Raw genomic sequence first — 57,671 nt, 5'->3', positions numbered from 1 at the left:
TTGGTTCCCTTCTTCACCGACAGTTCGGTCCCGAGGTTGCCGGCGACGTAGTCGGTGGTGTCCGTGGTGTCGAGGGTGTTGGTGAGCTTCACCGTGATCGTCGACTCCCTGGTGTCACCGTCGCACCCGCCCGAGGTGTAGCTGATCTCGCGCCGCAGGAAATAGTCCAGCTTCGTTCCGGACGCATTGCCGATGGCCACCTGCAGATAGGGCGACGACGTGTCGGAGATCTGGTGCCCCAGCTTCGTCGACTCGAGGATCTTCTGATCCTCGGCATCGGTGCTGTACACCATGATCCGCCGCTCGTGCACGCCACGGCCGAGCGCCTCGAGCAGATCCCGCGTGCTGCCGCCGGACGTGACGAGTTTGTTCACCACGGCCTGGGAGATTGCCTGCAGGTAGTCTTTTCGCGCGGCGTTGTCGTCGGCGAAGCGCTGGTACGCCGTCGACAGCGTGATCGGGACGACGTTGTCGGCGGTGATCTTCTCCCGTCCCACCGACACCGGGCCGACGACCTCGAGGACATACTTCAGCGCGATCGGATCCAGCGCGATCGCCCCGTCGAGCTGGCGGCCGGTCTGGGCGCGCCAGTTCGCCAGCCAGATCTGCGCGGCGTCGGGGAAGTGGGCGCTGAGGTTGCCGTTCCGGAAGTCGGTGTAGGGGCGGTAGTAGGAGTAGATCGCGTCGTACTCGGGGCCGAGGTTGATCTGCGGGGTGGCCGGGTCGCGGAACTCCGAATTCGCACCGAGCTCGGGGATGGTCACCCGGCCCCCGGTCGCGTTCAGTACCGCGAAACCACCGACGAGGCCGCCGGTTCCACGAGCCTCGGACGGTGTCTGGAACGCCATGAAGTAGTTGCGCGGACCGTCGGCGCCGAGCATCGACGGGACGAGTTCGGCCGCGATGCTCGTCGCCTGCACCGTCGAGTCGGCAGCCTCGACCTGCTCGGCGAGCTGAGCCCGGGCATCAGCCACGACGCCCAGCCAACTCGGTTCGATCGCCGAGACCTGGGCGGCCACCGCCGCCGACTCCTCCGCGACCGACTTCAGCGCCGGCTGCGCATCCCGCAGCAGTGCCAGGTTCACGGTGTTGCCGGTGCGCAGGCGATTCGGGTCGAGCACGGTGGCGAGGTCGGCAGCCGGCACCAGCACGTCGGCCGACAGCGCCGCAACGGCATCGCTCATCTGCTGCACCGATTTCAGCGGCGATCCGACGACCGGCACCGCCGCAGCCGCCGACCACAGGAAACCGTTCGCACGGTCCTGGGCGTCCTCGGCCCGCACCGACGCCGCCTCGGCCGCCTGACGGGCGCCGGCCTGATCGCCGTCGAGCATCAACGCCCGGGCCCTGCTCGCATCCGCGCGCACCGATTCCAGGTCGTCGCGGACCTGGAATGCCGAGTACGCCAGCCAGATCAGCGCGGCGGCGACGAGCAGCAGCACCACCGCGACGACCTGGACGACGCGGTTACCCGCCAGTCGCCGGATCATCGGCTCTCCCCCGTCGCGTGCCGGCCCGGTCGAGTGGCGGAGGCCTGCTCGGCGGACGATTGGCCCGCTCGCTTCGCTCCCGGCGCCGCCAGCCACGTGACCAACGCCCCGACCTTCGGTTCGACCTCGGCGAAGACCCGGTCGAAGTCCTCGCGCGGACGGCCCATCGGGTCGACGATGTCGAGCAGGTCCGAGTTCGGATCGAGACGTCCGCGTCCGGCGATGATCTCCGGCAGCGGGCCGAGGTCGCAGAGTGCGGCGAACTCGGTCAGCGTGAACACCCGCTTCCAGCGTGCCGGGGCCATCTGCTGCGCGGCGGCACGGTGTTCGCGGCTCATGCACAGCACGAGGTCGGCCTCGGTGAGCATCGGCGGACGCAGATACCGGGACTCGAACCCCGATGCGTCGTAACCGTTCTCGACCAGGACGGCGGAGGCGTGCGGATGGATGGGCTGCCCGTTGAGCGCTCCGACACCGGCGCTCGACGACGTCACGGGGACACCCGCCCGGCCGGCGAGGCCGGTCAGCACGCGTTCGCCGATCGGTGAACGACAGATGTTGCCCGTGCACACGAACAGGATCGACATCTGCGGCGTCGCCGCTTCGGATCCGGTCACCATTCCTCCTCGATTCTGCGGGCAACCCGCGCCAATACGTCCGGATGCCCCAGCTCTGCGTGCGTCGTGCCGGCGTGCAGCACGTCGACGACGGCCCGTCCGGCCGGATCGACCGCACGCCTCCAGGCGTCCGGGTCCGGGTTGTCCTGCGCCGCAACGTAGAGCACCTTACCGGCGGCCACCGGACGCAGGTCGTAGGAGCGCGCCGCCGCGGCCAGGCCCCTCGTCCGGTCCTCGAACCGCCGCAGTGCGTCGGGGTCGTGCTGCTCGGCCAGGGCACGCAGGGGGTGATCKGCGGCTCGCAGCTCAGCGTCGTCCACAGTGGTCAGTTCGGCCGGCGTCCGCGCGTCGAGCAGCACCAGCAGCGCGACCTCTTCGCCGAGTTCGACGAGCCGGCGCGCGATCTCGTGGGCGACGACACCGCCGACGGACCAGCCGACGACCCGATACGGTCCCTGCGGCTGGGTCGCCCGGATGGCCTCGACGTGCAGTGCCGCGATGCCCTCGATCGTCGTCGGCAGATCCCGCTCGGCGAGTACGAGTTCGGGCAGTTGCAGGCCGAACACCGACGCCGACGGCAGGGACTCGCCCAGCGCCCGGAACGGTTCGACGATCCCGGTCGCGGTGTGCACACACCAGACCTCGGGTCGTCGGCCGGTGCCGGGCGACAGCGGCACGACGCGTCGGCCGCTAACGCCGCCTTCCGGGTCGTCGAGCAGCCGGGCGATCTCGGCCGGGGTGCGATGAGCGAAGAGTTCCGCCGCATCGACGACCCGGCCCGTCCGGCGGGCCAGTTCGTCCCGCAACTGCAGCAGGGCGAGCGAATGCCCACCGGCGGCGAAGAAGTCGTCGTCCATGCCGATGGGTGTCCCGGCACCGTCCGCGCCCGCGTTCGGACCGGCCGCCGCATCGCCCAGCACGGTCCGGAAGGCGTCGAGAACCGCTGCCTCGGTGGCGGTTCCAGGTTCGCGCGCGGACTCCGACCAGGCCGGTTCGGGCAGTCGGCGTACGTCGATCTTGCCCGCGCCGCTGAGCGGCAGGTCGTCGAGCACGACGATCCGGCTCGGCACCATGTGCCGCGGCAACGACGATCGGCACGCGGCCCGGAGCTCGGCGACCGGCACCGACGGTGCCACCACATAGGACACGAGCGCTGGTCCGACCGGGCCCGGCCGCAGGACGGTCACCGAGCGCTCGGCGCCCGCCCGCACGATCACCGCGTCGATCTCGGCGGGTTCCACTCGCTGACCCCGGATCTTGACCTGACGGTCCGCCCGGCCGACGTAGACCAGCTCGCCGGTGTCGCGATCCCACCGCAGCAGGTCCCCGGTGCGGTAGCGGCGCACGCCGTCGGCGCCGGCGACGAACGTCGCAGCGGTGAGCGCCGGATCACCGAGATAGCCACGGGCGACCCCGGTTCCGCCGATGTACAACTCGCCGACGACACCCGGCGGGACGTGGCGCAGCTGGGCGTCGAGCACCTCGGCGCCGATGCCCGGGCGCGGATGCCCCAGTCGGATCGGGTCGCCGCGCCGGAATGCACTGGTGGACACGGTCACCGTCGTCTCGGTGGGGCCGTAGATGTTGAGAACCTGGGCATGTTCCGACCACACCGCGGCCAGATCGGCCGAGAGTGCCTCGCCGCCGATGTACACCAGGCGCAGCGCACCGATCGCCGCCGGTCGCAGTGTGCGGACGACCGAAGGCGTCGCCGTGAAGACGCTGACCCCGGTGCGGTCGAGGAACCGGGCGAGGTCGTCCCCGCCGGTGATCCCGGCCGGGACCACCACGAGGGTCGCGCCGGCGGCGAGTGGCAACAGCATGTCGTGGAACGTGGCGTCGAATCCCGGACTGATGGCCATCCCGACGCGGTCGTCTGGTTCGACGTCGCCGAGCGAGGCCACGCGGTGTACACCGCGATGGGTGACCCCGACGATGTTCGGGGTCCCGGTGGTACCCGACGTGGTGATGACGTAGGCCAGCGCGTCGCGCGACACCGATGTGACCGGTTCGGACACAACCGGTTCCGTCGGTTGGGCGGGGATGTCGGCGGGCGTGATCACACTCGCGGACGCGCCGGCGACCACGTGGTCGATCCGGGCCGTCGGGTAGGTGACGTCGACCGGTACGCACACCGCGCCGATCCGGCTGACCGCCCAGATCGCGACGACCGACTCGATCGACCGCGGCACCACGACGGCCACCGCGTCGCCGGCACCGAGCCCTCGACGTCGCATCGCGCGGGCGGTCACCGAGACCCACCCGTCGAATTCGCGGTAGGTCAGGGACCGGTGCTCGTCGGCGATGCCGGGACGGTCGCCGTACGCCTCGACAGCCGACGTGAAGAGCTCGGCCAGCAGCGGTTCGGCCCCCGTGGTCGATGACGCCCGCGCTCGGTCGGCGACGAAGCGTCGTTCGGCGCCGGTCAGCGGCTCGATGGCCGCGAGACGACGTGACGGCTCCCCCACGACGGCGGCGACCGCGGCGACCACTCGCTCGCCGAGAGCGCGGATCGTGCCCTCGTCGAACAGTTCCCGGCCGTGGTGGACGCGCAACCGCCAGCCGCCGGCGTCGGGCACCGCCTCGACGTGGATGTCGAACTCGCTGCGCGGCGACATCCACGTCGACGCGCCGGTGTCTGCCGGGTCGGGCCCGGGCATCTCCGGATCGGCCATCGAGAACGCCACCTGTACCAGCGGATGCCGCCCGGGGACGCGCGGCGGATCGATCAGGGCGACCACATCGTCGAAGGCGATCGCAGCATGATCGAGCGCCGCCAGGTCGTCGTCGCGGACCGCCGTGATCAGCTCGCCGACGGTCATGCCGGGGCGAATCCGGGTGCGTAACACGACGGTGGAGATGAGCATGCCGACCGTGCCGGCGGTGTCGGAGTCGCGGCGCATCGAGGCGGGCGTGGCCAGCGCGATGTCATCGGACCCCGACTGCACCGCGAGGGCCAGCACCAGCGCCGCGTGCAGGATGTGGAACTCGCTCGCCGACGCCCGGCGCGCGGCCGCCGGAATCGCCTGTCCGACCGCATCTTCCAGCAGATACTCGGTCGTCGAGGTCCGCAGGTCCCGAACGACGGGGCGGCGCTGGGCGAGGTCGAGCTCGCCGCTGTGCCCCTCGAGCGCGCGCCGCCAGAAGTCCACCAGGGCAACCCGGGATCGCTCGTCGTCGGCCGCCATCTGCCGGGCGACCGCCGCGAAACCCGTCGGCGCCGGGCCGAGGTCGTGACCCGCCAGCAGCGACGCGAGCTCACGCTGCACGATGCCGGCGGATTCACCGTCCATGGTGATGTGGTGCGCGATCACCACGACCGCCACCGGGGTCACCTGATCGTCGCCGGTGACCAGCCACACCCGGACCGGTGGCTCACCGGTGAGATCGAAGGCCTCCCCGAGCATCCCGATCCCCGCGGGCGTCGTGAGCTCGGCCGCACCCACCCGCCGCAGGGACGGGCGCCAGGCGTCGAGAACACGCTGCCGGGGACCGTCAGGCGTCGCGAGGTAGCGGGTACGGAGCGCGGGATGGCGGTCGACGAGGGCCTCGACCGCGCCGATGACCGCAGACTCGTCGGTTCCGGGCGGCACGGGCACCACCGCGGGCACGGCGTAGATCGGCACCGCTCCGAGCATCTGCGCGGCCACCCACATCCGGCGCTGCGTCGGGGCGAGTGGGAGGTCGCCGAGGTCGGCCTCCGACGCGCCGGTCGGCGAACCGCCTCCCGCATCCGTCCCCTCCGCGGGGAGTTCGGTCACCGCCCGTGCGAGCGCGACCGGGGTGGGGTTCTCGAAGAGCAACCGGGTGGGCACGCGGACGCCGAGCCGGCGCCCCAGCGCGGAGGTCACCCGTGTGGCCGAGAGCGAGGTACCGCCCATCGTGAAGAAGTCGTCGGCGTCCCCCACCGAACCCGGTGAGGCCTCCAGCACCTCGGCCATCGCGTCGGCGATCGCCGCGACGAGTGGGGCCGAGGACACCGCATGCGACGACGCCCCGGCACCAGCCGGCGCCACCGCGGTGCCCGATACTCGTTCGGCCGCAATGACGTCGACGTCCGGTCCGTCGACCTCCGGGAACGGCTGATCGGCATCGGTTGCCGCCGCGACGACCGATCTGCGGAAGTCGTCGAGAAGCGCCTGCGCGACCACGGTCGGGACGGCGGCGGAGTGCACCACCGTGATGTGCAACTCGTCATCGCGTTCGGCGAGAACGACCTCGACGTCGAACTTGGCGTCCACGGTCTCGGTGTACTCCGGGACCAGCCTGGCGATCACGGCATCCGCCTCGGGACCCGGGCCACCCGCCGACGCTCCGCCCAGCACCACCTCGCCGGAGGACTGGGGCACGACGTCCTGGTTGACCAGCAGTACCGAGATCAGCGGGTCCCCGGCCTCCCGGCCGTCGGGACGGACCATACGGGCGACGTCCTCATAGGGGACCTCACTGTGCGGTTGGGCGGCCAGGGCGGCATCGCGAGCCCGCACGACGGCCTCGCGGATCGGGAGCCCCGGATGCAGCCGTGTCCGCAGGGCCACGGTGTTGACGAACATGCCGACCACCGACTCCCACTCCGGCGCGTGCCGGCCGTGCACCGGTACGCCGATCAGCAGGTCCCACTCACCGGTCCACCGGCCCAACACCGTCGCGAGCGCGGCGTGCGCCACCTGGAACACACTCGCCGACATCGCTTTCGCGGTCTGGTGCAGTGAATCCGTGCCGACGATCGACGCCGACAACCGCCCGGCGGCAGCGTCGCGCGGCCGCCCGCCGGTGTCCGCGATTCCCGGCAACCGGAGCGGGCCGGGGGCATCGGCGAGCGTCGACGTCCAGAAACGCAGTTGCCGTGCGTATCTGCTGCGCGGATCGGACGGGTCGCCGAGGCGCGCGATCTGCCACTGCGTGAAGTCGGCATAGGTGAACGCCTCGTCGGCGGGGACCGAGAGCCGCTGGCCGTCGTAGGCACGGAGCAGGTCCGTGAGCAGCACCCGGATCGACCACCCGTCGATCGCGACGTGATGCAGGACCACCGCCAGATGGGTGTGCGGATCCTCCGCCGAGTCGAGCTCGAAGACCGCGGCCCGGAACCCGGTCTCGGACCCCAGATCGAACGGCCGGCGCAGGAAGTCGTCGATGTCCCGACGGAGACCCTCGGGACCCGTCGCGGCGTCGACGAGGCGATGCCGTAGCACCGGACTCCGATGCTCGATCCGGCGTTGCCGTGGACCCGACGGCGAATCCGGGTGGACCGTCCGGAGGACGGCATGAGCCGCGACCACCTCGTCGACCGCCTTCCGCAGGCGGGCGAGGTCGACCCGGCCACTCATGCGCAACACGAGCGGAACGTGGTAGGCCGTCGAACGCGGATCGAACTGATGGTGAATCCACATGCGGCGCTGCGGATATGCGAGCGGCAGGAACTCCGGCACCGGGAGTCGGGTGGGTGCCGCGCCGGACTCCACTCCGCTTCCGGCGCCGGTATCACCCGGCCCGGCCAGCAGTTCGTCGACACGTTGCGCGACTCCCGCGACCGTGCGTGCTTCGAAGATCTCGCGGACCCCGATGTCCGCACCGGTCGCCGCCGTCAGCCTCGACGTCACCTGCGTGGCCGACAGCGAGGTACCGCCCTCGGTGAAGAAATCGGAATCGGCGTCCAGCGACTGGACGGGACGGTCGAGGACCTCCGCCCACACCGCGGTCACCAGTCCCTCGGTGGCCCCCGACGGCGGCCGCCCGGGGCGGACATCCGAACCCGCTGCCGCACCGGCGAAATCGGGATCGGGCAGCGCCGCCACGTCGATCTTCCCGTTGCGTCCGAACGGCAACGCCGGGACACCGACGATCGCACTCGGGATCATGCTGCGCGGCAACAGGTGCGCGAGCTGACGAGGCAGGTCGGCCACTTCCGCATCGTCTCCGTCGACCACGACCCACGACACGAGGATCTTCTCGCCCGCCGGGGTGGTCCGCGTCGCGGTCACCGAGGTCGCCACGCCGGGCAGCCCCGACAGCGCCGCATCGACCTCACCCGGCTCCAGCCGCACGCCGCGGATCTTCACCTGATCGTCGGTGCGACCGTGGATCACGAACGTGCCGTCGGGACGACGGTGGACGAGGTCACCGGTCCGGTACATCCGCCCGCCGGCGATGAACGGGTCGGCGCTGAACGGATCGGGGACGAACGCCCCGGCCGTCGTCACCGGGTCGTCGAGATACCCACGAGCAAGGCAGTTCCCGGAGAGGTACAGTTCACCGACCGTATGGTCGGGCACCGGCCGCAGCGCACCGTCGAGCACATACATCCCCACACCCGGCAGCGGAGCGCCGATGTGAACGGGCCCGCTCGGAGTTGCCGTGTACCGCGCACTGCTGACCGCGACGGTGGCCTCGGTCGGGCCGTACTCGTTGCTCAGCGTGTGGCCGGCCGTCCACTCCCGGACCAGCCCGGCGCCGAGGGGTTCACCGCCGACCGCCACGTGACGAACACCGGGGAGTTCGTCGGGTCGCAGGGTCGCGAGCACCGACGGGGTGGTCAGCAGGACGCTGACCCGTTCGGCGTCGACGAACTCGGCGAGTTCGTCCGCGGCGATGACATCGGGCGGGCACACGACGATCGTGGCGCCGGCAACCCGCGGGGGCACGAGCCCCATCAGGTGTGCGTCGAATCCGGTTGCATACGTGTGCAACACCGCGTCCGACGAGTCGAGCCGCAATCGGGACACGGTGTCGTGCGCCCAGTCCGTGAGGCCCCGATGGGTCACCTGGACACCCTTGGGCAGTCCGGTCGTCCCCGAGGTGAACGTGATGTAGGCGACGTCGTCCACCGACAGCGGGCGCACCCGCTCGGCGGCGTCGAACGGCGGCGAATCCGACGTGCTCGCAACGGAATCGGCATGGCGGGCGAGCAACTCGTCGAGGGCGAGCACCGGGATGCCGCCGGTCACGGACTCCGCGGTCGCCGCGAGGGTGACAACGGCACGCGGTCGGCACCGCTCGATGATCATCTGCCGTCGCCCCGCGGGGTCGGCCGGATCGACGTTCACGAACGCCGCTCCTGCGCGGGCCACCGCGACGGTGGCGACCACACCGAAGACCGAGCGCGGCAGCAGGACGACCACCACGTCCCCCGGACCGATTCCCGCCTCGATGAGCGTGCGCGCCGTGAACGTCGCGAGCCGGTCGAGGTCGGAATTGGTGAGCGAGACACCCGGCCCGGGCACCGGATGGCGCCGGTCGACGACCGCGATCGCATCCGGATCGTCGGCCGGCCCACCGGTCAGCAGCTCATCGAGCGTCTCGAACTCGTGAATCCGGTTCTCCGGCGACGTTTCCGGGACCGTCGTCGAGTACGACGGTGCGAGCAGCGCCGCGACCGTCCGGTTCGGTTCGCGTACCCCACGCCGGATCGTCTCGACGACGAGGTCGCACAGCGCGTCCAGTCTCGCGGCACTCGCCACCGCATCCGTGCACGTCATCATCAGATGCAGCGCACCGTCCCGGCGGTACATCGACACGTCCACACCGAACAGCGGCACTCCCCCGAAGGGAGTCGCGTCCGACGGGACATCCGCTGCCGCAGCCGGACTCGCCGCCACCAGCTCGTCCGGGACGGCGCCGAGGGAGACCTCGAACAGCGGGGTGCCCGCCTTGACCCGACCGGGATCGGCGATCTCGGTGATCTCGGTGAGCGGGAGGTCGGCGTGCGCGAACGCGCCGAGGTCGACCGCGGTGACCGAGGCCAGGAGATCGACGAACGGCAGGTCGGCGTCGATCGGGGTGTGCAGGGGTACGGCACGAGCGAACAGCCCCGGCACGGAGACCAGGCGCGGGTCGATCCGCCCGGACAGAGCGGTGCCGATCGTGACCACCTCGGCGTCGGATTGCCTTGTCAGCACCGCCGCGAGCGCGGTGTGCACGACGATGAACGGAGTGCTGTGTCTGGCCACCGCCAGATCGTCGAGTGCTCCGGTCTCGGTGCGGTCGAGCGACCGGTGCGCACGGTGCACCACCGGTCGTTCCGGCGCGGACGGATGCGGGGCCGCCGGGTTCAGTTCGGGCAGGCGCAGTGGTTCGACGGCCCGATCGAACGCCGAGACCCAGTGCGCGACGAGCTCGCTCCGCCGGGCGGCCAGCGACCCGGCTCGCCACGCCGAGTACTCCTGGTAGTCGACATCGGCGGGCGCCGGGAGGGTTCCGGACAGGGCGGATCGCAGCTCTGCGGACAGGATGCCGAACGACTCGCCGTCGACCGCGATGTGGTGCGCGACGACGAGAAGCCAGGTCTGCCCGTCCACCGCGCAGATCCGTACCCGCCAGGGCAGTTCGGCGGCCAGGTCGATCGGCGTGTGCAGCGCACGCAGCGCGGCGTCGACCGAGTCGATGTCCGAGACCGAGACCGAGACCGTCTGCGCCAGTTGCGCTCTCAGTTCGCCTGCGACAAGGGAGTCGGGTCGGCGACGCTGCACCGGGCCGTCGGGACCCGAGGGGAACACGGTGCACAACGCGTCGTGTCGCGTCACGATCTCGAGCAGGGCACGGCGCAGCTCGTCGGGGCCGGCGTCGATGGGGAGGGCGAGCGGCATCAGATATCCGGTGAAGTCCGGTTCGGTGCGCCACCGGAGCCACAGATCCATCTGCTCGGGGGTGAGCGGCAGATCCACCCCGTCAGCGGCTGCGAAGTCGGCGAGACCGGTCCGGGAGCCCTCGGCGATCGTGCGTCCCGAACTCGCCGCGGACTCGATCTGCGCGGCGAGCGCGGCCACCGTCGGATGGGCGAACACATCGGCGACGGAGACTTGGTCGCCGGTGCCCGTCAGTGTGGCCGCGAGTCGCGCTGCCGACAGCGACGTCCCTCCGGTCGCGAAGAAGTTGGTGTCCGCGGCGAGCACGGCATCCGTGCCGATCACCGCGCGCATGGCGTCGGCGACGGTCTGCTCGGCCGGTGTCAGTGCTCGGGTCGATCCCGTCGGCACCTCGGGCAGCAGATCCGTGAGCCGGTGGCGGTCGAGTTTGCCGGTCGGGGTCATCGGCCAGCCGTCGACGATCGCGAGTCGCGCCGGGATCATGTGCGCCGGGAGCCTGGTCGCGCAGGACACGAGGATCTGCTCCGCGGACAGGGCGTCCAGCACATCGAAGTCGGCGAGACCGTCCTCGGTGACGAATGCGAGCAGCCGTTCCTCGCCGCGGCGGCTGCCCGGGTCGAGGAGCACGCGCGCGTCACCGACGCCGGGGTGCTCGCGCAGCACCGACCCGATCTCACCGAGTTCGATGCGATGCCCGCGGATCTGGACCTGGTCGTCACTGCGGCCGAGATAGACCATGCGGCCGCCGGCGATCTCGCGTACGCGGTCGCCGGTGCGGTACATCCGGCGGCCGGTGCCGCGCGGGTCGGCGACGAACCGCGAGGCGGTCGTGGCCGGGGCGTTGTGATAGCCGAGCGTGACCTGATCGCCGCTCACGTACAGTTCGCCGATGGCGCCCACCGGAACCGGGCGTAGGTCGCGGCCCAGGATCGCCGCCGAGACGCCGTCCAGCGGGACACCGATGTCGCTCCGGGCGTCGTCGACATCGACGTCGACCGCCGTGAGGTGCACGGTCGACTCGGTGATGCCGTACATGTTGACCAGCCGGACGTCCGGATGCGCGGCCGACCACTCCCGTAACAGCCCAGGCGACAACGGTTCGCCACCGAAGACGACGGCTCGCAACGCGGTTGATCCGGCGTCCGGGGCGACGGCGGCCACCGTCGGGTCGATGAGGTTGCCGAACGCCGTCGGGGTCTGCGAGCAGACGGTGACCCCGTACCGGTCGATCGCCGCCGCCAGCAAGCGCGGATCGAGCACGGTGGCGCGCTCCAGCACGACGACGGCACCACCGGAGGCCAACGGCCCCAAGATCTCCCAGACGGAGAAGTCGAACGCATAGGAGTGGACCCAGCTCCACACGTCGTCGTCGGACGCGGCGATCGTGTCCAGCGCGGCGCCGAGCATGGCCGCCAGATTCGCGCGGGTCACCAGCACAGCTTTCGGGACACCGGTGGAGCCGGAGGTGTGGATCACATAGGCGCCACCCGGAACCGGTTGTGCACGTTCGCCAGTCGCGACGGCGCGCACCGCCGGCCCGGCTTCGATGACCGCGACGGGAGCGGTGGCATCGACGATCAGCTCCGTCCTCGACGGCGGATCGTCGGGTTCGATGGGCACGTACACCGCGTCGGCCAAGAGCACCGCGACGATCGCGATCACGGCCTCGGCGCTCCGGGGCAGCGACAGCGCGACTCGGTCGCCCGGTTGTACCCCGTTCTCCCGCAACGTGTTCGCGAGGTCCTCGGCGCGACCGAGCAGTTCCCGATAGGTCAGGGCCGTGTCGTCGGCGATGACGGCGGCGGCGTCCGGTTTCGCCTGCGCACGGCGTCGCAGGGCATCGATCGGGTCGACGGGAGTGGTCCGGCGGCTGCGGTCGGAGAGCGCCCTGGCGGCGGGAACCGGGATGCACCCCGCGACGACCGAGTCGGGCGTCGCGACACCGAGCGCGGCGACCGTCTCGACGAAACGGTCGAGCAGGTGGCCGGCAGCGATCGGGTCGACCCGGCGTTCGGCGACGGTCAGCGCTATCGACAACCCGTCCGGTTCGTCGAAGACGGTTACTTCCAACGCGGTTCGCGCCTGGCCGGCGGACAAGGTCTGGACCTCGGCGAACACCGCCGGGTCGGCGACGTCGGGCCGGGAGGCGTGATAGGCGAAGATGACATCGGCGAGCCCCGTCGGTGCCGCGTCGGCGTGGGTGATCGCCGCCGTCAGGTCCGCGCCCACGCGGGCGAGGACCTCCGCAACGCTGCGGCGCCGCACCCCGGTGATCCGCACCGGTACCGTCTCGACGAACATGCCGACCGGGCGTAGTTCCTCGGTGGTGAATCGTCCTGAGACCGGCACCGACAACACGAAGTCGTCGGAATCCGAGTACTCGGCCAGTACGGCCGAGAGCGCCACGCACAGCATCGTGTTGAGCGTCGTCCCGTAGTCGCGTGCACGAGCAGCGGCACGGTCCCGGGCCCCTCGGTCGATGTCACGACGCAGGACGGTCGCCGGACCGGAGGTGAGTCCCGCCGGCACCGGTTGCGCCGGCTCCGGCAGCACGATGCGAGAAGGAGCCTCCCGCAACGTCTTCGCCCAATGGACCTCGGCCGCCGCATCCGCCGCGACCGGCCGCGCGGACAGCGCGGCACTGAAGGCCACCGCGTCCTCGGTCCACACCGGAGTCGCACCGTCGAGACGAGCACGCAGTGCATGCGCGAAGTCGTCGACGACGATGTGCAGCGACCACTCGTCGATCGCGATGTGGTGGGCGACGAGAACGAGCTCGGTCCGTTCGCCGGTCTCGTCGACGACCGCACGCCACGGCAGGTCCACCGTCAGGTCGAAGGGGGCCGTGACGGCGAGGTCGATGCCGGTCGCGTCGAGGGTGGCCGCGGTCATCGGCGCGGCCACCCGCGCCTCGTCGACTCCGCGGACGACCGCGACCGGCTCCCCGCCGTTGTCGGGGTACACGGTCCGCAGCGCCTCGTGCCGCGCCGCGACGTCGATGAGTGCGGCGCGGACGACCTCGGCCGAGATTCCGTTGGCGAGAACGACATGCACCGGCAGGTGATAGACGGTCGCCTGCCGGTCGGCGCGATTGAGGAGCCAGATCTCCTGCTGCGCGCGGGTCGGCCGGTGGCGGACGGTGCCCGCGGGATCACCCGGCGCGGCGCGGCGCGGCGCGGAGGCCTCGAGGACGGCGGCGAGTTCGGCGAGGGTCGTGACATCACCGAGATCGCGCACGCTGACGACGACCTGCAAGGTGTCACCGAGGTGCGTGGCCAGTTGCATGAATCCCAGTGACGTGGCGCCGAGCTGGACCAGTTCGTCGTCCAGGGACGGGTCGGGCACGCCGAGGACGGACGTCACCGCGTCGGCAACGGCGCGTTCGATCGGCGTCGACGGACGGCGGCGCGCGGCGGGCGTTTCGGGCGCCGCGGCGATCAGCCCGGCGGCGGCAGACCGGTCGACGCCGCCGAACCCGTCGAGCGGTACCGCATCCAGGATCGTGACCCGGCGGAGCCATAGCACCGCCGGGAGTTCCGCGTTGACCCGGCGTCGAACCGCCGCCCGAATCCGTTGCGGATAAGTCGGTTCGGTCGCCGCCGACGACGCGGAACGGGCGGGCACGAGTCCGAGCCCGAGCCCGTCGCTGTCGCCGAGTACGGTCGCGGTCGCGGCCGCGACACCGGGGATCTCTGTGGCGGCACGTTCAAGCAGCGCGAGATCGACTCGGATGCCGTCGATCTCGACGATCTCGCCGGCGCGGTGATCGACGACGAGGAGTCCCGTGCCCGGTTCGCGGTGCCCGCGGTCGCCGGTGACCAGCATGCGCCGGCCGGGATGCCACGGACAGGCGACGAGCGTCGTCGAAGTACGCGAGACTTCCTCGGCGAAGTACTGTGGCACAACGCTTCCCACGACGTACACGTCGCCGGTGATGCCGGGCGGCAGGGGTCGTAGACGGTGGTCGAGGATCGCGATGCCGACGCCGTCGCGCGGGTGTCCGCTCGGGAGGGGCCGGTCGATCGGCTGGTCGGAACGGACCCGGTTCGCTGCGGTGTAGGGGCCCAGCACGCCCCGAGGGCTGTAGCCGGCCCGCACATCGCGGCCGGCGGCGTGTCGGACGGCCGGCGCCGGCGCGGCGCCGGCATCGACGATCAGCACCGTCGTCGCGGCGCCGTGCCCCGGGTCGTCGACGAGCAGCCCGGAGGGCACGATCCGGTGCGTCACGCCGGCGGCGTCGGGCTCGACGAGCCGCAACCCGTGGGCGGCACCGGCGACGATCTCGAGGTGGGCCGCCCAGGAGGCCTTCGGCGCCGTGACCGCGAGCTGTCCTTGTTCCGCGTCGGATACGTTGTGGCCGAATGCTTCCGGCGCGAACAGGCCGTCAACGATGAGCGCGGCCACGGCCCGCTGCGGGAGTGCGACCACATCCTCGGCGCCGGCGACGAAGCAGGCGGTGTCCTCCGGACGGGGCGACGCGGGCTCCGCCGACGGCGCGACCCCGGTCAGTCCGGCCAGCGTGTGCACGTCCTCCGCGCGGACGCCGGCCGGCACGTCCGCATCGTCGTCGGCGATCACCAGCACGCCGGACACCCCAGGGACATCCGGCGGCACCGAGTGCGGTGCTGCGGGATCGAGCAGGATCACGGCGGCCCCTGTCGCCGCGACGGCCCACCACGACAGCACCCGGTCCGCGTCCGACCCGACCAAGACGCCGACCGCCGAGCCGGGTCGCGCTCCGAGCGTGCGCAACCGGGCGCCGAGATCGCGAGCCCGCGCGTGCAGCTGTTCGAAGGTCAGCAGCGTTGCGTCCGAGGATGTTCCAGAGATATCGACGGCGGAATCACGCCGGTGCCGCAGCGCGACGTCGGTGAGGGCCGTCCAGACGGTGCCCGCGTCCGGCGCCTCGTTCGCCGGCAGCTCACGCGCCTCTCCGGCCGAGGTGTCGGAGAAACGCAGCGGCAGGTCGTCGACGCGGGTGTCCGGCGCCCGGAGGAGCGCATCGGCGAACGTGTCTAGCATCGACAGGAACTGCCCGTGGTGTTCGGCGACCTCCGCGTCGTCGTATCGGTTGGGGTTCGCCTCGACGCCGATCATCAGCGAGGAATCCTGATCCTCGCCGGGTACCGGGTAGATGTTGATCGTCAGGTCGTCGGCTGGGCCGACGGTCAGGATGTGAAACGTGGCTCGTGCTTCGCCGCAGGGGAATTCGCGGTCGAACAGCATCAGGTTGAGCATCGGGCCGGAGCGTTCCTGAACCGCCGTGCGCGGTGTCGCCCCGGAGGATTCGTCGGCGGCGAGGTCGGCCCAGATGTCCTCGCCGCGGTAGCGCTGGTGCCGCAGCGCGCCCATGAGCGCCGCCTGGGTGGACGCGAGCGCGTCGGCGACGCTGCCCGATCCGGTGACCCCGGTGCGCAGCGGCACGATGTTGGCGACCGGGAGCGGGGTGGCACGCAGCGCCGCGGTCGTGCGCGCGGCGACCGGGAACTGGAAGATCACCTCGTCGCCCTGCGCGGCCGCGCGGCCCAGATAGGCCGCGAAGGCGGCGACGAGAACGTTGGGCAGGATCGTCGAACCGCGTTGTGCGGCAGCACGTAACCGCGCCATCGTGTCGGCGGGCACCGCGGAGGCGACGCGTCTGGCAACGGCTGCGGGACGCCCCGGGCGGTGCGCCAGGGTCGCGGCGATCCCCACGCCCGCCATGTTCTCCCGCCAGTACGCGCGGTCGGTGGCGAAGCGCTTCGACTGGCGATACTCGGCGTCGGCGCGGGCCGGAAGGTCCAGGTCGACCGGCTTCTGGGGCGGCGCGGGCTCGCCGGTGACCGCCGCGTGATAGGCCGCGAGGGCCTCGACCATCCGGTCCTTGCCGCCCATCCCGTCCGAGAGCAGGTGATGACCGCGGTTGTAGACCAGCGCCTTGTCGTCGGACAGCCGGAACAGGCACCCGCGTGCGGTCCGGTCCACCCGGGGGTCGAGGGGTCGCGAATAGTCCTGCGCCATCATCTCCTCGGCGACGGCGCGCGGGTCCGGCCGGTCACGGAGATCGATGATGTCGGCCCAGTAGTGCAGGGCGGGGTCGTACACGCCGACCAGCCCGTCCTCGGTGTCGACGAACCGGAGCTGGGTGAACTGCGCGCGCTGCACCACCGTGCTGGTCGCCCGCACGAAGAGCTCGGCGTCGATGGGACCGTCGATCTCGACGTACTGGGCGACGTTGATCGGCACATCGAGCGCCGCCTGCTGGGTGAACCACAGCGATCGCTGGGCCGCGCTGAGGGTGAAACGACGCGGGGCGTCGGGGTCGGAGGGACCCGACGGGACCACGAACTCGCGCTTGGACGAATCGCTCATTGGACGACCCGGCCTTTACGCGTGCGGCCGGGGAGAACGGGGCTCACGGGCCGGGCCGACCGTCTGATCCCCCCGGTCCCAGAAATGCCATGCCACACCCCGACGTGCATGAAAAAGGCATGCGTCGGCCGCGAGATCGAAACACGGGCGTCGTCGAATTCAACGCCTTGCCTCACCACTCACCATGTGCCGTCCTCTTGTCACGCCGATCCGTTGCCGCCGGTCGCGTGGTGATTCTCATCATCGACGCGTCACCGGGGCGAACGGCCATTTCCCGACACTGTCATCGCAACGGCCGCTCGGCGTGAAACCGATGCGCGCCGAGCGGATGACAAGAGCCTATGGGACGGGTTGTCGCCTCACAACTCGGGGGGAACGCCGTTACTGACGCTCATCGATGTGAACGGAATGGTATTTCGCGCGACCTGCGACGGGATTCGGACACACCGTGAATGCACACCCGAATTCACGGTCGGCAGAACATCGTCGAAGTGTAGTGAAATGTCTCGGAATTGCACCCGAGGAGCAAATGACCGAGAAAGGAAAACGACGGCCGTGCGTACACGGGCCGTCGTTTTCCGGACAACAATCGCCGATCGCGCGATCAGCCCCCGAAGATGTCGCGCAGGTGCTCGACCTCGGTGACGCGCTCGGCGTGGGTCGGCGCGGTGGGCGAGGCCAGGATGCACGTGACACCGGCCTCCCGGAACGCCGCGACCCGCTCGGCCACCTGGGCCTTGGAACCGATCAGCGACATCGACGTGACGAGGTCCTCGGGGACCGCGGCCGCGGCCTCCATCTTCTTGCCGTCGAGGTAGAGGTCCTGGATCAGCTTCGCCTCGTCGGCGTAGCCGTAGCGGATGGCGAGCTGGTTGTAGAAGTTCTTCCCGCGGGCGCCCATCCCGCCGATGTACAGGGCGGCATGATGGCGCACGAGTTGCTTGGCGTTGTCGATCTGCTCGGCGTCGTCGGAGATGCGTGCGGTGGCCTGGACGACAATGCCCAGATCCCCCAGCGACGGATCGCGCTTGGCCTTGCCCGCCGCCAGCGACTCACCGAAGGCAGCGTCGATCTGCTCCGGGTGGAACAGGATCGGCTGCAGCTCGTCGAACATCTCGGCGGCCAACTCGATGTTCTTCGGGCCGATGGCGGCCAGGAGCAACGGGATGTTGGCGCGTACGGGGTGATTGATGATCTTCAGGGACTTGCCCAGTCCCGAGCCGCCGTGCTCCTCGTCGAGCGGCAGCGTGTAGTGCTTGCCCTGGTAGTTCAGCTTCTCGCGGCGCCAGACCATCCGGCAGATCTCGGCGTGCTCGCGGGCGCGTCCCAGCGGGTAGTCGTACTTGACGCCGTGGAATCCCTCGATCACCTGCGGACCGGATGCGCCGATACCGAGCACCGCGCGACCGCCGCTGATGTAGTCGAGGCCGGCCGCGGTCATCGCCAGGTTGGTGGGCGTCCGCGAGTACATGGGCAGGATCGCGGTCTGCAGTTCCATCGTCTCGGTCTTGGCCGCGATGTACCCCAGCTGCGAGACGGCGTCGAAGCTGTAGGCCTCCGGAACCGCGATGCGCTGCACGCCCGCGGCTTCGAAGTCCGCGAGGTTGTTGATGGTCTCGCGGAAGTCGCCCGCGTAGTTGATCGGCATGCCCAGCTTCATCGATGTCATGCCGACGGATTCTTCCACAGCGGCGACCGGTTTCCGAGGGTCTGTTGAACGTTCGATAGGTCGGCCCCGGCCGGGGACCCCGCGCACCGGAACTGTGCCCGATGTTTAGGTAAATGGGGGCGGTAGGTCCCACAATCGTCACCATGAGCGGCGAGATGCTGATCCTGGTGCTGTTGGTGGTCACAGCCCTCGGCTTCGACTTCACCAACGGCTTCCACGACACCGGCAACGCGATGGCGACGTCGATCGCCACCGGCGCCCTGAAGCCGAAGGTCGCGGTCGGGCTGTCGGCGGTGCTCAACCTGGTCGGCGCCTTCCTGTCCGTGGAGGTCGCGGCGACCATCACCAAGGACGTGCTGAACATCCAGCAGACCTCGGGAACCGACGCCGGGGAGCTGGTGGCCGGCTTGTCGGCGACGACGGCGCTGCTCATCATCTTCGCGGGCCTGATCGGCGGCATCCTGTGGAATCTCTTCACCTGGCTGTTCGGGCTGCCCTCGAGTTCGTCCCACGCCCTGTTCGGCGGGCTGATCGGTTCGGGCCTGGCCGCGATCGGTGTCAGCGGGATCAACTGGTCCGGGATCACCTCCAAGATCCTCATCCCCGCGCTGGCCGCACCGGTCATCGCCTGTCTGGTCGCGGCGTGCGGAACCTGGCTGGTCTTCGCGATCACCCGCCGGATCGCCGACCGGCAGAAGGAGGACGGCTTCCGCTACGGGCAGGTCGCCACCGCATCGCTGGTCTCGCTGGCCCACGGCACCGGAGACGCCCAGAAAACGATGGGTGTCATCGCGATGGCCCTCATCGCCACCGGACACCTCGAGGCGTCGAGCGTCAGCCACGGACTCCCCTTCTGGGTGGTGTTCAGCTGCGCCGCGGCCATCGCGATCGGCACCTACCTGGGCGGCTGGCGGATCATCCGCACCCTCGGCAAGGGGCTTGTCGAGATCACCTCGCCGCAGGGCATGGCCGCCGAGGCGTCGTCGGCCGCCATCATCCTCACCTCGAGTGCCGCGGGCATGGCGCTCTCGACCACCCAGGTCGCGACCGGCTCCATCCTGGGTTCGGGGGTCGGCCGCAAAGGCGCCCAGGTCCGCTGGTCGGTCGCCGGCCGGATGGCCGTCGCCTGGGTGACGACCCTGCCCGCCGCCGGCGCGGTCGGCGCCGCCTGCTACTTCATCGCGCACCTGTTCGGCGACGTCACCGGGGCCCTCATCATCTTCGCGATCCTGGTGGTCGCGTCGGGCTACATGTACTGGCGCGCGCAGGAGAACAAGGTCGACCACGAGAACGTCAACGACGCCTGGGAGGGCGAGGCCCTCGCGGGCGAGGAGTGGGAGGAAGCGGTCGCCACCGAGACGGACGACACGACCCTCCCGCTGCCACCGGTCATCCCGGCCGAGATCATCGTGCAGCACGACCCGGAGAGGAGCGCCTGAGAATGGAGACGTTCGAGGCCATCGGCAAAGTCCTCATCGTCGGACTGGTACTGGGAGCGGGACTGCCCGCGCTGTTCGCAGTCGGGTTGCGTCTGCGGTCCCTCGCCGAGGGTTCCGTCGCCGCCGACGGAACGACCTCCGATCCGCATCCCGCGCTGAAGCCCGTGGCGTACCTCATCTTCGGCGTCGTCATCCTGGTGATCGTCGTCGGGATCCTCTGGATCACCCGGCAGACGATCTTCTACTACACCGGCGTCAAGATCTTCCCGTTCGGCTACAAGTGATCGTCCCCGCTTCTGATCGGAGACACCCCGTGGACCGCCCGACACTTCTGCAGAAGGTCGTGGAGTGGTTGCGCGCCGGCTACCCCGACGGCGTCCCGCACAACGACTACATACCGCTCGTGGCGCTGCTGCGCCGGCAGCTGACCGACGACGAGGTGAGCCAGGTGTCGGCGGAGCTGGCCCGCGAGTCCCCGCCGCCACCCGAACCGATATCGCGGATCGACGCGGCGGTGAAGATCACCCACTACACCCATGAACTGCCGCACGAGGACGACATCGCGCGGGTACGCGCACACCTCGTCGCCCGCGGATGGCCGTTCAGCGACGAGCCCGATCCCGATGGGGGCCGTCCGGCGGACGGAGACCCGTCCTGAGGACCCTGCGAACCCTGCCGCTGCCGTCGACCGCCGCCGTGCTCGACCACGTCGACGACCTCCGGGCGATCCTCGACGGTTCCTCGGCCTTCCTGCCCGTGCCCGACAACGCCCGCGCCGCAACCGAACTCGCCTCGGCGCTGCAGGTCGACGCACCGATCGACGACCCCGTGTCCCTCGTCGTCTCGACGTCGGGGTCGACGGGCACCCCCAAGGGCGCGCAGCACTCTCCCGCGACCCTCGCCGCGTCGTCGCAGGCCACCGCCGATCATCTGGGCGGGCCGGGCAACTGGCTGCTGGCGCTGGCCCCGCACCACATCGCCGGCCTGCAGGTCCTGCTCCGCGCGCTGACCGCCGGGCAGACGCCGGTGGTCCTGGACATGCGGGCCGGTTTCGATCCCGAGGTCTACGCCCGCGCCGTACGCGACTTCGAAGGTCCGCGGCGATACACCTCGCTGGTGCCCACCCAGCTCGTCAAGGTTCTCGACCAGCCCGCCGCGACCGCCGCCTCGCGGGAGCTCGACGCCATCCTCGTCGGCGGTGCGGCGACCCCGAAACCGTTGTGGGACAGAGCGGTCGACGAGGGTCTGCCGGTCGTCGCGACATACGGGATGAGCGAGACCGCCGGAGGGTGCGTCTACGACGGGCGACCACTCGACGGCGTCGCGGTCCGCATCGCCGATCCGGCACCCGACGGGGTGGGGCGCGTACTGCTCGGCGGTCCGGTCGTCGCCTCCGGCTATCGCAATCTGCCCGACCATCCGGCCTTCGCCGAGCCGGGCTGGTTCCGCACCGACGACCTCGGCCGCGTCGACGACGCCGGACTGCTCTCGATCGTCGGCCGCGCCGACGAGGCCATCTCGACCGGCGGCCTGACCGTCGTACCGCAGGTCGTCGAGGCCGTGATCGCCGACGACCCGGCGGTCGCCGAATGCGTCGTCGTCGGACTCCCCGACGACCGGCTCGGCGAGGCGGTCACCGCATTCGTCGTCGTCCGTCCCGGAGAACGCCTCGACGTCAACCGCATTCGCGATTCGGTCACCGAGCGGCTCGACAAGTACGCGGCCCCCCGGCGGGTCGTCGAACTCGACGCCCTCCCCCTCCGCGGACCCGGCAAGTACGRCCGTCGCGCGTTGCGGGCCCGCTTCGGTGCGCAGATGTAGTGTGTCGTCGCGCCTGGCGCAACGATGTGCGACAACTGCAGTTCAGGCGGCGGTCGCAAGTGCCTGGGAGATCGACGTCGCGACGTACTCCGCTCGGTCGCGGAGGTCACCCCAGGTGTAGTTCAGCACCGTCCAACCCGCCGCGAGGAGCGCATTGCGTCGGGTGCGGTCACGCTGGAACGTCTTCGAGTCGCGGTGGAAGGCGAACCCGTCGATCTCCACCGCCACCATCCGGTCGAGGAACGCGAAGTCGATCTCGTACCCGCAGGTCGGATGGTTCGCCACCCACCCTTCGATACCCGCGGTCCGGAGGATCGTGACAGCGAGCCGCTCCGCGGCCGACCGCGCACCCGATTCCAGCAGCTCGACCATCGAACCCATGTCCGCCGCGCCGACGCACCGGCGCCGCCGCTCGTAGGCCTCGACGAGACGCTCGACCGTGGTGCGCCGCTGCTGCAACGCGGCATCGATGATCTCGATGCCGCCCTCTACCGCACCCTCCAAAGCCGACAACGCGACCCCGGTGACCCGTAGCCCGTCCCGGGTCAGCACGTCGGCGTCGGCGAGAGCGCGGTTGAGAATCCGGACTCCCGTCACCGGATGACCGTGGCGTCCGCGAAGAGCGGTGACCGTGGGCGAGGTGGGTGGGGCATCGACAATCCCATGCCACCACGCTGCAGCGAGTCCCGAGAGGACCCCGTGAGTGCCGACGGCCAGCGTCGCGGTCCGGATTCGCGTGCGGTCGGTCTCGGGGTGGTCGGCGAGCCGATAGACACGAGGATGCACCGATACCCACTCGCCGGCCCGCACCCGACGGTGCACCGCCGACCGGTTGATGCCGTGTTCGCGGGCATCGGCAGCGGTGAACACGCCGTCCTGCTCGAGGGCGAGCGCCCGAAAGTCCGGCGGAAGATGCATGACCTTCAGACGCACCTGCGCCGCAACCGGTTCCATCGTTCGACGGCCCCCGCAGATGTAGTGTGTCGTCGCGCCAGGCGCTACGAAGTTCTACACCTGCCGGGCAGCCGCCGGCTCGCGCGCGCGGCCGTGACACGATGAACCCCGTGGCTACCCCCTCGCAGTGGATCCAGGGCGCTCGTCCGCGCACGCTCCCCAACGCGATCGCGCCGGTCGTGGTCGGTGTCGGCGCGGCGCTGCACTCCGGCGACGTCACGTGGTGGAAGTCCGTACTCGCGCTGGCGGTGGCCGTCGCGTTCATCATCGGCGTGAACTTCGCCAACGACTACTCCGACGGCGTGCGGGGAACCGACGACGATCGGGTCGGTCCGATGCGCCTGGTCGGGTCGGGCGCCGCGTCGCCGAAGGCCGTGAAGACCGCCGCGTTCCTGTGCTTCGGGATCGGCGCGGTCTGCGGCCTCGTCCTCGCGATCGCGACGGCGTGGTGGCTCGTGCTGGTCGGCGCGATCTGTATCGCCGGCGCCTGGTTCTACACCGGCGGCAAGCGCCCCTACGGTTACGCCGGCTGGGGCGAGGTCGCGGTGTTCACCTTCTTCGGGCTCGTGGCCGTCCTCGGCACCCAGTTCGTCTCCGCCGGCCGAATCGACTGGGTCGGACTGGCCGGCGCGATCGGGATCGGCGCGATCTCGAGCAGCGTGCTGGTCGTCAACAACCTCCGAGACATCCCCAGCGACACCGAATCCGGCAAGATCACCCTCGCCGTGCGCCTCGGTGACGCCCGGACCCGGATCCTGTTCGCCGTGCTCCTGCTGACCCCGCTCGCGATGAGCGTCGTCCTGGCCTTCGCGACCCCCTGGGCGCTGCTCGGACTGGTGACGTTCCCGCTGCTGTGGCAGGCCTACGCCCCGGTCCGGACCGGGGCGGCCGGACCGGGACTGATCCCGTCGATCGGGACGACCGGGAAGGCGATGCTCGCCTGGGCGGTCGTCACTGCTGTCGCGCTCGCGCTCACCTGACGGACCTCGACGCCAGACCTGCGCCGACGATCAGACCTGCGCCTCGACGTCGGGCAGGCTCGCCACGACCGCGGCGCGGAGTTCGTCGGCGGTGGTGGCGGATTCGATCAGCGCCCGCGACGCGTCGTCGGCGGTGTCGATGATGCCCAGCAACAGGTACTCCGCGCGGAGGCGGCGGTCACCCCGTTCCCGCGCGATCTCCATGGCCCGGCCGAACACCGTCCGGGTGCCGTTCGCGAAACGCGGACGGGCACCCCGGCCCCGCGGTCCGCGCCGGCCGCGACCCGGCTCCCAAGGCCCCTCGCCGCCGAACGGTCCGCCCGGCCCGAAACCACCCGGCCCGAAACCACCCGGTCCGAAACCCTCTGGCCCGAAACCCTCTGGCCCGAGACCCTGTGGGCCGCAATCCGGCCGGGGTCCGCGACCGCGACCATGGTGCCGGTGCCCCCGACGCCCGTGACCACGTCCCCGGGGGCCACGCTCGGCGCGCTCGCCCCAGCCGTCGGACAGGTCCTCGCCGAAACGTCCGCGCACCGCTTCCCGGACCTTGTCGAGGTCGATTCCGATGCCGCGCAGGGCTTCTCGATCCTCCTCGTAGCGTTCGCGGGCCGACTCGTCGTCGGCGGTCTCCGCGGTGTCGGACCGTTCCGCGTGCTCGTCGTGGTACTTCCGGACCACCTCCCGGGCCGACGTCAGCGTCAGCCCCTGGTCGGCCAGCAGCGCGAACAACGGGCTGCGGGCGTTGCAGAGCATGCCCAGGATCAGGTGGTCGTTGCCGAGTTGCCGGTGACCCAGGTCGCCGGCCTCCTGCGTGGCGAAAGCCAGCAGCATCTTGTCATCGCGACTGATTCGCTCAAACATCTGTGTCTCCTTCTGGCCCACTCGCGCGGGCCTCACGTTGTGAGTGCTTCTGATGCACGGCCTGTCGGCTGATCTGCAGCACTTCTGCGATCGCCTGCCAGCTCCACCCGTGGGCACGGGCGTTGGCCACCTGCACGTCCTCGAGTCGGTCGGCCAGGGTGCGCAGGGCGCGTACCGCGGCCAAGCCCCTCGCCGGATCGCCGCTCGCGGCGTCTCCGGCCAGCTCGGCGCTCGGCGCGTCGGGTGCGGTGTCGGTGCTGTGGTCGTCGTGCATGATGTCAGGTTATGTTGACATCGACAATTGTGTCAAGAATTGTTGACGAGCTGGGCATGTCACATCTGCCCGACCGCGCAGCCACGACGGGACTACTCGTTCTGGATCGACTCGCTGATGTTCATCCGCCCGGCGCGGACCGCGGGGACGAAGGCACCGATCAGGCAGAGGGCCACGGCGATGGTCACGAAGAGCAGGGCCGACGGCCGTGGCGAGTACAGCACCGTCAGGGACGTCGTGATGGTCAGGATCTGGTTGCTGAGCAGATGCATGGCGGCACCGAGGACGACGCCGAGGACCGACCCGACCAGGGCGACCGCTCCCGCCTCGGCGAGCACTGTCCGCGAGACGAACCGGCGGGAGGCCCCCATCGCCCGCAGGACGCCCAGCTCACGGCGTCGTTCGAGGACTGACAGCAGCAGCGTGTTGAGCAGTGCGATCGCGGCCGCACCGGCGACGATCCACTGGATGGCGACCGCGAACGCGCCCGCCTGCTCGACGGTGGCCTGGGTGGCCGCGAGGGCCTCGGCACCGCTGTAGACACTGATGGGCTTGTTGCCCGTCGTCGGGACACCGTCGACGAGCGCCTCGAGGTCCCGGCGGACCTGTTCCGGGTCGGCATCGGGCGCGGTGATCACCTGCAGGTAGGTGTCGCCGTCGCGATCGAACCACTCCCCCAGCAACTCCTGCGACATGGCCGCCACACTGGAGTCGAGGGAGACGTAGTCGACGGTGTCACGCACGACCGTCTGCCGCGGACCGTTGGGGGTCGCGAGTTCCACCGTGTCGCCCGTGCCCACGCCCAATGCGCGGGCCAAGACGCTCGACATCAGGATGCCGTCGCCGGCGAGGACGCTCGCCACCGCTTCCGGCGACGCTTTGCGCATGAACGGTGCGCGCGAACCCGGCTCGAGCCCTTGCACATTTGCCTTGCTCTCGCCGATGTTGACCGCGGCCCACTGACCACCGACGACCTCGGTGACCCCAGGAACCGCCGCAACGCGTTCGGCCACCGAGGGCGGCAGGATCGGACCCAGGGGCAGGCTCGCGGCCGACGTCGACGACACGTAGAAGTCCGGATCCCCCAGTCCGTCGAGCGATTTCGACATCGACGAGACGAGGTTGTCCAGCGCTCCCGACGTCCCCATGCCGACCGCGATGGCCACCGCGACCGTCATCAGCGTCGCCCACGCGCGCCGCGGGGCGCGCTCGGTGTTCACCGAGGCGAGCTGTCCGGGGCCTCCGAACCAGCGCGCCACCCGAACCACCGCCCAGGCCAACGGTTTCGACAGCGCGAAGCACAGCAGCAGCGCGCCGACCAGATAGAAGACGCCGGCGACGATGGCCGGGCGGCCCGGCACGGTTGCCACGACCACCCACGACGCGATCAGGCCGGCGACCCCGAGCACCGCGGCGATCACCACCGCGGGACCACGCCGCGCGGCGGAGTCCGACACCTCGACCGGAGCCATCGCCTCCACCGGCGAGACCGCGAACACCGCCCGCGCGGCCAGCGTCGTCGCCGCGACACACGCGACCACGCAGGCGATCACCGCCGCCGCGGGCGCGTATCCGGGCAGGTGATAGTTGATGACGGTGCCGACGGAATCGGCCGGGGGTTCGGGCAGGCTGCTGATCACCGCCCGCCCGGCCAGGATTCCAAGGGGGATGCCGAGTACGCCGCCGACGAAACCCATCAGCGCGGCCTCGCCGAGCATGTCCCCGACGAGGTGAGACCGCTTGGCCCCCAACGCTCGGATCATCGCCAGCGACCTCCGCCGCGACGCCACCGCCATGTTCATCGTGTTGAACACCAGGAAGGCGGCGATCACCAGCGACACGAGCGAGACCAGCAGGGTCGCATCGCGGGTCACCGAACTCGCGACCTCGGCCTGCTTGGCGCGGAAGTCCGGATCGACCACCACCGCACGGCCGTCCACGATGCCCTGCAACTGCGAGCGCACGGCGGACAGATCGGCGCCGGGCTCGGTCACGATGAGGATCGAGTCGAGCCGGCCCTCGAGTCCGACGAGCCGCTGCGCGAGGTCGACGTAGGCGAAGAGAAAGCGGCCGTTGTTGAGACCGGCGGCCTGCTCGTTGCCGACGACCTCGAGGACCTCGACCTCGATCCCGTTGACGGTCAATCGGTCTCCGCGGTCGAGCCCGAGTCCCGGGCCGACGAACACGCCGGTGCGCAGTCGGTCCAGGTCGACGGTCCCCGGACCGGTCCCGGCCTGCCCCTGCTGCAGGGCGCCGCGCAGACTGCCCGAGAGCTGGGTGACGCGCTGATCGGAGCCGAGCAGCGGCACGGCCGAACCGTCGACGACGACCGACCCGCGGATCATCGGCACGACGGCCGCCGCCGCGTCGACGTCGCGACGGATCTCGCCGGCCAGCGACTCGTCGACGCCGGTGTCGGTGATACCGGCGACCTCGATGTCGGCGACCCCCGACACCGCATTGTTGAAGTCCCGCACCGATTCCGACGCCGACCCGTAGGTCCCGAGCACCGCGATCAGCAACGCCGACGACACGACCACCACCGCCAGCGAGGTGAGCAGGCGCAGCCGGTGGGTACGGATCTCGCGCAGGTTCAGCAGGCGGATGCGGGTGAGACCGGCGGCTAGGGCGGCGGCCCGAGAACCCCGTCCCGCCACTAGGCGATCTTCCCGTCGCGGACCGTGATGGTGGTGTCGGCGACCGCAGCGGCCTTCGGGTCATGGGTCACCATCACCACCAGCCGGTCGGGGGTGTCGTGGGCGACCTCGGAGAGCAGTTCGAGTACCGCCTCACCCGTCTTGGAGTCCAGGTTGCCGGTCGGTTCGTCGGCGAGCAGGATCGTCGGATCCATGATGAGCGAGCGGGCGATCGCGACGCGCTGCATCTGGCCGCCGGACAGCTCCGAGGGCCGATGGTCGATTCGATCGCCGAGTCCGACCCGCCGGAGCAGTTCCACGGCACGGGGTTTCGCCTTGCGGAGCGACTGGTTGTCGAGTAGTCGCGGCAGCGCGACGTTCTCCCACGCCGACATCGTCGGCACGAGGTTGAAGAACTGGAAGATGAACCCGACGCGGTTGCGCCGGAACTCGGAGGCGGCGGTGTCGTCGAGCGCCCCGAGGTCGACGCCGTCGATGCTGATCCGGCCCGACGTCGGGGTGTCGAGAGCTCCGAGTACGTGCAGCAGGGTGCTCTTGCCCGCTCCCGACGGGCCGACCACCGAGACGAACTGACCGCCGTCGATGGACAGGTTCAGACCGTCGAGGGCGCGAACCCGTTCCTCGCCCATCTGGTACTCACGCACCAGATCGACCGCTTCCACCAGGGCACTTCCGGTGCCGGGCGTCCGCCCGGGTTCCATCGACACTCCCGGATCGTAACCCACCCGCGGCGGCCGGCCCGGGTCTCAGGCGGTCCAGCGGCCGGTGGCGAGGAACTGGTCGAGCACCGTCTCGGCGGGGCCGAGGTCGAACGAACCGGCGGCGAGCCAGTCGTCGTCGAAATAGGTCGTCGCGTACCGATCCCCGGAGTCACACAGCAGGGTGACGATACTGCCGGGCGTGCGCGCGGCGACCATCTCGGCGACGAGCGAGAAGGCCCCCCACATGTTGGTGCCGGTGGAACCACCGACCCGACGACCCAGGAGGTCGCTCACGCGCCGCGCGGTCGCGATCGACGCCGCATCGGGCACCCCGATCATGCGGTCGATGACCTGCGAGATGAACGACGGCTCGACCCGCGGCCGGCCGATGCCCTCGATGCGCGAGCCGGTCTGGGCGGTCAGCGTGCCGTCCGCCGACGCGTAGGCCGGCAGGAACACCGAGTTCTCCGGGTCGACGACGGCCAGCCAGGTGTCGTGGCGCCGGTAGCGCACATACCGTCCGAGGGTCGCCGACGTACCACCGGTACCCGCCCCCACGACGATCCAGGTGGGGATCGGGTGTTCCTCCTCGGCCAGCTGGGCGAAGATCGACTCGGCGATGTTGTTGTTGCCGCGCCAATCGGTGGCCCGTTCGGCCATCGTGAACTGGTCGATGAAGTGGCCGCCGAGTTCGGACTCGAGACGCAACGCCTCGGCGTAGACCTCTCCGGGGTGCTCGACGAAATGACAACGCCCGCCGTGGCGTTCGATGAGTGCCGTCTTCGCCGGCGACGTGCTCCGTGCCATCACCGCGATGAACGGGACGCCGATCAGCTCGGCGAAGTAGGCCTCGCTCACCGCCGTCGACCCCGACGACGCCTCGATGACCGGCGTGCCCTCGACGACCCACCCGTTGCACAGTGCATAGAGGAACAGCGAACGCGCGAGCCGGTGCTTCAGCGAGCCCGTCGGATGGGTCGACTCGTCCTTGACATAGAGGTCCACGCCGACCTCGCGGCTCGTGTCGCCGTCGGCGACGGTCCAGCGCGACCATGCGGGCAGCGCGACGCGGAGGAGATGGGTGTCGGCACTGCGCCGGCCGTCGGCCTCGATGAGGCGGACGGCGTTCTGGGTCCAGGCCCGATCAGCGCGACGGTCGACGACTCGCGTGGGTTCCACGGGTCGTCGAACTCACTTCTCGCCGCGGAGCCGAGCCTGCAGGTCGTCGTGCTTGGAACGGCGACCGGCCTCCAGTGCCGCGATCTCGCTGTTGACCTTCAGACGCAGGGTCTTGAAGAGGACCATGCCGAGCGGGAGCGCGATCAGCACCCCGAACACCGCCGCCACGAGGAATGGCACCTCGACGCCCACCAGGTTGCCGCCGACCATGATGATCACCACGACCGCGGTGACGAGCAGCAGACGCGCGAACGTGTATGCGAACAGGGCGAACGCGAGGGTCATCGGGCGTCCACCCGCCTGCGGCGTGGCGTCGCCGGCCGTGGTCTCGCGGGTGGCCGCGTCGGGCGTGGCCTTCTTGCCGGGGGTGGGGTCGGGCGTTTCACTCACCCCCTCAGCGTACTGGGCGGTCTCGGCGCTCCCGCAGGTCGCGGGCCTTTGCATGCTCTTTACCTCCCACTGACGGTTCGAGTACCTGGGCGATTTGCGTGTATTCATAAGGAACTCGTCCACCACCGTGCAGAGCCGCTTCGCCATCTCGGCGCACCGACCGAGCACTCCAACACGCACAGGGGGAATCATGACCAGCATCGAGACCGCACCGCCCACGACCTACATCACCCCGGGACTGGCCAGTCAGCACACGTTGACACCCGGCCAGGTCGCCGCGATGTTCAACGTGAATCCCAAGACGGTCGCCCGCTGGGCGAGCTCCGGCATCCTCGGCTCGATCCGCACCCCGGGCGGCCACCGACGCTTCCGCGAGGAGGACGTCGTCGCCTTGCTCAACCGCCGCGCCCACTGACCCGGCGGCACTGTCGTTCTCCCGACGACCCGACGCCCGGCCGGACCTCATCCGATCGGCGGAGATGTGCGGGTCAGGTCGGCTTTCGTCCTGACCTCTCAGGCGTCTCACGTACGCTGGTCGTCGGGAGGTTGTCATGATCTATCTGTTCGCCGTTCTGGGTCTGCTGGCCATCGGTTTCCTCATGTGGCGCGCCTTCGGACCCCACTCCGACGAGTCCGGCGACACCCCTTCGCCCGGCCCGCGCCGATCCCGTCCCCGCGGCCCGCTCGGCCCCGACGACGACCCTGATTTCCTGCGCGACCTGGACAATCGCACCCGCGGCACCAACGGCACCGACGGTGACGAGATCTGAGGCGTGACGCGCCACCGAAAAGCTGAGACCAGGTTCAGAACGTCTCTGCGGAACATACCCGTGGGTAGGGTATTGTCCTCTTCACCATCGACCCCCCGATGGCTGGACCGAGAGAAGGCGCCGTTGAACCCGGGACGATCTCCGCGAGGGGCGTCGACCGATGACGACCTGAGCTTCGCCGAGAAGATCGGATACCTCTTCGAACACAGCCGTGACGAGAACGGCATCCGATATACCGGCAAGAAGATCGCCGAGAAGGCCAACCGTCTCGGCTACTCGCTGTCCGACGCGTACATCTCCCAGCTACGCACCGGCAAGGCCCGCACGCCGTCGTTCCGCACCGTCGAGGCCATCGCCCGCGCCTTCGACGTCAGTGTCACCTACTTCCTGTCCAACCCCGACGAAGACCTCGAACGCGTTCGGCAGCAACAGAATTACGTCGAGATGCTCCAGGTCACCGGGAGCCACCTGTCCGGCATCGACATGGGTTCGCTGTGCCCGGACACCATCGACGCACTCATCGACCTGCTCAAACTGGTCAAGGCCCAGGCGATCGCCAAGCGGGCCGAGGAGAACTCCCCGAGCGAGGCGTCCGGCTGACGGATTCCGTCGGCACGCATTGCGACCGGACGGTCCTCACAGGCCGGCGTAGGAGTGCAGTCCCGAGACGACCAGGTTGATGATGAACAGGTTGAACAGCATCGCCACGAATCCGGCGACGTTGATCCAGGCCGCGGCATTGCTGCGCCAGCCCGCCGTCGCGCGTGCGTGCAGATAGGCCGCGTAGATCACCCAGGCGATGAAGGACACCGTCTCCTTGGGGTCCCAGCCCCAGAATCGGCCCCAGGCCGCCTCGGCCCAGATGGCACCGCAGATCACCCCGAGGCCGAACAGCGGGAAGCCGATCACGACGCACTTGTAGGCCAGGCGGTCGAGCTGCTCGACGGACGGCAGATGGTCGACGACCCGACGGACCGCGCCGCCCAGACCCGGACGGGTCGCGGCTGTGGCGGAGTCGTCGGACGAGGTCGGAGCCCACCGCATCTTGATCAGGTAGAGGATGCTCGCCACACCAGACACCAGCAGGATGCCCGAGGACACCGAGATGATCGAGACGTGCACGGCCAGCCAGTAGGACTTCAGGGCCGGGACGACGGGTGCGGCCTGGGTGTAGAGCCAGCGGCCGGCGATGAACATCAGCAGGATGACGGGCAACAGCACGAACGAGAGCAGCGGCCGGTGCTCGCGCTTGCGCAGGATGATCAGGGCGGCGAGCACGCCCGCGGCACACGTCATCGAGATGAACTCGTACATGTTGCCCCAGGGCGCACGGTCGGTCGCGATGCCGCGGAGCACGATCGAACCGATGTGCGCGGCGAGGCCGACGATCACGACCGGCAGCGCCATGTTGCCGAGCTTCTCGCCCAGGGTCCGGCGCGACGACTCGTCGACCCGCCCGGGCACCCGCGTGTCGGTTCCGTTCGCCCCGGCGTTGACCAGCTGCTTCTGCTCGAGGCGTCGGCCGCGGACCGCGGCGAGGGCGCCCAGGAACAAGATGACCGCGACGACGTAGACCGTCATGGCCGTGCCGTAGAGCAGGTCCGAGTACCGCGCGAGCGTCTCGTCGATCGGCATCGCCGGAGCGTCGGTGTTCATGTGCTTCCTTTCGCCGGCCGCTAGAGCCGCCGGGTCGTCCGCCGCGAGGCAGGTCCGTCGGCGTCGTCGGCCACCAGCTCGGCCGCCTGCTCGTCGAAGCCCTCACCCCAACCGGCCTGATCGGTACGCGCCAGCCCGGCGATTTCTACTACAGTACGTCGTTGCCCAGTGTCCGGGCCATCGGTGTCCTGGCCATCGGTGTCCTGGCCATCGCCGTCGGCATGAGCGCTCACGGCCGGCACCGGTACCAGGCGGGCCCAGATGCGCCGGCGGCGGATCAGCAGCGACACGAGCAGACCGCCGAGCATGACGATCGAGCTCACCAGCACCCAGATCTGGGCGGGGTCGTGCGAGACCTGCACGGACACCCACCGCTCGTAGCCGTCGAAGGTCACCGTCGTGCCGTCGGCGAGGGTGTGGCTCTGGCCGACCGCGAGGTTGACCTGCGCCTGACGTTGGAGGCGGCCCTGTTCGATGAGGTCCTGGTCGAGCGAGTAGACGTTCTGCGGTCTGCCGGTGTCCAGACCGGTGTCGCCCTTGAAGATCCGGATCGCGACGAAGGGGTCGTCGGGTGTCGGCGACGACGACGTCAGCAGCGAGCCGTGGAACGACGCGGTGGGCGCGAACAGGCCCTCCAGCGCGATCTGGTTCTTCCGGCGGTCGTCGGCGTCGGGGTACAGGCCCGCCGGGGTGTCGAAGCGTGCCGCGCCCGACGAGAGCATCGTCTGGAGCTCGTCCGGCACGAACGGGGTGGTCTGCGTGCGCTTCTCCCCGTTGGGGAAGGTCACCGTGAACGTCGGCGCGAAACCGTTGCCGAGGACGTAGACCCGGTCGCCCGCGACGCGAAGCGGTTCGTTGACGCGCACCGACGCGGTGTCCCAGCCGGCGGGATCGCCGAGGTTGCCCACGCTGCCGTCACTGCCCGCGGCGTACCGGATGGTGGCGTCGTACATGTCGGGCTGACCGCTGGGCAGGAAGGTCGCCGAGAAGTCGTCGACGCGGAAGCAGAACGGCGACAGGTCGGTGCCGTCGACCAGGTTGCCGGCGCGGAACGAGTCGTAGACAGCGGTCGAGGTGTTGCACAGTCCCTGTTCGCCGTCGGCGACGAGGCTGCGGGTGCCCTCGTAGCCGTACATCTTGCCGAGCGCGATCGACACCAGCAGCGCCAGCAGCGCGAAGTGGAACACCAGGTTGCCGAACTCGCGCAGGTAGCCCTTCTCCGCCGAGACCTCGACGCACCCGTCCGGATACGCCTTGCTCGGCTCGCGGACCACGACCTCGCGACGCCACCCGCGCAACCGGCCGTCGATCCGTCGGGCGACCGTCTCCGGATCCCCGTCGACGGTGTGGGTCACGTGCCGCGGCAACCGCGACAGGTTGCGCGGTGCGGCAACGGGTTTCGCGCGCAGGCTGTGGAAGTGCTCGACCATGCGCGGCGTCAGGCAGCCGACGAGGGAGATGAACAGCAGGACGTAGATCGCGGTGAACCAGGCGCTGGAGAAGACGTCGAAGAGCTGCAGGCGGTCCATCCACACGCCGAGCTGACCGCGGGCGGCGATGTACTCCAGGGTCTTCTGCTCGTTGAGCTCGCGCTGCGGGAGCAGGGCACCCGGGATCGCGGCGAGGGCGAGCAGGAACAGCAGGATCAGCGCGGTCCGCATCGAGGTCAGCGAACGCCACAGGTTGCGCAGCGGCCACAGCACCCGGCGGCGGGCCCAGTGGGGCTTCGGGGCCGGCTCGGGGGTGTCCACCTGCGGGCGGTCGGTCACATCGGTCATCAGGACAGCACTCAGATCGGTAGTTGGGTGTCGGTGACGAAGCGGACCTGGACCCAGACGATGAACTGGTCCCACCAGCCGGTCAGGAGGGCGACGCCGACCCCGATCAGCAGGACGCCCCCGATCACCTGGATCGTGCGGGCGTTCCGGCGGAGCCAGCCGAGACTGCGCAGGGCCCAGGCCGAGGAGAACGCCAGGATCACGAAGGGCAGGCCCAGGCCGAGGCAGTACGCGACGATGAGGGTCACGCCCTTGGCCGCCGTCGACCCCTCGGTCCCGCTGACGGTCGCGATCACCGCGGCCAGGGTCGGCCCGAGGCACGGCGTCCAGCCGAGCGCGAAGACCGCTCCGAGCAGCGGCGCCCCGACGATGTTGGAGACCCGCCGCGGTTCGAAGCGGACCTCGCGCTGCAGAGCCGGGATGAGGCCGATGAACACCAGGCCCATGGCGATGGTCACGACCCCGCCGATGCGTTGCAGCAGTTCGCGATTCAACACGAAGGTACTGGTCACGCCGAGGACGGTGGCGGTGGCGGCGACGAAGACGACGGTGAAGCCGAGGACGAACAGGCCGGCGGCCAGCGCGACCCGCGACCGGCCGCTCTTGGCGCTCTCCCCCACCTTCACCGCGGGCGCCTCGGCCCCGACGAGACCCGCGAGGTAGGACAGGTAGCCCGGGACGAGGGGCACGACGCACGGGGAGGCGAAGGACACGAGCCCGGCGAGCAGGCAGGCGGCGAAGGCGAGCAGCAGCGGTCCGCTGGAGACGGTGTCGGCGAAGGTGTCGCCGATCGAGGACGCGAGCACCAGGGTGGTGGGGTCCATCACACCGACCCCGCCGGCTCGGCCGCGACGCGCTTGACGACCTCGTCGAGCTCGTTGTCGGAGACCGCCTTGAGGAACACCGCCGCCGGCCGGTGCTCACGATCGAGGACGATCGTCGTCGGCACCACCGAGGTGGGCGTGGTCAGAGCGGCCAGTGACATCCCCGGGAAGTCGTAGATCGACGGGAACCCGACCTTGCGGTCGAGCACGAAGTCCTTGGCGGACTCCCGGTCGTCGCGCAGGTTGATGCCGAGGAATTCCACCCCGTCGGCGCGATTGCGTTCGTAGACGCGCTCGAGGTCGTCGGCCTCACCGCGGCAGGGTCCGCACCATGAACCCCACACGTTGACGACGACGACCTTGTCCGCGAACCGCTCGTCGGACAGCGACAGCGGCTGCTCGGTGACGAGGTCCTCGCCGGCGAGTTCGGCGATCGGCTTGCGCTCGTCGGGCGCGTAGGTGATGACGGTCTGCCCGCCCGGTGACACGAACTGGAAGGTGTTCCCCTGCGCGACCGCGTCGTCGCCGGTGCTGCATCCGGCGACCAGCAGGATCAGGGCCGACAACATCGTCGGCAGGAGGAACTTGCGCACTACGTCAGGCTTTCTTCACGCACCGGTGGCCAGTGGGTCCGAGGACCCGGCCGGCTCGGAGTAGATGATGTCGACGAGGGCGTCGTCGTCGTAGATGAGGCTGGTCAGCGAGGCCAGCGAGCACTGGCGGCGACGCGGGTCGTGCCAGAGGCGCTGACCTTCGAGGAACCGGCGCAACGTGTACACGGGCAGCTGGTGGCTGACGCAGACGGCTTCGTGACCGCGGGCGGCGTCGCGGGCCTTGTTCGCCGCGGCCAGCATGCGGTGCGCGAGCTGGATGTAGGGCTCGCCCCAGGACGGCGTGAACGGGTCGCGGAGTTTGGGCCAGTGCCGGGGCTTGCTCAGCGCGCCGTCGCCGACGGAGACCTTGAGACCCTCGAAGACGTTGTCCGCCTCGATCAGGTCGTCGTTGGTGAGGATCGGGACGCCGTGCGCGGCGGCGATCGGGGTGGCGGTCTCCTGCGCGCGCTGCAGCGGCGAGGCGAACACGGCCTTGACGTCGTGGTCGGCGAGGGTGTCGGCGACCTTACGGGCCTGCGCCTGGCCGTCGCCGGAGAGGCGGAAGCCGGGGAGACGGCCGTAGAGGATGCCGTCGGGGTTGTCGACCTCTCCGTGGCGCATCATGTGGACGATCGTGTGCATCAGGCGTTGTCCCCCGGGGTGGCTGCGGTCGCGGCCGCCTGCGCTGCGGCGGGCAGCGCTTCGGCGATCTGCGAGAAAGCATCCTCGTCGAGCGCCGCGGACACAAACCAGACTTCGTAGGCGCTCGGCGGCGCGTACACGCCGCGCTCGAGCAGGGCGTGGAAGAACGGCGCAAACCGCCAGGTCTCGGTGGCGGCGACGCCGTCGTAGTCGAAGATCGGGATCTCCGGGTCGGTAGTGAAGAACACACTCAGCAGGCTGCCCGCCTTCTGCACGCGGTGGGCCACGCCCGCCGCGTCGAGTGAGTCGTGCAGCAGGGTCGCGAGCCGGTCGGCGTTCGCGTCGAGCGTGCGGTAGACCTCGACGTCGGCGTTGCGCAGGGTCGCGAGGCCGGCGGCGACGGCGACAGGATTCCCCGACAGCGTGCCCGCCTGGTACACCGGCCCGGTCGGCGCGAGACGTTCCATGACGTCCGCACGGCCACCGAACGCCGCCGCGGGCAGTCCCCCGCTCATGACCTTGCCGAAGGTGTAGAGGTCGCCGGCCACGCCCTCGAGTCCGTACCAGCCACTCGGGCTCACCCGGAACCCGGTCATGACCTCGTCCATGATGAGCAGCGCGCCGTGGCGGCGCGTCAGGTCGCGGAGTCCGGCGTTGAATCCCTCGACCGGCGCGACCGCGCCCATGTTCCCGGCCGCCGCCTCGGTGATGACGGCGGCGATGTCGTCGCCGAACTCGGCGAAGGCCTCGGCGACGGCGGTGAGGTCGTTGTAGGGCAGCACGAGGGTGTCGTGTGCCGACGCACCGGTGACGCCGGGGCTCGTCGGCAGGCCGAGCGTGGCGACGCCGGAGCCGGCCGCGGCCAGCAGTGCGTCGACGTGACCGTGGTAGCAGCCGGCGAACTTGATGATCTTGGACCGGCCCGTGTAGCCGCGGGCCAGGCGGATCGCCGACATCGTCGCCTCGGTGCCGGAGTTCACCAGCCGAACACGCTCGACGGGGTCGACGCGGCCGATGATCTCCTCGGCGAGTTCGATCTCGGCCTCGGTCGGGGCGCCGAACGACAGGCCGCCGGTGGCCGCCTCACGCACCGCCTCGACGACGGCCGGGTGCGCGTGCCCCAGGATCATCGGACCCCAGGAGCTCACGAGGTCGACGTAGTCGTTGCCGTCGGCGTCGGTCAGCCGGCATCCGGACGCCGAGGCGATGAAGCGAGGGGTCCCGCCGACCGCGGAGAACGCGCGCACCGGGGAGTTGACGCCGCCCGGGATGGCCTGCGTCGCGCGGGTGAACAGCGCGGCGGAGGCGGCCGTGCCGGGAGCGGGCGTGGCAGCAGCGGAAGGGGTCACGGCCTACAGTGTTCCAAACGGCACCGGGTGACCCAAATCCTCGCTGGTGGGAGGGGGTGCGACCCGGCTCGAACCGTGTCTGGTCAGCTCGCGAGCGCGGTGCGCACCTGCTCGGCGATCGCCGCCTGACCCGCCTCGTTGGGGTGCACCGCGCCGGGTCCCGAGGTGGTCATCGGCTCGATCCAGCGCTGCTCGCCGGCACACGCGTCGTGCCCCTCGGACACCTGTGACATGTCGACGAACTCGACGCCCTCGTCCTGCGCCGCGCGCCGCCCGTACGTGTTGAGCGCGGTCTGGAGCTCGCGGATCATCGGCACGTCCCCGGCGGCGAGCCGCATCTCGGGATAGCAGCCGGTGGTCGGCGGGACCAGCCAGGGATAGCCGACGAGCAGGACGCGCGCGTTCGGCGCGCGGTCCCGGACGTCGCGCAGGGCCTGGCGCACGGCGGGATAGATGTCGGTGGCGACCGGCTCGATCAGCGCCCGTCCGTAACGGTCCGTGCACGGCGAGCCGGTGCGGTCGGCGTCGGCCAGTTCGCCGCAGAGCCGGATCGCGCGACCGTAGGTCTCTTCGTCGTTGCCGCCGATCATCATCGTGACCACGTCGGTGTCGTCGTCGAGCGCGTCGAGCTGCGGCGGCACGCCCTGGTGCTGCGACTCGCCGAAGTCGTCGGTGTCGGCGCCCGCGCAGCTGACGTCGGTGAGGTCGAAGTCCTCGTCCGCCGCGACGACATGCGCGTAGTTCCTCGACGACCGCAGGCAGTAGATCGGCGAGTCCTCCTCCAGCGGCCGCACACCGGTCCCGGCGCTGAAGCTGTCGCCGAGGTTCACGTACTCCGTCGACCGGGTGTCGTTCTCCGTCGACTGGGCGGGCGTTTGCGTCGACTGGGCAGGCGTTTCCGTCGACTGGGCGTCGTTCTGCGTCGACTGGGCACAGCCGGCGAGGACCGCTCCTGCCGCGAGCAGCACGAGTCCGGACCGGATGAGCCGCCGTGGACGTCGATCGTCGAACCTGCGTGCCGTCATGCCGCCATCCTGCGTGCGGTGAAGCCCGTCGGCAACCACCGGCCGGCCGCCCGCCCGCGCGGGTAGCGTGGTTCGCCGAGGGGATCGCCGCTTCGTGCGGAGTCCCGCAGCCGAGTCACGAGGATGTGAATGCGCATGAGCGACAAGGAGATTCTCGACCCGCAGGCCGTACTCGACGGTGTGCCGACCGGGCTCTGGATCGACGGCCGGTCCACACCCGCGGCCGACGGCGGGACCTTCGAGGTCTACGACGCCGCGACCGAACAGTCGCTCGTCTCGGTCGCCGACGCGGGGGTCGCCGATGCCCGCCGGGCTCTCGATTCCGCCGTCGCGGCGTCGGCGGACTGGGCGGCCACCGCACCACGGGAGCGCGGCGAGATCCTCCGCCGGACCTTCCAGTTGCTCACCGATCGCGCCGACGACATCGCCATGCTGATGACCCTCGAGCTGGGCCGCGCCCTCCCCGACAGCCGGGCGGAGACGACGTACGGACTCGAGTTCTTGCGGTGGTTCGCCGAGGAGGCCGTCCGGATCGGCGGTCGGTTCAGTCCGTCGCCGGCCGGCAACGGGCGCATCCTGGTGGCCCACCAGCCCGTCGGGCCGTGCCTGGCGATCACCCCGTGGAACTTCCCGCTCGCGATGGGGACGCGCAAGATCGGGCCCGCGCTCGCCGCGGGCAACGTGATGCTCGTGAAGCCGGCCCGCGAGACGCCGCTGACGATGCTGGCACTGGCAGAGGCCTTCGCCGAAGCCGGTTTGCCGCCCGGCGTGCTGTCGGTGTTGCCCACCACGTCGAGCGGCGACGTGTCGTCGACGTTGATCACCGACGATCGCATCCGCAAGATCAGCTTCACCGGGTCGACGCCGGTGGGTCGCAGTTTGCTCGGTCAGGCCGCCGACCGCGTCCTGCGCACGTCGATGGAGCTCGGCGGCAACGCCCCGTTCCTGGTCTTCGACGACGCCGACGTCGACGCCGCGGTCGAGGGCGCGTTCGCCGCCAAGATGCGCAACGGGGGCGAGGCCTGCACCGCCGCGAATCGGTTCCTGGTGCAGTCCGGTGTCGCCGAGGAGTTCACCGAGAAGCTGGTGGCGAAGATGTCGGAGGTCCGGATGGGACCGGGGTACGACGACGGGGTGACCCTGGGGCCGCTGGTGAACGCCGACCAGCGGGACAAGGTCGCCGACGCGGTCGAGCAGGCGGTGGCCGACGGTGCCCGCGTGCGACTGGGCGGTGAACGTCCGGAAGGTCAGGGTTTCTTCTATCCCGCAACGGTTCTCGACAACGTCGATCCGTACGCGCCGGTCACGCGCGAGGAGATCTTCGGCCCCGTCGCGGTGATCAGCAGCTTCGACGACGAAGCCGCGGGGATCGAGGCCGCGAATTCGACCGAATACGGCCTGGCGTCGTACTTCTACAGCCGCGACCTCGAGCGCTGCATGCGCGTCGCGGGCGCCCTGGACTCCGGCATGGTCGGGGTCAATCGCGGCGTGATCTCCGACGCCGCAGCACCGTTCGGTGGCATCAAGCAGTCCGGGATCGGGCGTGAGGGCGGCAGCGAGGGCATCGACGAGTACCTCTCGGTGAAGTACATCGCGCTCACCTAGCGTGTTACGTATGTGACTAGTGATACAGGTGTTATCGATCCGATACCTGTACGACCGTACTGATCCCTACACTCGGTCACCATGCGTCGTAGAACCCTCACGACCGCGGCAGCCGCGGCCGCAATCGCAACTGCCGCCTCGGTGGCGGTCGCCGTCGCACCGTCCGAACCGGTGGCGTAGGTCGAGAACGCCGCGATCAGTACCGATTTCGGCAGCGTCGACCTCGGTAGCTCCGAACTCGGGACCCCCAACAGCAACTTCCTCTGGCAGAGTCCGGGGACCCGGTACATCGTCGTACTCGGCGCCAAGTTCGGCGTTCTCGGGCAAACTCCGGATGTCCTCAAGCGTCGTCTCGACGTCGCGGCGAACCTCGGCAAGAAGCACCCGTTCAACCGCATGATCGTCTCCGGGGGCGACACCCACTGGCTGCCCGTCACCGAGGCCCAGTTCATGAACCTCGGGCTCATCCGACGTGGAATTCCCATGTGGCAGATGGTCAACGAGGGCGCCTCCACCTCCACGGTGCAGAACGCCCAGAACACGGTGCGGATGCTGAAGCACATGGGCGCCAACGGCGCGATCATCGTGACCAACGGCTTCCACATGGAACGCGCGATGAAGAACTTCCGCGACGCGGCCCGGCAACAGGGCGCGCGCATCGAGTTCCGGTCGGCGTACGCCTAGCACCTCGCGAATACCCTTCTCGCGTCGCCATTTCCGTCCCGCTGATTCGATCCCATCAGCGGGACGGAAACGGCACCGCGAGAACGCAGCTCGCCCCGCCGGCCGAAGCCGACGGGGCGAGATCGTGTTGCTTCAGGGGCGATCAGCGCAGGAGCGCGCGGCTCATGACGACGCGCTGGATCTGGTTGGTGCCCTCGTAGATCTGGGTGATCTTGGCGTCGCGCATCATGCGCTCGACCGGGAAGTCGCGGGTGTAACCGGCACCGCCGAAGAGCTGGACGGCGTCGGTGGTGACCTCCATGGCGACGTCGGAGGCGAAGCACTTCGACGCCGAGGAGATGAAGCCCAGGTTCTTCTCGCCGCGCTCGGCGCGAGCGGCCGAGGTGTAGACCATGAGGCGAGCGGCCTCGACCTTCATCGCCATGTCGGCGATCATGAACTCGACGCCCTGGAACGAGCTGATCGGCTTGCCGAACTGCTTGCGGTCCTTGACATATGCGATGGCCTGGTCGAGCGCGCCCTGCGCGATGCCGACGGCCTGCGCGCCGATGGTCGGGCGGGTGTGGTCGAGGGTCTGCAGGGCGGTCTTGAAGCCGGTGCCCTCGTCGCCGATGATGCGGTCGAGCGGGATGGTGCAGTCCTCGAAGTACAGCTCCGCGGTCGGCGAACCCTTGATGCCGAGCTTCTTCTCCAGCGGTCCGACGGTGAAGCCGGGGTCGTCCTTGTGGACCATGAACGCGGAGATGCCGTTGGCCTTCTTCTCCGGGTCGGTCACGGCCATGACGGTGTACCAGGTCGACTTGCCGCCGTTGGTGATCCAGCACTTGGAGCCGTTGAGTACCCAGTTGTTGCCGTCCTTGCGGGCGCGGGTCTTCATGCCTGCGGCGTCGGAACCGGCCTCGCGCTCGGACAGCGCGTAGGAGGCCATGGCCTCACCGGAGGCGATGCCCGGGAGCACCTGCTGCTTGAGCTCGTCCGAGCCGTTGAGGATCAGGCCCATGGTGCCGAGCTTGTTGACGGCCGGGATCAGCGACGCCGAAGCGTCCACGCGGGCCACTTCCTCGATGACGATGCAGGCTGCGATCGAGTCGCCGCCCTGACCGCCGAACTGCTCGGGAACGTGGATGGCGTTGAAGCCCGACGCGTTGAGGGCGTTCAGCGCCTCCTCCGGGAAACGCGAGTTCTCGTCGACGTCAGCCGCGTGCGGCTCGATCTCCTTCTCGGAGAGCGCGCGGATGGCCTCGCGCAGGGCGACGTGCTCCTCCGGAAGCTGGAAGACGTCGAAGTCGGGATTTCCGAAACCCATGACAACTCCTCACGGCACAGCGAGTGCCTGTTCGTTCCCGGCACACGGGGTGCCGGCAGATGTTGACAACCAGTTCAGCACGGCACTGAGTGCCATGTCAATCGATGCAATCCCCGTCCCCGCCGATTGTCCCCGAAACCGGCGCCGATGTCCCGCAGCCCTCTGCCGGGTCAGTCCTCCCCCAGCTCTTCGGCCACCCGACGTGCGACTTCCGAGCGAGACATCCCGGCCGGATAGGCAACCACGGTGACCTGTCCGCGCGACCCGCCGCCCGGGACCGATGCGCCGCCGGCGCCCCCGGCACCGAGTGCCATCGCCACTCGGTGCAGCTCGTCCCGCAGTCGTTCGGGGGTGGCTTCGGCGTCGCCGCGGATCATCTGCCGCAGCAGGAAGTTGTGGGTGCCCGTGACCGCCGCGACGTAGGCAACCACCCGCACCGGCGACTCGCCGGGCAACCGTGCGCGCAGGAACTCCTCGAACGCACCCTGGTAGCGGTACGTCGTCACCAGCTCCCGATCCCGCAGCGCGGGCACCTCCTGCACCACCTGTGCGCGCCGCACCGCGAGTTCGCGATCCCGGACGAAGTGGGCGAAGACCAGCTCGGCCGCCGCACATACCGCCAGCCACGGATCCTCGTCGGAGGCCGCGAACCGGTCGCCGACCTGCGCGAGCAGCGACTCGTGGTCGGCGAAGATCACGTCCTCCTTCGACCCGAACTGCCGGAAGAACGTGCGACGGGACATCCCGGCGGCGGCCGCGAGCTGCTCGACGGTCGTCGACTCGTAGCCGTGCTCGCTGAACAGACGGATGGACTCGGCGACGACGCGCGTGCGGAAGGCGGCCGGATCGGTGTCCGCGACTGACATGGGACAAGTATCACCACATCGAGGCGACGAGACCCTCGGACCGTCCCGAACCCGGAGTTCGGCGCGGACCCGTGCAGCGGATCGGTGCGCATTACTCGTCAGTAGCGACCGCCACAAAAGCTGGGTCCGACGCGTGGTCACTACGTACGGTGGAGCCATGGCAACCCCCACCGCTCCCACCGAGAAGACCCCGGCTGAGAAGAGCTCGACGGAGAAGACCCCGTCGACGACGAGTCCGACACCCATCGCGACCGAACCGACCGTCGACGACCCGGTCGCCCCGACCGACGTCTCCGCCGACGACGAACTGTCCGCGGACGAGCGTGCCCTGCTCGTCGACAATCTGCGGTTCGTCCTCGACGGTCGCTGGCGCGCGACGAGGGAGACGGTGCGGGAGAACTCGAACCGCGCCGACCTCCTGCCCGACCCGTCCCGGACGCTCGACGAGGCGCGCGCCCACACCCTCGAGGTGATGCGCGAGCTCGCCTCGCAGGGTTTCGCGGCCGCCGGTTTCGCCGAGGACCACGGCGGCAGCGGCGACATCGGCGCGTCGATCACCGCCATCGAGATGCTCGGCTACGCGGACCTGTCCCTCATGGTCAAGGCGGGCGTGCAATGGGGTCTCTTCGGCGGCGCCGTCGAAAACCTCGGTACCGCACGGCATCACGAGAAGTACGTGCCCGGCATCATCGACCTGAGCGTCCTCGGGTGCTTCGCGATGACCGAGACCGGGCACGGTTCGAACGTGCAGGCCATCGAGACCACGGCGACCTACGACCGTGAGGCCCGCGAGTTCGTGATCAACTCCCCCACCCCGTCGTCCCGCAAGGACTACATCGGCGGTGCCGCCGCGCACGCCCGGTACGCCGCGGTGTTCGCCCAGCTCGTCACCGGCGGGCCCGACGAGGAGCCCGAAGGTCGTGGCGTCCACTGTTTCGTGGTGCCGATCCGCGACGAGGACGGCTCCGACCTGCCCGGCGTCACGACCAGCGACTGCGGGTACAAGGGCGGACTCGCCGGCGTCGACAACGGCCGGATCATGTTCGACAACGTCCGCATCCCCGCGGAGAACCTACTCAACCGCTACGCCGACGTCGCCGAAGACGGCAGCTACAGCTCGCCGATCGAGAACACCAACCGCCGCTTCTTCACCATGCTGGGCACCCTCATCCGCGGCCGCGTCAGCGTGGCGGCGACCGCGGGTGCCGCCGGCCGCAAGGCGCTGGCACTCTCGACCCGCTACGGATTGATCCGCAAGCAGTTCGAGGCACCCGAGGGCACCGACGAGATCACCGTGATGGACTACCTCGGTCACCAGCGAAAGCTGTTGCCGCTCATCGCGAAGTCGTACGCGATCGGATTCGCGCAGAACGAGATCGTCGACGAACTGCACGAGGTCCAGTCGGTCGCACCCGACGACTCCGACGCCGGACGCCAGCGCCAGCTCGAGGGGCAGGCCGCCGGCCTCAAGGCCTACGCCACGTGGCACGCCTCCCACGCGATCAACGTCTGCCGTGAGGCCTGCGGCGGCGCAGGCTATCTCGACGAGAACCAGCTGTCGATCATGCGGGGTGACATCGACGTCTTCACCACCTTCGAGGGCGACAACACGATCATGACGCAGCTCATCGCCAAGGAGCTGCTGTCCGCGTACTCCGAAGACGTCCAGGGCCTTTCGGCGGGCGGCTGGGTGCGCTTCATCGCGGGCATGGCCCGCGACGTGGTGGCCGAGAAGACCGCGGTCCGACAGGTCGTGCAGACCCTGCTCGACGGTTCCGACGAGGACACCGAGAAGTCGGCGCTCACCGACCGCAGCACCCAGATCCGGTTGTTCCGCAACCGCGAGGACCACCTCGTCCGGACGTGCGCGCAACGTCTACGCCGCGCGCTCGACGACGACAACGACGCTTTCGAGGTGTTCAACAACGCTCAGGACCACCTGCTGAAGGTCGGGCACGCGCACATCGAACGCGTGGTGCTCGAGGCCTTTGTCGAGGCGATCGAGAATTGCGATTCCCGTTCGGCGGCCGAGCTTCTGGGCAAGGTGTGCGACCTCTTCGTCTACTCAGCACTGGAGGACGACCTGTCCTGGTTCATGATGCACCGGCACATCTCGGTGGAGCGCGCCAAGGCGATCCGCCGCGGCGTGAACGAGCTCTGCCAGGAATTGCGGCCGCATGCCCGGTCGCTCGTCGACGCCTTCGGCGTCCCGGAAGAGTTGCTGCGCGCACCCATGCTCCAGAACGGCTGACCCCCGCTCTCGAGACCATCGCGGCCACCGTCGAACAGGCGGTGGCCGCGTTGTCGTTTCGGCACCGGTGTTTGGGCCTGCGCACCACGGGAATACTGCCGCCGACGCCGCTGTGGAGACCACGCTGCGACGCACCGACGAGATCGCGCGGGCCCGCGTCCGGGAATCGCCCGCGCCCGACTTGTCCATCTGCGCTGCGACAGCGTGCCACAAGCCGATTCGGAAAGAGAACACATGTTCCGCCACACCGATTACATGCAATTCGACGTCAAACCCGAGAAGCCCGACCCCATCTACGCCCGCAAGCTCCAGGAGTTGCTCGGCGGCGCCTATGGCGAGATGACGGTGACGATGCAGTACCTCATGCAGGGCTGGAACTGCCGCATGAAGGGCAAGTACAAGGACATGATCATGGACATCGCGACCGAGGAGATCGGTCACGTGGAGATGATCGCCACCATGGTCGCACGTCTGCTCGAAGGCGCGCCGGTCACCAACTCGACCGAGAACGCCCTCGGTGACCCGGTGGTCGCCGCCGTCCTCGGCGGCACCGACCCCACCCAGGCCATCTTCTCCGGCGGCGGCCCCCGTCTCGCCGACAGCAACGGTGTGCCCTGGAACAGCGGATACATCACGCACAGCGGCAATCTGCTCGCCGATTTCCACGCCAACGTGACCGCCGAGGCGCAGGGGCGCGTCCAGACGGCCCGCCTGTGGCACATGACCGACGATCCGGGCGTGAAGGCCATGCTGCGGTTCAACCTCGCCCGCGACACCTTCCACCAGAACCTCTGGCTGAAGGGGATCGAGGAGCTCAAGGAGGACGGCCTGGAGGGCACGATCGCCCCCGACGACCTCTTCGACGAGGAGTTCAGCGAGCACGCGAGCACCCTGTGGCACCTGTCCGACGGCGAGGACTCGGACAAGGGCGGCTGGGCCAGCGGCCCCACGCCCGACGGCGCGCACCAGTTCAAGTTCCTCGCCGACCCGCAGCCGCTGGGCGATCGGCAGTCGGGGCCGCCGCCGGACCCGAAGCTCTACGCGACCTACGACGGCGCGATGGGCACCCCGCAGAAGCCGCAGTTCGGCACCGAGAAGGGTGTCATGGGCAAGATCAAGGACGTCGTCGACCCGGACCCGTCCGGCTAGACCGACAGCATGTGCAGTGCACGCTGCCCGGCGGTGGACCCGATGTCGGGGACGCCTCCGGGCACGCGTGCGCCCACCCGACAACCGGAGTTCTCATGAGCGCACTACCCGACCTCATCACGACCCCGTTCCGCTGGCTGGCCGCCCTCAGACACGCCCGGGTGTTCCACCCCGACGGTCTGCTGTGTGGTGGCACGGCCGCGCTGTCGGCCGACCACCCACTGCCCTTTCACAGCGGTCCGGTGTCGGTGCGGGTCTCCAAGGGCATCGGCACACCCGGCGGCCTACCGGACATCGTCGGCCTGGCCATCCGCTTCCCGTCGACCGACCCCGGCACCGTCGGCGGCGGCGGGGTGTCGCCGTCGACCAACGCCACCGGCGCGTGGGATCTCCTGCTCGCCGGCCCGGCCCCGCTCGACGGCCGACTACCCGTCCCGCTGCCGACGACGCACTGGGCCACCGCGGTGTCGAGCCTGACGCCGTACCGGTACGACGGTGACCTGTACTGGATTCGGGCGCGCATCCTCGAACCGGCGGACTCGTCGGGCCTGTCGATCGAGGACCTGGCCGCCCGTCTCCGCCGCAACCAACCGATCGTCATCGTCCTGGAGGCCGGCGCCGGACGGTTCGTGCCGGTCGTCCGGATCGAAGTCGACCACGTCCTCACCGGACTCGACGTGGATTTCGACCCCATCCTGCACCGGCCCGAGGGCGTCGAGTTCGCCCCGTCGTGGCTCGGGGATCTACGACGCCGCGCCTACCGCGACAGCCGGGCGGGACGTCACTCCGTCGTGTCCTGATCCTCCGAGGACGGTTCCGTCGTCGACGTCCCCCGAGGCGGCAGCCCCAGCCGGACGGCCTCGTGCGCCTGCGTGAGCTCGCTGCGCAACCGCTCGACATCGCGGGCCCATGCCTGCGCGATCCGCCCGGAGGTCAGCTGCACGCCGATCCCCTTGCGGCGGCGCGGCACACCGTGCAGCTCGCCCAACGCGGACGCACTCTCCCAGTCCTCGGGGGTGTGGCTGTGATTGGGCGGGAAGATCTTCGCGATGTCGGCCAGCGGCGTCGTGACGGCACCCTGGCGGAGCGTGGTCTCGGTGAGCTCGACGCTGACATGCCGACGGGCTGCCGACACCTGCACGAGCGAGAACCCCAGCAGCAGCACGAAGAAGATCGCCAGCACCGGCCAGTGCACCTGACCGGGCCCGGCGATCTCCATCGCGAGGACCGCACCCACCAGGACCGGACCGATCAGCACCACCCACCAGCTGCCGCCGGACTCGGCGAACAGCACCTCACCCGCCGGCTCGACGGGGTCGGAGTCGTGACCTTCGGGATCGTCGTCGGTCATGTGCCCTACTTGCGCGACCGCGGCGTCTTGGGTTCCGGCTCCTTGCCGGTGTACCAGGTCTCGGCGGGCGGACGGTAGGCCAGCAGGGACCCGAACAGACCGACGAGGCCAGCGAGCAACGGGAACGCGAAGAAGTTCATCCCCAGGCTCAGGAACAGCAGCATGGCCACGACGACCAGGGTCAGCGCCGCCAGCGACGACCGCCACCGCGCATCGCCGGTGTAGGCCTTGCTGCCCAGCAGGATGTACCCGACACCCACGACGGCGACCATGGCGCCGAGCACCCCGGACGTGACGGTCCCGGTGTCGCTGGCCGCCGACACGACCATGACCAGTGCACCGAGCGCGATCAGCAGTGCGCCGGAGGTCAGCCAGCACCGGTAGGCCCAGACGACGAGTTTCGGACGCAGCGCCGGATCAGGACTTGTCACTGGTTCTTCGGTCCTTCGTTCTGGGTGTCGATGCCCCGGTTCTCCGGATGCGGCTTGTCGAGGTGAACGGGCTCGGATCGGGCGTCGTCGGAGTACGGGCCGGGCGCGCCGCGATGATCGCTGTCACCATACGGCCTGTTCTGGCCGTACGGGTTCTGGCCATACGGGTTCTGGCCGTATGGGTACGGGGGTGACGGCGGGTGGACCGGCTGCGGCTTCCGCGCCGCGGCCATCTCCCGGCAGTACTTTTCCGAGTCCCCGCGCATGAGGAGCACGGTCGCACCCAGCGCCGCGACGCCGCTGATCACCTGCGGGACCATCGCCCACGCCGGCGACGTGTCGCCACCGAACAGCGAGAAGAGCAGGCTGACCACGACGTAGACACCCATCGCCGACAGCACGATCCGCGCCCAGTTGTAGCCCTTACGGGTGAACCAGACGACCAAGGCCGTGATCGCGGTGAGGAACAGCGACGTCACGACCAGCACACCGACCACGAACCCCGACGAGGTCATGAAGTCGATCTGCTCGGGCGGGACCCCTTCCTGCGGAGCAGAACTCACCTGATCGCGGATCATTTCGACGAAGGTGCCGGTCTGCGCGAACATCGCCACGATCTGCCCGACGATCACCACCACCCACAGCTCGACGGCGATGGAGACGGAGTCGGGGATCTTCGGTCGCGACGGCGCGCCGGGGTCGGACGCGGGGTCGTACGGTGCGGACATGGGACCAGCCTAGTGAACGGGCAGCACGACGAGCCCTACACGCTCAGGTCAGGACAGGCGCTGCGCCACCTCGGCCGCCCAGTAGGTCAGGACGATCGACGCACCGGCCCGTCGGATGGCGGTCAGCGATTCCAGGATCGCCGCGTCGCGATCGATCCACCCGCGTTCGGCGGCGGCGGAGATCATCGAGTACTCACCGCTGATCTGGTAGGCCGCGACCGGCACGTCACTCATGTCGGCGACGTCGCGCACGATGTCGAGGTAACTCATCGCCGGCTTCACCATCACGATGTCGGCGCCCTCCTCGAGGTCGAGCCGGACCTCGCGCAGCGCCTCGACCCGGTTGGCCGCGTCCTGCTGGTACGTGCGCCGGTCGCCCTGCAACGACGAGCCGACCGCCTCGCGGAACGGGCCATAGAACGCCGAGGCGTACTTCGCGGCGTAGGCCAGGATCCCGGTGTCGGTGAAGCCCGCCGCGTCGAGGGCGGCCCGGATCGTGGCGACCTGGCCGTCCATCATCCCGCTCGGCCCGAGGAGATGCGCACCCGCCCGCGCCTGGGCCAGGGACATCGACACGTAGCGTGCGAGGGTCTCGTCGTTGTCGACGCGACCCCGACCGTCGACGACGCCACAGTGCCCGTGATCGGTGAACTCGTCGAGGCAGGTATCGGCCATCAGGACCGTGGCGTCCCCGAGATCGTCGCCGAGGGTACGCAGAGCCCGGTTGAGGACTCCGTCGTCGGCATCCGCACCCGACCCGGTGGCGTCCTTGTCCTCGGCGCGCGGCACCCCGAACAGCATGAGCCCGCCGACACCGGCGTCGACGGCCTCGGCCGCGGCGGCCCGCAGCGAATCCATCGTGTGCTGCACGACGCCCGGCATCGACGAGATCGGTACCGGGTCGTCGATGCCGTCGGCGACGAACATCGGCAGCACCAGATGTCGCGGCTCCAACGAGGTCTCGGCGACCAGCCGGCGCATGGCCGGGGTGGTGCGCAGGCGCCGGGGCCGGATCACGGGTGGCATGGGTCTCCTTCGTCTCACGGGCCCTTCGAGGCTCGTCGACCTCGACGCGCTCCTTCGTCGCTTGCTCGGCCCGGCGGCTATCGCTCCTCGCACCCTTCGAGGCTCGTCGCTGCGCTCCTCGCACCTCAGGGCGGCGCCTCAGGGAGCAGGAGCAGCTCAGGAACGCGAGCGACGAGACTTCTTGCGCGGGGGCGGAAGTGCGCCCTCGGCCCGAAGTCGGGCGGCGTGCTCGGCGAGCGCGTCGACGAGTTCGAGCACCGATGCGTTCTCCGGCTGCACATCCACCCGGAGGCCGAATTCCGTTGCGGTCTCGGCGGTCTTGGGCCCGATGCACGCGACGATGGTGCGCGCGTGCGGCTTTCCGGCGATGCCCACGAGATTGCGCACGGTCGAGCTGGAGGTGAAGCAGACCGCGTCGAAACCACCGGTCTTGATCATCTCGCGGGTCTCGGCGGGCGGCGGTGCGGCGCGCACGGTGCGGTACGCGGTGACGTCGTCGATCTCCCAGCCGCGGTCGCGCAGTCCCTCGGACAGTGTCTCGGTCGCGATGTCGGCGCGCGGCAACAGGACTCGGTTCACCGGGTCGAAGACATCGTCGTAGGGCGGGAAGTCCTCGAGGAGACCGAGCGAGCTCTGCTCACCCGACGGCACGAGTTCGGGGTTGATGCCGAAGGAGCGCACCTTCTCGGCGGTGGCCTCACCGACGCAGGCGATCTTGACGCCGGAGAACGCCCGGGCGTCCAGCCCGAACTCGGCGAACTTCTCCCACACCGCGCGCACCGCGTTGGTGGAGGTGAACACCACCCACTGGTACCGCCCGTCGACGAGACCCTTGACGGCGCGCTCCATCTGCGCGGGACTCCGCGGCGGCTCGACCGCGATGGTCGGCACCTCCTTGGGCATCGCACCGTGGCTGACGAGGCGTTCGCTCATGTCGCCGGCCTGGTCCTTCGTCCGCGGCACCAGGACGGTCCAGCCGTACAGGGCGCGCGACTCCCACCACGACAGCTTGCCGCGCGCACCCACGACCTTGCCGACCGTGACGATCAGCGGACCGGTGAGCGCGTTGCCCTGCTCGTTGAGCGTCGCGAGCGTGGCCTCGATGGTGCGCTGCGCACAGGTGGTGCCGTTGATGGTGATGGCGGCCGGGGTCTGGGGGGCCATGCCGTGCTCGGTGAGCGCGCTGGCGGTCTCGGCCAGGTGGCCCGATGTCGCGTGCAGCACCAGCGGGCCGGGGGCGGCGGCCAGCGCGGCCCAGTCGACCTCGCCGCGCACGTCGGCCTCGGTGTGGGTGGAACCGAGCGGCATGCCGGCGTAGCTCGGGACCACGGATGCGGCGGGCAGGCCCGGCAGCACCTCGAAGGTGACCGTCGTACGGGCGACGGCGTTGACCTCGGCGAGGACCGAATCGGTGGTCAGCGGGTCGCCGGCGACGACGCGCACGACGTCGTCGCCGTTGCGGGCCGCGGCCACGAGGGTCTTGGCGACCTCGGCCGGATCGCCGAGCGCCGGCCGGACCACCGATTCCTCGTCGGTCTGCCCGGCATCGGTCGCGCCGGCCTCGTCACCGGCGGCCTGCGAATCGTCGGCCGGTGCGGCGGGCGTCGACGCGGCGTCGTCAGCGGGCTTCTCGGCCTTCTTGGTGGATCGGCGAGTGTCGGCGGCGGGTTCGTCGCGATGCGCACTGCCGATCAGCGACACCACCGGCGCGGGTACATCGGGATCGATGTAGGCGGTGGTCGCGTTGGTGATCACGGTGCGTGCCCGCACGGTGAGCAGGTCTGGGTCCCCTGGACCCGACCCCACGAACAGGATCCGTCCGGGATTTGCCTTCTTCGTACGGCTCATGGGTTCGCACTCTCCTGCCCTCTCGGCGAGGGCTGCAGTTCGTTCTCTGCTAGGGAGAGTTGACGAGGTCGCCCGCTCCCAGCTCCAGCAGTTCGGCGGCGAGGTCCTTGCCCAGCTGAACGGCACGATCGACCGGACCCACCACCGAAGCGCGGATCACGTCCGACCCGTCCTCGGCCGCCACCGCCGCACGCAACGACAGTTCGGCGAAGATGCGCCCGTCCTCGTCGATCGACTCGACCACCTCGGCGATCGCACCGACCGGTGCGGTACATCCGGCTTCGAGAGCCGCGAGTACCGCCCGTTCGGCCTCGATGGCCGCGCGGGTGGACTGGTCGTCCAACTCGGCGAGAATTCTCACCAGTTCGGCATCGTCTGAGCGGCACTCCACAGCGAGTGCACCCTGCGCCGGCGCCGGCAGCATGACCACCGGTTCGAGCGCCTCGGAGACCACGTCGGTCCGTCCGATCCGCACGAGTCCGGCGCGGGCGACCACGACTGCGTCGAGTTCGCCGCTGGCGACTTTGCCCAACCGAGAGTCTAGGTTGCCTCGTAGGGGGCGGATTTCCAAACCGAGACCCAGTGCTCTAAGCTGCGCGGCCCGCCGCGGGGCCGAGGTACCGATCACCGAGCCGGGCGGCAGTTCGCCGAGCACCATTCCGTCGCGTGCGACCAGCGCATCCCGGGGATCGACGCGCGGCGGGATGGCCGCGATCGTGAGGTCGTTCTCGGGGGCGGTCGGGAGGTCCTTGTACGAGTGCACCGCGACGTCGACCTCGTTGTTCCGCAGCGCGACGCGGATCGCCGTGGTGAACACCCCGACGCCGATCTCGGTGACGGGGGCCGCCGAGGCGTCACCGGCGGTCTTGATGATGACCAGTTCGGCGGGATGTCCGGCGGCGGTCAGGGCGTCGGCGATGGTCTGCGACTGGGTCCGGGCCAGCAGCGAGCCCCGCGTACCGATCCGGATCGGCGCGGTGGAGGGTTCGCTCATCGGTCACCCAGATCGCCGGCCGCGTCGCCCGAAGGCAGGCCACCGAGATGGTCGGGAGCCGAAACCGCTTCGGCTGCACCGGGTTTGAGTTCGAACAGCTCACGCAGCGCCTCGGCGTAGTGATCCCCGTTGGGGGTCGAGGCGAGCTGCTTGACGCGCACGGTCGGTGCGTGCAGCAGCTTGTCGACGACGCGGCGGACGGTCTTGGCGACCTCGTCGCGCTGCGCGCCTTCGAGGTCGGGCAGGCGGGTCTCGAGGCGCAGGATCTCGGCCTCGACGACGTCGGCCGCGCGCTGGCGCAGGGCCGCGACGGTCGGGGTGACCTCCGCCTGACGCTGGTGCGTGAGGTAGTCGGCGAGCTCGGCGGCGACGATCGACCGGGCGGCGAGGGTGTCGTTCTCGGCGGCCTGGGTCTCGGAGTCGCCGCGCAGTCCCTCGATGTCGACGATGTGCACGCCGGGCAGGCGGGCCGCGGCGGGGTCGACGTTACGCGGGAGCCCGAGGTCGCAGATGACGAGCGGAGCTGCGTCCCCGGTACGGGCCGCGAGTGCCGAGTGCACCGATCCGACGCCGACGACCGCACCGATCGCGCCCGTACACGTGACGACGACGTCGGCGGTGGCCATCGCCTCCGGCAGGTCGTCGAGCCCGACGCCGCGGACACTGATTCCGTGGTTGGCGGCGATGTTGCCCGCGAGGTGGTCGGCCTTGTCGACGGTCCGGTTGACGACGACCATCTCGGTCACGCCCTCACGGGCCAGCTGCGCGGTCGCCAGACCGCCCATGGCGCCGGCACCGACGACCACCGCGCGGCGCAGGCGATGCGCGCCCGTCGCGGGATCGGTGAGCAGCGACTTGGCACGGTGCAGCGCGACGGAGACCACGGAGGCACCCGCGCGGTCGATCCCGGTCTCGGTGTGCACGCGCTTGCCGACCCGCAGCGCCTGCTGCGCCAGCTCGTGCAGCACTCGTCCGGCGGAGTCGTTGGCGTCGGCGCTGAGGTAGGCGTTGCGGATCTGGCCGAGGATCTGCTGCTCGCCGACGACGAGCGAGTCGAGGCCCGCCGCGACGGTGAACAGATGCTCGACGGCGGCCTCGGAGTAACGGACGTAGGCGTGGCGGGTCATCTCGTTGACGGTCATGCCGGAGTGGTCGCCGAGGACCGAGCCGACCGCCTCGAGTGCCGGGTGGAAGGCGTCGACGACGGCATAGATTTCCACGCGGTTGCACGTGGACACGAGCATGGCTTCGGAGATCGCGCGCGAGGAGAGCAGTTCGTCGATCAGTTTGGGGCGGTCGTGGTCGGAGACCGCCAACCGCTCGAGCACCTCGACGGGAGCACTGCGGTGCGATACCCCGAACAACAGAACACTCACGCTGTCACCGTTTCTTCACCCATCACATTTCCCTGGTGTCCGGCACTTCCCCGGTGCCCCCGCGTCGGCTTCGCCTCGCGCGCCTCCTTGACGTCGTCGCGCGGCCCGCGAGAGGCCTGGAAAGCCAACACCTGTAGTTCCAAGGCTAGATCAACTTGTCTGACGACAACATCCGACTCCGCCGGAAGCGACACGGGCGTGACGTTGAGCACCTGCCGGACACCCGCGGCCACGAATGCATCGAAGACGCGTCGGGCGTCGTCGTCGGCGGTGGCGATCACCGCGATCTCGACGGCCGGGACGACCTGTGCGCAGACGGCGGCGATGTCGGTCAGCGGGGCGACCCGCGGGCCGCCCGGCTCGAGAACCGCGCCGGTCAGGGCCGGATCGGCGTCGAACATCGCAGCGACCCGGAAGCCGCGTCCGAAGCCGGCGTGCGACAGCAGCGCACGGCCGAGCGAGCCGGCGCCCGCGAGCGCGACGGTGTGGATGCTGTCGGTGTGCAGCGTCATCGAGATCCGGGCGGTCAGCCTGCCCACGTCGTATCCGACGCCGCGCACGCCGTTGGCGCCGACGTAGGAGAGGTCCTTGCGCAGGATGGCCGGGTTGACCCCGGCTGCCGTCGCGAGCTCGCCGCTCGACGCCAGCAGGATGCCCCGACGACTGAACGAGCGCAGTACGTGCAGGTAGGTGGCCAACCGGGCGACCGTGGGACCGGGGATGTCGGTGGCCGGGCTGTCGACCGGGGGGACGGCAGACGCGGGAGGGTCGGCGTCAGCCGACTTCGCACGCTCCGCGCCCACACTCACTCCCGCACATTCGTCGGCGTCGACCAGACACCGAGACCCGACTCTTCCCAACGGGAACGAGGATATAACTTGCCTGTGAATCTGTTCACACGGCCCCTCGGGACCGGCCGTGCTGTGTTAGGCGGTGCGGCGCGGGATCCGGCGACTCACCGCCGGCCGGTGAGATCGGCCCGCAGGCGCGGCTCGTCGACCTCCCAGTAACTGTGCTCGTCGCCGTCGAGCAGGACGACGGGCAGCCGGTCACCGAACTCGGCGCGCAGGTCGCCCCGGCCGGCCTCGGCTGCCCGGTCGACGTCGACCTCGGTGAACTCGACGCCCAGGTCGGCGCAGATCCGGGTCAGGTCGGAGCGGGCTGCCGCGCAGGCCTGACACCCCGCACGGGTCAACAGTTCCACCGTCATGGCGACCATCCTCCCAGCGTCGTGATCGTGCGATCACCCGGGTGACCCCGCCCCGAGCGGGTGTGCGATCCGCCACCGCGCGCGGGGGTCGGACTTCGGGCCCCGGCACCACTAGGCTGTACCCGGCAAGCAGTGCTGGCGCTACGCGTGGGAGGTGGGCAGTGGGCGAGATCCCGGGCCCGGAAGACCGGCAGGACGACGAGACGCCCGACGACGCCACCGATCTCCCGCCCAATCCGATGCAGGGCGACGGCCCGACCGGCGACGACTGGGAGGCGCATGCCGCCCGCGTGGAGTTCACCGACGACTTCGACGAGGACGCCGAACTCCACGAACTCGTCGACGACGAGACCAACCGGGTCACCACCTGGATCTCCCAGCGGGCGACCGCGGCCACCGGTCGCTTCCGCCAGACCGCCCACGAACTCCGCCAGACGCTGGCCGGTGAGGCGAGCGCGAAGGCCGCCGTCGACTCGCTGCGTTCGCGCCCGACGGCCGAGATCCCGGGCGAACCGCGGCGCGACCTCACCGCGGCCGCCTTCTTCGACGTCGACAACACCCTGGTCCAGGGCGCGTCGATCGTGCACTTCGCTCGTGGTCTCGCCGCGCGGAAGTACTTCACCTACGGCGACATCATGGATTTCGCGTGGACGCAGGCGAAGTTCCGGATCACCGGCAAGGAGAATGCGCGCGATGTCGCGGAGGGCCGGGAGAAGGCGTTGTCGTTCATCGCGGGCAAGCCGACCTCCGAACTCGTCGAGCTCGGCGAGGAGATCTTCGACGACTACATCGCCGACAAGATCTGGCCGGGTACGCGGGCTTTGGCCCAGCGTCACCTCGATGCCGGACAGCAGGTCTGGCTGGTGACCGCGACACCCGTCGAACTCGCGCAGACCATCGCCGACCGGCTGGGGTTGACCGGTGCGCTGGGCACCGTCGCCGAGAGCGTCGACGGGGTCTTCACCGGGCGGCTCGTCGGCGACATCCTGCACGGCCCTGGTAAGGCCCATGCGGTGCGCGCGCTCGCGATCCGCGAGGGGCTCAACCTGAAACGCTGTACGGCGTACTCGGATTCGCACAACGACGTACCGATGCTGTCGCTCGTCGGCCGCGCGGTGGCGATCAACCCCGACACCGACCTGCGCGACGTCGCCAAGGTCCGCGGCTGGGAGATGTACGACTTCCGCACCGCGCGCAAGGCCGCCAAGTACGGCGCCGGTACCGCCATCGTGCTCGGCGCCGCGGGCGGTGGGGCCGCAGCCGCGGCGCGGTTCCTGCGGCAGCGCTGACCGTTCGACGCCGACGGCCCTGGCTCCCCGGATCAGAAGGGCGGTGGGTCGAGGCGGTCGAGTTCTTCGCGGGCTCGTTTGTTGCGGGCGCGTTCTTGTCGCCGGCGGGCCAGTTTGGCGTCCAGTCGGCTGTGCGTGCGCTCCGGATTGTCGGAGGCGATGACGCGTGGTGTGGGTGGGGCTTGGGCGGCTTGTTCGAACCGGATCCGCCGCAGGTTGGGGAAGGTGTCTTCCAGCGTTTCGGCGTCGCCGGACAGGGTGACCCCTTCGGGGGTCTCGTACTCGGTGACCAGGCGACCGTCGTCGTCGCGGTACTGCACATCGACCCAGTCCCCGTGGGTTTTGAACAGGTGACCGGGACGGCATTTGGCGTTGAGGTTCTCACTCGCGGTCGCCCCACCCCGGGCGGGGTCGGTGTGGTCGTATTCGGTGACGTGGTCGAGATCGCACGCGAACGCTGAACGGGTGCAGCCGGGTTCGGTGCAGTAGCCGTCGCGTACGCGTACGAAGTCAGCGCACGACGTGGTGGGCCGGTACCCGTTGCCGGGATGGGTCGCCGGATACACCACCGCTACGCCCGAGGCGAGGCCACCGGTCCCGCCGACATCACCGGGTTCGGCCGCCTCGACATCAGTGCCGCCGTGAACAGTCGACTCGACTGTGTCAGCCGGCGCGGGGCGATGGGCAGTTCGCTGTGCTGCATCGTCGGCGGTATCGGCGGTGTCGGCGACGTAGGTGGGTTGGGTGCGGGCGGGGGTGACCGGGGTGAGGGTGGCGTCGGGGCGGGCGGCGAGGTCACGGACGTGTTCGTCGCTGATGATGCCGTGCTCGTCGAGGAATCCGACCCCGGGTGCTCCGGCGAGGGTGGTGGCATCGGTGACGACATGGATCACGACTTCGGCGCGGACGGCGTCGAGGACGCTTTGCGGGTCGGGGATGTCGGCGGTGCACTCCT

At 70.0% G+C, this 57,671-nt stretch carries 44 protein-coding genes (2 of these 44 cut by a window edge); 14 read left to right on the top strand and 30 right to left on the bottom strand.

Translation table 11 applies throughout. From position 1 onward, the window contains the following. From A9310_RS02500 to A9310_RS02485, 4 genes are all read right to left on the bottom strand, one after another. Window positions 1-1,490, bottom strand: partial view of a DUF4012 domain-containing protein gene (locus A9310_RS02500; protein ID WP_065629230.1) — the 5' portion only. The gene continues 265 nt to the left of window position 1, outside the view; 1,490 of the gene's 1,755 nt are visible here — the first part of the coding sequence; its start codon is at window positions 1,488-1,490; the stop codon falls past the left edge of the window. Beyond that, window positions 1,487-2,110, bottom strand: a complete 624-nt coding sequence (locus tag A9310_RS02495) for a low molecular weight protein-tyrosine-phosphatase (protein ID WP_254661151.1) — start codon at window positions 2,108-2,110, stop codon at window positions 1,487-1,489. Before A9310_RS02495 ends, A9310_RS02500 begins: the two co-directional genes overlap by 4 nt. Further along, complete coding sequence (locus A9310_RS02490; protein ID WP_065629229.1) at window positions 2,104-17,040, bottom strand: non-ribosomal peptide synthetase; 14,937 nt, start codon at window positions 17,038-17,040, stop codon at window positions 2,104-2,106. Before A9310_RS02490 ends, A9310_RS02495 begins: the two co-directional genes overlap by 7 nt. A 604-nt stretch (window positions 17,041-17,644) precedes the next feature. Continuing rightward, window positions 17,645-18,709 (bottom strand): LLM class F420-dependent oxidoreductase, encoded by a 1,065-nt coding sequence (locus tag A9310_RS02485; RefSeq protein ID WP_065629310.1) that lies wholly within the window; start codon window positions 18,707-18,709, stop codon window positions 17,645-17,647. Window positions 18,710-18,852: 143 nt separating this feature from the next. Between A9310_RS02485 and A9310_RS02480 the strand changes: the two genes are divergently transcribed. From A9310_RS02480 to menE, 4 genes are read left to right on the top strand one after another with little or no spacing between them, the layout of a single operon-like run. Further along, window positions 18,853-20,148, top strand: a complete 1,296-nt coding sequence (locus tag A9310_RS02480) for an inorganic phosphate transporter (protein ID WP_065629228.1) — start codon at window positions 18,853-18,855, stop codon at window positions 20,146-20,148. A 2-nt stretch (window positions 20,149-20,150) separates the two neighbouring features. Continuing rightward, complete coding sequence (locus A9310_RS02475; protein ID WP_065629227.1) at window positions 20,151-20,432, top strand: hypothetical protein; 282 nt, start codon at window positions 20,151-20,153, stop codon at window positions 20,430-20,432. A gap of 29 nt (window positions 20,433-20,461) precedes the next feature. Next, complete coding sequence (locus tag A9310_RS02470; protein ID WP_065629226.1) at window positions 20,462-20,806, top strand: DUF3349 domain-containing protein; 345 nt, start codon at window positions 20,462-20,464, stop codon at window positions 20,804-20,806. Continuing rightward, on the top strand, window positions 20,803-21,969 hold the full coding sequence (gene menE / locus A9310_RS02465; RefSeq protein WP_083207232.1) for an o-succinylbenzoate--CoA ligase: 1,167 nt from the start codon (window positions 20,803-20,805) through the stop codon (window positions 21,967-21,969). The genes A9310_RS02470 and menE overlap by 4 nt, the downstream gene beginning before the upstream one ends. Window positions 21,970-22,011: 42 nt before the next feature. On the opposite strand, the gene A9310_RS02460 is transcribed toward menE, so the two are convergent. Continuing rightward, window positions 22,012-22,887 carry a type IV toxin-antitoxin system AbiEi family antitoxin domain-containing protein gene (locus A9310_RS02460; RefSeq protein WP_065629308.1) on the bottom strand — a complete coding sequence of 292 codons (876 nt, stop codon included), beginning with the start codon at window positions 22,885-22,887 and terminating at the stop codon, window positions 22,012-22,014. 146 nt (window positions 22,888-23,033) lie between these two features. On the opposite strand from A9310_RS02460, the gene A9310_RS02455 reads away from it, so the two are divergent. Then, window positions 23,034-23,903: a 1,4-dihydroxy-2-naphthoate polyprenyltransferase gene (locus tag A9310_RS02455; RefSeq protein WP_065629307.1), complete on the top strand. Its 870-nt coding sequence runs from the start codon at window positions 23,034-23,036 to the stop codon at window positions 23,901-23,903. 30 nt (window positions 23,904-23,933) lie between these two features. On the opposite strand, the gene A9310_RS02450 is transcribed toward A9310_RS02455, so the two are convergent. The 6 genes from A9310_RS02450 to A9310_RS26175 all read right to left on the bottom strand — a co-directional run bounded on the left by A9310_RS02450 (window position 23,934) and on the right by A9310_RS26175 (window position 29,860). Continuing rightward, window positions 23,934-24,764 carry a Clp protease N-terminal domain-containing protein gene (locus A9310_RS02450; RefSeq protein WP_065629225.1) on the bottom strand — a complete coding sequence of 277 codons (831 nt, stop codon included), beginning with the start codon at window positions 24,762-24,764 and terminating at the stop codon, window positions 23,934-23,936. Further along, a complete protein-coding gene (locus A9310_RS02445) occupies window positions 24,757-25,038 on the bottom strand; it encodes a hypothetical protein (protein ID WP_065629224.1) in 282 nt (93 codons plus the stop codon). Before A9310_RS02445 ends, A9310_RS02450 begins: the two co-directional genes overlap by 8 nt. A gap of 92 nt (window positions 25,039-25,130) precedes the next feature. Then, complete coding sequence (locus tag A9310_RS02440; protein ID WP_065629223.1) at window positions 25,131-27,695, bottom strand: FtsX-like permease family protein; 2,565 nt, start codon at window positions 27,693-27,695, stop codon at window positions 25,131-25,133. Beyond that, window positions 27,695-28,396 carry an ABC transporter ATP-binding protein gene (locus A9310_RS02435; protein WP_065629222.1) on the bottom strand — a complete coding sequence of 234 codons (702 nt, stop codon included), beginning with the start codon at window positions 28,394-28,396 and terminating at the stop codon, window positions 27,695-27,697. Before A9310_RS02435 ends, A9310_RS02440 begins: the two co-directional genes overlap by 1 nt. 45 nt (window positions 28,397-28,441) lie before the next feature. Beyond that, window positions 28,442-29,575: a PLP-dependent cysteine synthase family protein gene (locus A9310_RS02430; protein ID WP_065629221.1), complete on the bottom strand. Its 1,134-nt coding sequence runs from the start codon at window positions 29,573-29,575 to the stop codon at window positions 28,442-28,444. 12 nt (window positions 29,576-29,587) lie between these two features. Beyond that, window positions 29,588-29,860 (bottom strand): DUF4229 domain-containing protein, encoded by a 273-nt coding sequence (locus A9310_RS26175; RefSeq protein WP_223258954.1) that lies wholly within the window; start codon window positions 29,858-29,860, stop codon window positions 29,588-29,590. Between the two features lie 295 nt (window positions 29,861-30,155). On the opposite strand from A9310_RS26175, the gene A9310_RS02420 reads away from it, so the two are divergent. From A9310_RS02420 to A9310_RS02410, 3 genes are all read left to right on the top strand, one after another. Beyond that, window positions 30,156-30,380, top strand: coding sequence for a BldC family transcriptional regulator (locus A9310_RS02420; RefSeq protein WP_058252666.1), 225 nt, complete (start codon window positions 30,156-30,158; stop codon window positions 30,378-30,380). A gap of 136 nt (window positions 30,381-30,516) precedes the next feature. Further along, on the top strand, window positions 30,517-30,735 hold the full coding sequence (locus tag A9310_RS02415) for a hypothetical protein (RefSeq protein WP_058252665.1): 219 nt from the start codon (window positions 30,517-30,519) through the stop codon (window positions 30,733-30,735). Window positions 30,736-30,858: 123 nt separating this feature from the next. Continuing rightward, complete coding sequence (locus tag A9310_RS02410; RefSeq protein WP_058252664.1) at window positions 30,859-31,335, top strand: helix-turn-helix domain-containing protein; 477 nt, start codon at window positions 30,859-30,861, stop codon at window positions 31,333-31,335. A 36-nt stretch (window positions 31,336-31,371) separates the two neighbouring features. Here A9310_RS02410 and ccsB read toward each other — a convergent pair whose 3' ends face one another. The 7 genes from ccsB to A9310_RS02375 all read right to left on the bottom strand — a co-directional run bounded on the left by ccsB (window position 31,372) and on the right by A9310_RS02375 (window position 38,602). Next, window positions 31,372-32,391 (bottom strand): c-type cytochrome biogenesis protein CcsB, encoded by a 1,020-nt coding sequence (gene ccsB / locus A9310_RS02405; protein WP_065629220.1) that lies wholly within the window; start codon window positions 32,389-32,391, stop codon window positions 31,372-31,374. Between the two features lie 20 nt (window positions 32,392-32,411). Beyond that, on the bottom strand, window positions 32,412-34,169 hold the full coding sequence (locus tag A9310_RS02400) for a cytochrome c biogenesis protein ResB (RefSeq protein ID WP_065629219.1): 1,758 nt from the start codon (window positions 34,167-34,169) through the stop codon (window positions 32,412-32,414). An 11-nt stretch (window positions 34,170-34,180) separates the two neighbouring features. Beyond that, a complete protein-coding gene (locus tag A9310_RS02395) occupies window positions 34,181-34,993 on the bottom strand; it encodes a cytochrome c biogenesis CcdA family protein (protein ID WP_065629218.1) in 813 nt (270 codons plus the stop codon). Then, on the bottom strand, window positions 34,993-35,586 hold the full coding sequence (locus A9310_RS02390) for a TlpA disulfide reductase family protein (protein WP_065629217.1): 594 nt from the start codon (window positions 35,584-35,586) through the stop codon (window positions 34,993-34,995). Before A9310_RS02390 ends, A9310_RS02395 begins: the two co-directional genes overlap by 1 nt. A 15-nt stretch (window positions 35,587-35,601) precedes the next feature. Continuing rightward, the gene (locus tag A9310_RS02385; protein ID WP_058252659.1) at window positions 35,602-36,228 is read right to left on the bottom strand and encodes a histidine phosphatase family protein; all 627 of its coding nucleotides are present in this window, start codon (window positions 36,226-36,228) and stop codon (window positions 35,602-35,604) included. Then, the gene (gene hemL, locus A9310_RS02380) at window positions 36,228-37,577 is read right to left on the bottom strand and encodes a glutamate-1-semialdehyde 2,1-aminomutase (RefSeq protein WP_065629216.1); all 1,350 of its coding nucleotides are present in this window, start codon (window positions 37,575-37,577) and stop codon (window positions 36,228-36,230) included. The genes A9310_RS02385 and hemL overlap by 1 nt, the downstream gene beginning before the upstream one ends. Window positions 37,578-37,660: 83 nt before the next feature. Then, window positions 37,661-38,602, bottom strand: coding sequence for an SGNH/GDSL hydrolase family protein (locus tag A9310_RS02375; protein ID WP_065629215.1), 942 nt, complete (start codon window positions 38,600-38,602; stop codon window positions 37,661-37,663). Between the two features lie 135 nt (window positions 38,603-38,737). Between A9310_RS02375 and A9310_RS02370 the strand changes: the two genes are divergently transcribed. Further along, complete coding sequence (locus A9310_RS02370) at window positions 38,738-40,207, top strand: NAD-dependent succinate-semialdehyde dehydrogenase (protein ID WP_065629306.1); 1,470 nt, start codon at window positions 38,738-38,740, stop codon at window positions 40,205-40,207. Window positions 40,208-40,402: 195 nt separating this feature from the next. Next, on the top strand, window positions 40,403-40,891 hold the full coding sequence (locus A9310_RS02365) for a YdcF family protein (protein WP_238995077.1): 489 nt from the start codon (window positions 40,403-40,405) through the stop codon (window positions 40,889-40,891). A 142-nt stretch (window positions 40,892-41,033) separates the two neighbouring features. On the opposite strand, the gene A9310_RS02360 is transcribed toward A9310_RS02365, so the two are convergent. After that, window positions 41,034-42,197: an acyl-CoA dehydrogenase gene (locus A9310_RS02360; RefSeq protein ID WP_065629214.1), complete on the bottom strand. Its 1,164-nt coding sequence runs from the start codon at window positions 42,195-42,197 to the stop codon at window positions 41,034-41,036. Window positions 42,198-42,367: 170 nt separating this feature from the next. After that, on the bottom strand, window positions 42,368-43,063 hold the full coding sequence (locus tag A9310_RS02355; RefSeq protein ID WP_065629213.1) for a TetR family transcriptional regulator: 696 nt from the start codon (window positions 43,061-43,063) through the stop codon (window positions 42,368-42,370). Window positions 43,064-43,220: 157 nt separating this feature from the next. On the opposite strand from A9310_RS02355, the gene A9310_RS02350 reads away from it, so the two are divergent. The 3 genes from A9310_RS02350 to A9310_RS02340 all read left to right on the top strand — a co-directional run bounded on the left by A9310_RS02350 (window position 43,221) and on the right by A9310_RS02340 (window position 47,263). Beyond that, on the top strand, window positions 43,221-45,314 hold the full coding sequence (locus A9310_RS02350) for an acyl-CoA dehydrogenase (protein ID WP_065629212.1): 2,094 nt from the start codon (window positions 43,221-43,223) through the stop codon (window positions 45,312-45,314). A 234-nt stretch (window positions 45,315-45,548) separates the two neighbouring features. Then, window positions 45,549-46,463, top strand: a complete 915-nt coding sequence (locus A9310_RS02345; protein WP_065629211.1) for a manganese catalase family protein — start codon at window positions 45,549-45,551, stop codon at window positions 46,461-46,463. Between the two features lie 95 nt (window positions 46,464-46,558). Further along, window positions 46,559-47,263: a hypothetical protein gene (locus tag A9310_RS02340; protein ID WP_065629210.1), complete on the top strand. Its 705-nt coding sequence runs from the start codon at window positions 46,559-46,561 to the stop codon at window positions 47,261-47,263. On the opposite strand, the gene A9310_RS02335 is transcribed toward A9310_RS02340, so the two are convergent. From A9310_RS02335 to A9310_RS02295, 9 genes are all read right to left on the bottom strand, one after another. Beyond that, on the bottom strand, window positions 47,245-47,814 hold the full coding sequence (locus A9310_RS02335; RefSeq protein ID WP_065629209.1) for a DUF3093 domain-containing protein: 570 nt from the start codon (window positions 47,812-47,814) through the stop codon (window positions 47,245-47,247). The two genes, A9310_RS02340 and A9310_RS02335, sit on opposite strands and share 19 nt — an antisense overlap. A gap of 5 nt (window positions 47,815-47,819) precedes the next feature. Further along, window positions 47,820-48,245 (bottom strand): hypothetical protein, encoded by a 426-nt coding sequence (locus A9310_RS02330; RefSeq protein WP_065629208.1) that lies wholly within the window; start codon window positions 48,243-48,245, stop codon window positions 47,820-47,822. Continuing rightward, window positions 48,242-48,973 carry a hypothetical protein gene (locus tag A9310_RS02325; RefSeq protein ID WP_065629207.1) on the bottom strand — a complete coding sequence of 244 codons (732 nt, stop codon included), beginning with the start codon at window positions 48,971-48,973 and terminating at the stop codon, window positions 48,242-48,244. The genes A9310_RS02330 and A9310_RS02325 overlap by 4 nt, the downstream gene beginning before the upstream one ends. A 48-nt stretch (window positions 48,974-49,021) precedes the next feature. Then, window positions 49,022-49,999 (bottom strand): porphobilinogen synthase, encoded by a 978-nt coding sequence (hemB, locus tag A9310_RS02320; RefSeq protein ID WP_065629206.1) that lies wholly within the window; start codon window positions 49,997-49,999, stop codon window positions 49,022-49,024. A gap of 156 nt (window positions 50,000-50,155) precedes the next feature. Continuing rightward, a complete protein-coding gene (locus A9310_RS02315) occupies window positions 50,156-51,847 on the bottom strand; it encodes a bifunctional uroporphyrinogen-III C-methyltransferase/uroporphyrinogen-III synthase (protein WP_055475195.1) in 1,692 nt (563 codons plus the stop codon). 49 nt (window positions 51,848-51,896) lie between these two features. Further along, window positions 51,897-52,841, bottom strand: a complete 945-nt coding sequence (gene hemC, locus A9310_RS02310; protein WP_065629205.1) for a hydroxymethylbilane synthase — start codon at window positions 52,839-52,841, stop codon at window positions 51,897-51,899. Continuing rightward, window positions 52,838-54,217: a glutamyl-tRNA reductase gene (locus A9310_RS02305; RefSeq protein WP_065629204.1), complete on the bottom strand. Its 1,380-nt coding sequence runs from the start codon at window positions 54,215-54,217 to the stop codon at window positions 52,838-52,840. The genes hemC and A9310_RS02305 overlap by 4 nt, the downstream gene beginning before the upstream one ends. Next, window positions 54,214-55,020 (bottom strand): redox-sensing transcriptional repressor Rex, encoded by an 807-nt coding sequence (locus tag A9310_RS02300; RefSeq protein WP_065629203.1) that lies wholly within the window; start codon window positions 55,018-55,020, stop codon window positions 54,214-54,216. Before A9310_RS02300 ends, A9310_RS02305 begins: the two co-directional genes overlap by 4 nt. A 152-nt stretch (window positions 55,021-55,172) precedes the next feature. Continuing rightward, entirely contained in the window at window positions 55,173-55,427 is a 255-nt protein-coding gene (locus tag A9310_RS02295; RefSeq protein ID WP_065629305.1) for a glutaredoxin family protein, read from the bottom strand. A gap of 161 nt (window positions 55,428-55,588) precedes the next feature. On the opposite strand from A9310_RS02295, the gene A9310_RS02290 reads away from it, so the two are divergent. Beyond that, window positions 55,589-56,716 carry an HAD family phosphatase gene (locus tag A9310_RS02290; RefSeq protein WP_065629202.1) on the top strand — a complete coding sequence of 376 codons (1,128 nt, stop codon included), beginning with the start codon at window positions 55,589-55,591 and terminating at the stop codon, window positions 56,714-56,716. A gap of 32 nt (window positions 56,717-56,748) precedes the next feature. Here the strand turns inward: A9310_RS02290 and A9310_RS02285 are convergent, their stop codons facing one another. After that, window positions 56,749-57,671 carry the 3' portion of an HNH endonuclease signature motif containing protein gene (locus tag A9310_RS02285; protein WP_065629201.1) on the bottom strand. It continues 772 nt past the right edge of the window, so 923 of the gene's 1,695 nt are visible here — the last part of the coding sequence; the start codon falls outside the window, past its right edge; its stop codon occupies window positions 56,749-56,751.

Origin of the sequence: Gordonia sp. UCD-TK1, from assembly GCF_001691435.1 — a bacterium.
GTDB classification, from domain to species: Bacteria; Actinomycetota; Actinomycetes; order Mycobacteriales; family Mycobacteriaceae; genus Gordonia; species Gordonia hongkongensis.
Note: the sequence above shows the minus strand (reverse complement) of the source record. Positions and strands in the feature narration are given on the sequence as shown.

Bases quoted from the DNA above. Each gene is read 5' to 3' on its own strand.
- A9310_RS02355 (WP_065629213.1), bottom strand. From the start codon at position 43,063: ATGTCAGTCGCGGACACCGATCCGGCCGCCTTCCGCACGCGCGTCGTC.
- A9310_RS02460 (WP_065629308.1), bottom strand. From the start codon at position 22,887: ATGCATCTTCCGCCGGACTTTCGGGCGCTCGCCCTCGAGCAGGACGGC.
- A9310_RS02340 (WP_065629210.1), top strand. From the start codon at position 46,559: ATGAGCGCACTACCCGACCTCATCACGACCCCGTTCCGCTGGCTGGCC.
- A9310_RS02370 (WP_065629306.1), top strand. From the start codon at position 38,738: ATGAGCGACAAGGAGATTCTCGACCCGCAGGCCGTACTCGACGGTGTG.
- hemB (WP_065629206.1), bottom strand. From the start codon at position 49,999: ATGCCACCCGTGATCCGGCCCCGGCGCCTGCGCACCACCCCGGCCATG.
- A9310_RS02325 (WP_065629207.1), bottom strand. From the start codon at position 48,973: ATGTCCGCACCGTACGACCCCGCGTCCGACCCCGGCGCGCCGTCGCGA.
- A9310_RS02345 (WP_065629211.1), top strand. From the start codon at position 45,549: ATGTTCCGCCACACCGATTACATGCAATTCGACGTCAAACCCGAGAAG.
- A9310_RS02335 (WP_065629209.1), bottom strand. From the start codon at position 47,814: ATGACCGACGACGATCCCGAAGGTCACGACTCCGACCCCGTCGAGCCG.
- A9310_RS02395 (WP_065629218.1), bottom strand. From the start codon at position 34,993: ATGGACCCCACCACCCTGGTGCTCGCGTCCTCGATCGGCGACACCTTC.
- A9310_RS02375 (WP_065629215.1), bottom strand. From the start codon at position 38,602: ATGACGGCACGCAGGTTCGACGATCGACGTCCACGGCGGCTCATCCGG.
- A9310_RS02360 (WP_065629214.1), bottom strand. From the start codon at position 42,197: ATGGGTTTCGGAAATCCCGACTTCGACGTCTTCCAGCTTCCGGAGGAG.
- ccsB (WP_065629220.1), bottom strand. From the start codon at position 32,391: ATGAACACCGACGCTCCGGCGATGCCGATCGACGAGACGCTCGCGCGG.
- hemC (WP_065629205.1), bottom strand. From the start codon at position 52,841: ATGAGCGAACCCTCCACCGCGCCGATCCGGATCGGTACGCGGGGCTCG.
- A9310_RS02435 (WP_065629222.1), bottom strand. From the start codon at position 28,396: ATGGAACCCGGGCGGACGCCCGGCACCGGAAGTGCCCTGGTGGAAGCG.
- A9310_RS02420 (WP_058252666.1), top strand. From the start codon at position 30,156: ATGACCAGCATCGAGACCGCACCGCCCACGACCTACATCACCCCGGGA.
- A9310_RS26175 (WP_223258954.1), bottom strand. From the start codon at position 29,860: ATGACCCTCGCGTTCGCCCTGTTCGCATACACGTTCGCGCGTCTGCTG.
- A9310_RS02400 (WP_065629219.1), bottom strand. From the start codon at position 34,169: ATGACCGATGTGACCGACCGCCCGCAGGTGGACACCCCCGAGCCGGCC.
- A9310_RS02415 (WP_058252665.1), top strand. From the start codon at position 30,517: ATGATCTATCTGTTCGCCGTTCTGGGTCTGCTGGCCATCGGTTTCCTC.
- A9310_RS02495 (WP_254661151.1), bottom strand. From the start codon at position 2,110: ATGGTGACCGGATCCGAAGCGGCGACGCCGCAGATGTCGATCCTGTTC.
- A9310_RS02385 (WP_058252659.1), bottom strand. From the start codon at position 36,228: ATGCACACGATCGTCCACATGATGCGCCACGGAGAGGTCGACAACCCC.
- A9310_RS02485 (WP_065629310.1), bottom strand. From the start codon at position 18,709: ATGACATCGATGAAGCTGGGCATGCCGATCAACTACGCGGGCGACTTC.
- A9310_RS02295 (WP_065629305.1), bottom strand. From the start codon at position 55,427: ATGACGGTGGAACTGTTGACCCGTGCGGGGTGTCAGGCCTGCGCGGCA.
- A9310_RS02445 (WP_065629224.1), bottom strand. From the start codon at position 25,038: ATGCACGACGACCACAGCACCGACACCGCACCCGACGCGCCGAGCGCC.
- A9310_RS02450 (WP_065629225.1), bottom strand. From the start codon at position 24,764: ATGTTTGAGCGAATCAGTCGCGATGACAAGATGCTGCTGGCTTTCGCC.
- A9310_RS02480 (WP_065629228.1), top strand. From the start codon at position 18,853: ATGAGCGGCGAGATGCTGATCCTGGTGCTGTTGGTGGTCACAGCCCTC.
- A9310_RS02475 (WP_065629227.1), top strand. From the start codon at position 20,151: ATGGAGACGTTCGAGGCCATCGGCAAAGTCCTCATCGTCGGACTGGTA.
- A9310_RS02350 (WP_065629212.1), top strand. From the start codon at position 43,221: ATGGCAACCCCCACCGCTCCCACCGAGAAGACCCCGGCTGAGAAGAGC.
- A9310_RS02315 (WP_055475195.1), bottom strand. From the start codon at position 51,847: ATGAGCCGTACGAAGAAGGCAAATCCCGGACGGATCCTGTTCGTGGGG.